This window comes from Duganella sp. S19_KUP01_CR8, assembly GCF_036688705.1.
Classification (GTDB): domain Bacteria; phylum Pseudomonadota; class Gammaproteobacteria; order Burkholderiales; family Burkholderiaceae_D; genus Rugamonas.
Map to the genome: position 1 here is coordinate 1 of NZ_JAQQPR010000035.1, position 57,671 is coordinate 57,671.

A 57,671-nucleotide genomic window follows, 5' to 3' on the forward strand; every position below is an offset into this window, starting at 1 on the left:
CCCCATTACAGCATGAGCCCGGCTGTTTAGCCGGGCTCATGCTGTAATGGGGGACCTGACCCCGGATTGATTATTTCTTGGCCAGATCCTTCTTCACGCCCACCTCGGCCCGCACTATCGTGGTCTCCGGTTTGGCCAGCTGCACCGGCAAGCCTTTCAGGTGGTTCAGCGCCTGCGCCAGCTGGAAATCGTCGGCGCTGCCGTATTCCAGCGGCTTGCGTTTCTTCTCCAGCGCCACGATGCGCAGCTGTTCTTCCAGCTCGTCGCGCTTGCTCTTGGCGATTTCCTGGTCGCGGTCGTTCGTCAGGTGCTTGTCGAGGTCGGCTTCGCGGGTGCGCAGCGCGTTCAGGCCGTCGCCGTCGGCGTTTTCATCCACCGCCAGGTCCGGCACGATGCCCTTGGCCTGGATCGAACGGCCGTTCGGCGTGTAGTAGCGCGCCGTGGTCAGCTTGACGGCGGTGTCGGCGGTCAGCTGGCGGATGGTTTGCACCGAACCCTTGCCGAAGGTCTGGGTGCCGATGATGTCGGCCCGTTTGTAATCCTGCAGCGCGCCGGCGACGATTTCCGAGGCCGAGGCCGATCCGGTGTTGACCAGCACCGCCATCGGCACCTGCTTGATCGCGGCCGGCAGCTTGGCCAGCGCGTCGCTGTCGTTGCGCAGCGCATAGTATTCGGGACGGCCGTAGAAGATCTGCTTGGAGTCCGGCAGCTGGCCGTTGGTCGAGACGATGGCCGCATCCTTGGGCAGGAAGGCCGCCGCCACGCCGATCGCGCCTTGCAGCACGCCGCCCGGGTCGTTGCGCAGGTCCAGCACCAAGCCCTTGATGTTCGGGTCCTGTTTGTACAATTCGATAATCTTGGCGGCCAGGTCATCGACGGTCGGCTCCTGGAACTGCGAGATGCGCAGCCATGCATAGCCAGGCTCGACGATCTTGCCCTTGACGCTCTTCTGGTGGATCTCTTCGCGCGTGATGTTGAACACCAGCGGCTCGGCCTCGCCCTTGCGCAGGATCGTCATGCTGACCTTGGTGTGCGGCTCGCCGCGCATCTTCTTGACCGACTCGTCCAGGCTCAAGCCCTTGACCGGCGTGTTGTCCAGGCGGGAGATCAGGTCGCCCGCCTTGATGCCGGCGCGCCAGGCCGGTGAATCCTCGATCGGCGCGACGATCTTGATGTAACCGTCCTCGCTCTGGCCGATCTCGATGCCGAGGCCGACGAACTTGCCCTGCGAGCCTTCGCGCAGTTCGGCGTAGGCTTTCTTGTCCAGGTAGGCGGAATGCGGGTCCAGCGAGGCCACCATGCCGGAGATGGCTTCGGTCAGCAGCTTCTTGTCTTCGACTTTTTCAACGTAGTCGGACTTGATCAGGCCGAATACGTCGGCCAGCTGGCGCAGTTCCTCCAGCGGCAGCGGCGGGTCCACCGGCTTTTGCGCCATGGCGGAAAATTGCAGGGACACAGCGATGCCGGCGATGACGCCCAGGCCGACCAGTCCGGAATTCTTTAATTTCTTGCCCATGTTTCACCTATCGAAGCTGTTGCCGACAGCCGTCGCCGGTGGGCCACCCCGCCGCAACGCGCTTGAGTTGAGTATAAACCTGATTCCCGGCAAACGTAGTAGCCGTCGCGAAATCATTTATACCTTTACGAGAATTTACAACGCTTGCCGTTGACTTTTAAAGCACACCAGCGCCCGCTTGGCGTTGCGTCAAGTTTGCTGTTTTGTATGCAGTGTATCCTTCACGTTCACGTCGGTAAGCAATTGTAAGAAGTCCTGTAACGGCGGGGGCCGCGACCTAAACTGAACTCGTATTTCTCTCTACCCTGAAGTGGTTTTTGCCTGCGCCCCAAGCGCAGGCTTTTTTTTATCTACGGAGCTCATATGCGTACTAGTTTCTGTTTCAAGTTGCAGCGCGTGACTGTCGCGCTGGCCCTGAGCGCGGCCTTGCTGCCGGCCTTCGCGCTGCCTGTCATGGAAATGCGCGCCGAGGACTTCCTGCCGATGGCGGCCGAGCTGAAAAAATCGCTGAACCTGAACGCCAACCAGCAAGTGCTGTGGCAGCAGACCGAAAGCAAGACCCGCAACCTGCTGCGCGAGCGCCAGTCGCGCCGCGAACACCTGCAGGCGGCCACGCTGGAAGGCAGCAAGAACGCCAATGTCGAGCTGCGCGACCTGGCCAAGGCGGTGGACGAGGAAACCACCGCCAGCGCGCTGGAGGAAAAGCTGATGCGCGAATGGTGGCTGACCGTCAACGATGCCTTGAATGAAACCCAGCGCCAGGCGGTGGTGCAGCTGGTCGGCGAACAATTGATGCGGGTGCCGGACAACGGCGCCCGCAGCGGCGGGGCGCCGCGCAAGGAAGAGGGCGGCGAGCAGCATCGCGGCGGCCGCAAGGGCGGCATGGGGGGCAGCATCGGCGGCCCCGGCGGCGCCAGCATCAGTCTGCCGGGTGGCTAAGCAGCCCGTCGTTCCCGCGCAGGCGGGAACCCATGCTGAGTATCCGGTCTGGCTCAGTATAGATTCCCGCTTTCGCGGGAATGACGCGGGCCGGTGTGTATCGTAAAGTAAAAATCGGCCTGCCGGCCCTTTTGCCAGCAGGGCTGCCGGTAGAATGTGCAGCCTATGAGCAAACTGATTTCCTTCGCCTGTCTGGCCCTGTTGGGCGCCTCCGACGTTTATGCGCAAACCGAAACCGCCCCTGCCAAGCCGACCCTGGGTCCGGACGGCAAGCCCGTGCCCCAGGTCACCATCAGCGGCGGCCGCGCCAGCGACATGGATGAACGCCGCAATTCGGTGGCCGGCAAGCAGGTCTACGGCCGCGAGGAGCTGGACCGCAACGGCGACAGCAACCTCGGCGACATCCTCAAGCGCCTGCCGGGCGTGACCATCGGCGGCCGTCCCGGCCGTGGCGGCGACGTGCGCATGCGTGGCATGGGCAACGGCTACACGCAGGTGCTGCTGAACGGCGAACGGCCGCCGGCCGGCTTCTCGATGGAATCGCTGTCGCCCGACCAGGTCGAGCGCGTGGAAATCATGCGCGGCCCGATCGCCGAGCACAGCACGCGCGCCATCGCCGGCACCATCAACATCATCCTGCGCGACGGCTACCAGCAAAAAGACAAGCAGCTCAAGTTCACCGACAGCATCGAGCAGGGCCGCCATGCGCCGAACGTCTCGCTGACGGTGCCGGGCAAGGTGGGCAGCCTGACCTGGCTGCTGACCGGCTCGGTCTTCGAGAACCGCCAGCACGACCAGACCGAAACCATCAACCGCGACACCCGCGAAGACGGCGTGGTGCTCAAGGACCAGAACGTTCTCGACGAAACCAAACGCACCTCGCGCGGCCTCCACCTGACGCCACGCCTGTCTTATAAATTCGACAGCGGCGATACGCTGAACTTCCAGCCTTTCCTGATGGTCAACCGCAGCGACGGCAACTCGCGCAGCGACCTGACGCAGAACTTCGGCCTGGTGCCGACGGCTTTGCAGCAGCCGCCCGAATACAACCTGGCGCTGACCGGCACCCATGCGGAATCGACCTTTTTCCGCGGCTTCGGCAACTGGGTGCACAAGCTGCAAGGCGCGTCCAAACTGGACGTCAAGTTCGGCTTCGGCACCGGCCACAGCGACAGCGACTCGCTGCGCTATCAATACGACAACGCCGGCAATCTGCTGCAACGCTACACCGACGACGCCACCGTGCGCGACCGCAGCGCCAGCAGCGGCGGCAAGTACACCACGCCGCTCGGCAAGGAGCACTCGCTGGCGGCCGGCTGGGATGTCGAGCTGGGCCATCGCGTCGAGACCAAGACTTCGCTGGACAAGAACGGCGTGTCGCAGTTCGGCGATTCCGGCGACAACCTGACCGCCGACACCCGCCGCCTGGCCGTGTTCGCGCAGGACGAGTGGGACATCAACAAGCAGTGGTCGGGCTACGCCGGCTTGCGCTGGGAAGGCATACGCACCACCAGCACCCGTGCCGGCCAGGACATCAGCAACACCAGCAGCGTGCTGAGCCCGTTGCTGCACGGCGTCTACCGCATACCCGATCACGACAAGGACCAGATCCGCGCCAGCCTGACCAAGAGCTACAAGGCCGCCAACATCCAGGACCTGATCGCCTTGCCGTCGCTGTCGCGCCTGAACAGCGCCACCCGGCCCGACCGCACCGGCAACCCCGACCTGAAGCCCGAACTGGCGACCGGCCTGGACTTCGCGTACGAACACTACCTGGGTCGCAGCGGCATCATCACGGCCGGCGGCTTCATCCGCGACATCAAGGACCTGATCCGTCGCGAGCTGACCTTGCAGAACACGCCGACCGGACCGCGCTGGGTGTCGACGCCGGCCAACATCGGCCACGCGCGCACCAAGGGCATCGAGCTGGAGGCCAAGCTGCAATTGCAGGAGCTGATCGCGGACGGTCCGGCGATCGACTTCCGTTCCAACTACAGCCGTTTCTGGTCCAGCGTGGACGGCATTCCCGGCCCCAACAACCGGCTCGACGCGCAGCCGAAGCAGACCGCCAATGTCGGCCTGGACTACCGCCTGAAACCGGTGCCGCTGACCCTGGGAGCCAGCCTGAACTGGACGCCGGAAACCGTCATCCAGAGCAGCACCGAGCAGGTGGTGACCAGCAGCCGCAAGCGCTCGTTCGACGCCTACGGCCTGTGGAAGTTCAACCCGCGCAATCAAGTCCGCGTTTCTGCAAATAATTTAATGGCGGAAGACGCCCTCGGTAGTAATATCGTGACCACCAATGGCCTGGCACAACTGGCCAACACGACCAACCAGACTTACCTGGTCTGGAGCGTCAAATACGAGATGAAATTCTGACCAAGAAGGAAATGCAGTGAAACGATACTTGCTGAGCACGCTTACCCTGAGCCTGATGACCGCCTTCGCCGGCGCCGCCGTAGCCGCCGATGCGGCCCCGGTGTCCGGCATCGCCACCCAATACATCGACGCCAGCGTGCGTCCGCAAGACGACTTCTACCACTACCTGAACGGCGAGTGGCTGAAGACGACGCAAATCCCCGAAGACAAATCCAGCTGGGGCACCTTCGCCAAGCTGCGCGACGATGTGCTGCCGCAGCTGCGCGCCATCATCGAAGCGGCCGAGGCCGACAAGAACCGCAAGGCCGGCAGCGACGCCCAGAAAATCGGCGACCTGTACGCCAGCTTCATGGACGAGAAAAAACTGGAAGCGCTGGGCATCAAGCCGCTGGCGGGCGAACTGAACCGCATCCGCGCCATCAAGGACAAGAAGGCCTTCCCGATGCTGATCGCCCACCTGGACGAGATCGGCGTCGGCGCGCCGTACGGCATCTACGTCAGCCAGGATGCGCGCGAATCGACCAAGTACGCGGTCGGCATCTCGCAAAGCGGCCTGGGCCTGCCGGACCGCGACTACTACCTGAAAAAAGACGACGCCAAGATGGTGGACACGCTGGCCAAGTACGAAGCGCACGTGGCCAAGATCCTGACGCTGGGCGGAGACAAGCACGCCGCCGCCAGCGCCAAGGCCGTGGTCGCGCTGGAGACCGCGCTGGCCGAGGTGCAGTGGACCAAGGTCCAAAACCGCGACCCGGTCAAACGCTACAACAAGATGTCGATCGCCAAGCTGTCCGAGCTGGCGCCTGGCTACGACTGGCAGCACGCGCTGGCGGCGGCCGGCGTGGCGAACAAGATCGATTACGTCATCGTCAACCAGCCGAGCTACCTGGAGGGCTTCAACGCCACGCTGGAGAAGACCGACCTGGCGACCTGGAAATCCTATTTCGAATGGCAGCTGCTGCGCCGCGCCTCGCCTTACCTGTCGAAGGACTTCGCCGACGCCAACTTCGATTTCTACAGCACCGTGCTGACCGGCGTGGCCGTCAAGCCGCCGCGCTGGAAATCGGCGGTGAGCCTGGTGGAGGGCAGCCTGGGCGAAGTGCTGGGCAAGCTGTACGTCGGCCAGCACTTCCCTCCGGAGCGCAAGGCGCGCATGGAAGAGCTGGTGAAGAACCTGCTGGCCTCGTACAAGGCCAGCATCGACACGCTGGACTGGATGAGTCCGGAAACCAAGCAGCAAGCGCAAGCCAAGCTGGCCAAGTTCACGCCCAAGATCGGCTACCCGAACAAGTGGCGTGACTACTCGTCGCTGGCCATCGTCAAGAGCGACCTGGTGGGCAACGCCATGCGCGCCTCGGTGTTCGGCCACCAGCGCATGGTCAACAAGCTGGGCAAGCCGGTCGACCGCGAAGAGTGGGGCATGACGCCGCAGACCATCAACGCCTACTACAATTCGACGATGAACGAGATCGTGTTCCCGGCGGCGATTTTGCAACCGCCGTTCTTTGACGCCAAGGCCGACGACGCCGTCAACTACGGCGCCATCGGCGCGGTGATCGGTCACGAAATCAGCCACGGCTTCGACGACAAGGGCAGCCAGTCCGACGGCGACGGCAACCTGCGCGACTGGTGGACCAAGGAAGACCGCGCCAATTTCAAGGCCAAGGCCGACGCGCTGACCAAGCAGTACGACGGTTACAGCCCGATCAAGGGCTACAACGTCAACGGTTCGCTGACCTTGGGCGAGAACATCGCGGACAACAGCGGCGTCTCGATCGCCTACAAGGCCTACAAGCTGTCGCTGGGCGGCAAGGAAGCGCCGGTGATCGACGGCCTGACCGGCGACCAGCGCTTCTACATGGGCTTTGCGCAAGTGTGGCGCAGCAAGACGCGCGACGCCCAGCAGATCGTGCTGATCAAGACCGACCCGCACTCGCCGGGCCAGTTCCGCGCCAACGGCACGATGGTCAACCAGCCGGGCTTCTACGAAGCCTTCGGCGTGAAGCCGGGCGACAAGATGTATGTTGCGCCGGAACAGCGCGTGATCATCTGGTAAGCGCTTAACCGCCGTAAAAACGCACAAAAAGGCCACCCAGTGTGGCCTTTTTGCTATTGTTCTAAGACTAGCCTATACAACCATGGAGATAGACTTGAAAGCACATATGTTAAGCGCGCTGATGTTGGCGCTGCTGGCTTCGGCCGGCGTCCAGGCACAACAAAAAATCTCGGGCGTGGACGTGGGCGAAATCAACGCCGCGGTGCGCCCGCAGGACGATTTCTTCCTCAACCTGAACGGCAAGTGGCTGGCCAAGACCGCCATCCCGGCCGACAAATCGAGCTGGGGCTCGTTTGAGAAGCTGGACGACGACACCAAGCCGCAACTGCGCGCCATCATCGAGGCGGCCGCCGCCGATCCGAACAAGACGCCCGGCTCCGACGCCCAGCGCATCGGCGATTTCTTCGCCAGCTATATGGACGAAGCCAAACTGGCGGAAGTGGGCCTGACCCCGCTGCACGCCGAGCTCGACCGCGTGGCCGCGCTCAAGGACAAGAAGGAAATCCCGGCCCTGATCGCCCGTTTCAACCGCTACGGCGTGACCGCGCCCTACGGCTTCGCCATCCACCAGGACAACAAGGATTCGACCAAATACGTGGCCGACCTGGTCCAGGACGGCCTGAGCCTGCCGGACCGCGACTACTACCTGAAAAAGTCGGACAAGAAGATGGCCGACACGCTGGCCAAGTACCAGCAGCACGTGACCAAGATGCTGACCCTGGCCGGCAACGCCAACCCGGCGGCCGACGCCAAGGCCATCGTCGCGCTGGAGACCGAGCTGGCGAAGATCCAGTGGACCAAGGTCGAGCTGCGCGACCCGGTCAAGGCCTACAACAAGGTGCCGCTGGCCGGCCTGTCCAAGCTGGCGCCGGGCTACGACTGGACCACGTGGCTCAACGACACCGGCATCGCCGGCAAGGTCGACTACGTCATCGTCAGCCAGCCCAGCTTCATCAGCGGCTTCAACAAGGTGCTGAACAAGACGCCGCTGTCGACCTGGCAGGCGTGGTTCCGCTGGCAGGTGATCCACGCCAGCGCGCCTTACCTGGCGAAGGATTTCGCGCTGGAGAACTTCGCCTTCTACGGCACCGTGCTGAGCGACACCAAGGAACAGGAGCCGCGCTGGAAGCGCGCGGTCAACGCCACCGACGGCGCGCTGGGCGAGAGCCTGGGCAAGCTGTACGTGGAGCAGCACTTCCCGGCCGAGCGCAAGGCGCGCATGGAGGCGCTGGTGCAGAACCTGCTGGCGGCCTTCAAGCAAAGCATCAACACGCTGGACTGGATGGGCCCGGTCACCAAGGAGCAGGCGCAGGCCAAGCTGGCCAAGTTCATGGTCAAGATCGGCTATCCGAACAAGTGGCGCGATTACTCGTCGCTGGTGGTGGTCAAGGATGACCTGGTGGGCAATGTCCGCCGCTCGCGCGAGTTCGACTACAACAAGGAAGTGAACAAGCTCGGCAAGCCGGTTGACCGCGACGAATGGGGCATGACGCCGCAGACCATCAACGCCTATTACAACCCGGAGCTGAACGAGATCGTATTCCCGGCCGCCATCCTGCAACCGCCGTTCTTCAACGCCGACGCCGACGACGCCGTCAACTACGGCGCCATCGGCGCGGTGATCGGCCACGAGATCAGCCACGGCTTCGACGACCAGGGCGCCCAGTACGACGGCGACGGCAACCTGCGCGACTGGTGGACCAAGGCCGACCACAAGAACTTCGCCGCCAAGAGCAAGATGCTGGTCAAGCAGTACAACGCCTTCAGCCCGGTCAAGGGCTACCACGTCAACGGCGAACTGACCTTGGGCGAGAACATCGCCGACAACTCCGGCGCGGCGATCGCCCTCAAGGCTTACCAGATCTCGCTGAACGGCCAGCCGTCGCCGGTGATCGACGGCCTGACCGGCGAGCAGCGCTTCTACATGGGCTTTGGCCAGGTGTGGCGCAGCAAGATCCGCGACGCCCAGCAAATCGTTTACCTTAAATCCGATCCGCATTCGCCGGACCAGTTCCGCGCCAACGGCACGGTGCGCAACCAGCCGGGTTTTTACAACGCTTTTGGCGTAAAACCGGGCGATAAAATGTATCTGGCGCCAAAAGACCGCGTCATCATGTGGTAACACTTTATGAGGTAGCGGCCCTGTGATATAAAGCGCAACAGGGCCAAACATCGTGGATTGGCCTTTATTCAATCAAGAGGATATTTTCGTGAAACGTCATCTCGTAAGTGCATTGACCCTGAGCCTGATCGCAGGCCTGGCGGGCGCCGCCGACAACACCACAAGTGTAGCTCCGGCCAGCGCCCAAGTAGCAAACGCCAAGCTGGCTTCCGGCATTGCGGTGGAATACATCGATCCAGCGGTACGCGCGCAGGACGACCTGTTCACCCATATGAACGGCAAATGGCTGGCCACGACTGAAATCCCGGCGGACAAAGCCAGCTGGGGCAGCTTCGCCAAGCTGCGCGACGATATCCAGCCGCAACTGCGCGCCATCATCGAAGGCGCCGCCGCCAACAAGGCCGGCGGCCCTGAAGCCCAGCGCATCGGCGACTTCTACAACAGCTTCATGGACGAAGCCAAGCTGGAACAGCTGGGCCTGACCCCGTTGAACGCGGAACTGGCGAAGATCGCCGCCGTGAATAACAAGAAGCAGCTGCCGGCGCTGATCTCGCACCTGAACAAAATCGGCGTGACCGCGCCGTACGGCTACGGCATCCACCAGGACAACAAGGATTCGACCAAGTATGTGGTCGATATCGGCCAGGACGGCCTGGGCCTGCCGGACCGCGATTACTACCTGAAAGCGGACGACAAGAAGATGGCCGATGCGTTGGCCAAGTATGAACTGCACATCGGCAAAATGCTGACCATGGCAGGCGACGAGCACGGCGCCGTCACCGCGCACGCCATCGTGGAATTCGAAAAAGAGCTGGCCAAGATCCAGTGGACCAAGGTCGAACTGCGCGACCCGGTCAAGGCCTACAACAAGGTCGACATCGCCAAGCTGGGCAAGGTTGCTCCAGGCTACGACTGGAACGCCTACCTGACCGACGCCGGCGTGACCGGCAAGGTCAAGTACGTGATCGTCGGCCAGCCTAGCTACCTGAAGGGCATGACCGCGCTGCTGGCCAAGACCCCGCTGGACACGCTGAAGTCCTACTTCCGCTGGCAGTTGCTGCGCTCGGGCGCTCCTTACCTGAGCAAAGCCTACGTCGATGAAAACTTCGCCTTCTACGGCACCGTGCTGAGCGGCGTGACCGAACAGCGTCCACGCTGGAAGCGCGGCGTATCCGTGACCGAAGGCGCGCTGGGCGAAGCCGTCGGCAAGATCTACGTCGAGCAGAACTTCCCGGCCGAGCGCAAGGCGCGCATGCAGGCGCTGGTCAACAACTTGCTGGCCGCCTACAAGGTCAGCATCGACCAGCTGGACTGGATGAGCCCGGTCACCAAGAAACAGGCGCAGGAAAAGCTGGCCAAGTTCACCACCAAGATCGCGTACCCGGACCACTGGCGCGACTACTCCAAGCTGGCCGTCTCCAAGGACGACCTGGTGGGCAACGTGATCCGCTCGCGCGAGTTCGAGTACAACAAGGAACTGGCCAAGCTGGGCAAGCCGATCGACCGCGCGGAGTGGGGCATGACGCCGCAAACCGTCAACGCCTACTACAACCCGGAAATGAACGAAATCGTGTTCCCGGCCTCGATCCTGCAAGCACCGTTCTTCAATGCTGACGCGGACGACGCGGTCAACTACGGCGCCATCGGCGGCGTGATCGGCCACGAAATCAGCCATGGCTTCGACGACCAGGGCGCGCAGTACGACGGCGACGGTAACCTGCGTGACTGGTGGACCGCTGCGGACCACAAGAACTTCGCGGCCAAGACCAAGATGCTGGTGGAGCAGTACAACCAGTTCAGCCCGCTGCCTGGCTACCATGTCAACGGCGAACTGACCCTGGGCGAGAACATTGCCGACAACAGCGGCGTGGCGATTGCGTACAAGGCCTACAAGCTGTCGCTGGGCGGCAAGGAAGCGCCAGTGATCGACGGCCTGACTGGCGACCAGCGCTTCTACATGGGCTTTGCCCAGGTATGGCGTTTGAAGATGCGTGAAGCGCAGCAGATCGTTCAGATCAAGACCGACCCGCACTCGCCAGGCCAATTCCGCGCCAACGGCCCGATGCGCAACCAGCCAGGCTTCTACGACGCCTTCAACGTGAAGCCAGGCGACAAGATGTACCTGGAACCAAAAGACCGCGTAATCATGTGGTAACAACCGCATAGACGCAACGAAGGGCCGCAGTGATGCGGCCCTTTTTTTTGCGACCCGTCACTCCCGCGAAAGCGGGAGTCCATATTGAGTATGCGTCAACGGGAGGCTTACTTAGCATGGGTTCCCGCGTACGCGGGAACGACGGGGTTAATATCCCATGTCTAGCTCCTGCGCTTGATCGGCAAGTAGCTGGAGGGCTTTCTGGGTAGCCTTCGTATGTTCGTCTTTGTACCGCGTCAAGTCCGAGCGGGCCAAGCTGACTGTGCCTTCCTCCACCAATCTCAGGATGTATGGGCGCGAGACGTTTAAGAGTTCCGCCGCCTCGGCGAGTGTCAAGCAATCGTTCGGCATGATGGCCTCCGGTTGAGAACAGCATTAATCAGCGATACGGCCCTTTTTCAATTCAGAGTAAACTACGGGCTTCGAATTTCAAGAAACCGGTACCCCATGCGCTTGCGTTATTCCGCACTCATCGTTTTGCCCCTGCTGCTGGCCGCTTGCGGCGATTCGTTCAAGCCTGTCGATGTCTACATGGCCAAGACGCCGGAGTGCTCCGCCTGGCAGGACGGCTCGCGCTACGAGCTGCCGCGCGGGATCAGCGTGTCGACCACGCCGCCGGTCACGCTGCCGGACGGCGGCGCCGAGTTCACCTTCGTCTACCTGGTGCCGCGCGGCGAGCGGGCCATGTTCCTGAGCCGCGAGTACCACGTCACCACGCCCAAGGGACCGGTGCTGGCCAAGGCGGAACTGGTCAGCTTCTACCAGCGCGCCACCAACTCGCGGCCGGAAATCGTCGAGGCCATCCCCAAGGTGCCGGACATGCTGGTCGCCGGCGCCACCAGCGACGATACGATCTGGCGCGTGCGCCTGCGCGTCAAGGACAAGCTGCCGGAACGCTTCGACGTAGTGCCGCCGGCCTTCGAGATCGCGCTGACCAAGTACCCGATGCGCACCTTCACCTACCGCTACTTCGCCGACCGCAAGGCCTTCGGCCTGTGCAGCTGACGTGCAGCCAAGCTTGGCGGATTTCCGCATAAGCACCGCCCGGTTCATGCGGTTTTCCGCCTGAACCGCCGCGTGCCAGTTTCGCCATCCCTTATAAATCAATGACTTGAACCGCAGCCCGTGCTTGGCACGGAAGCTGCAATGTCTCCCGGTAACTACAACCACAAAGGAGACAAGCATGTCCAAGTTCCGTCTGTTATCCCTGACGCTCGCCATCGCCGCCGCTGCGTCCACCGCGCAGGCCCAGGAAGTGGTCCGCCTCGGCAACCTCAAGTTCGCCCACTACGGCGCCGTCTCGTACATCAAGGAAATCGCGCCCAAGTGCGGCATCAAGGTGGAAGAGCACGTCTTCGCCAAGGGCCCGGACGTGATGCAAGCCATCCTGGCCGGCGAGCTCGACGTCGGCGCCACCGCCTCCGAGGCGGCCATCTCCGGCCGCGCCAACGGCGCCCCGATCTACGTGGTGGCCGGCTTCGCCAAGGGCGGCGCGCGCTTGGTCGCCCGTCCCGACAGCAACATCAAAGCGATCAAGGATTTGAAGGGCAAACGCGTCGGCGTTACCCGCGGCGGCATCCACGAAGTGCTGCTGATCGCTGAACTGGCCCAGGCCGGCCTGACCGCGTCCGACCAGCCGGGCAAGGATGTGCAGCTGGTGTTCCTGGCGTTCGCCGACCTGAACCAGGCGCTGATGGGCAAGAACCTCGACGCCATCATGCAAAGCGAACCGCAATCCTCGCAAGCCATCAACAAAGGCTATGGCGTGGAAGTGATGAAGCCGTACGACACGCCGATCGGCCCGCCGGTGCGCACCATGGTGATGAGCGAGAAGTTCTACAAGGAACACCGCGCCACCGCCGCCAAGTTCATGACCTGCTTCGTGCAGGCCACCAAGCTGTTCCTCGACAACAAGCCGGTCGCCGAGAAGTATGTGCGCGAAGTGATCTTCAAGAACCAGATCAGCAAGGATGACTTCGACGACGCGATCAGCAATTCGCCGTACACCTACGACATCACCGCCGAGCACATCCAGATCACCACCGACGTGATGGCCAAGCACGGCACCGGCAAGATGCGCGCCGCGCCGGTGGCCAAGGACTGGGTCAAGACCGACCTGCTGGAAGCGGCCAAGAAAAGCCTCAGCATTCAATAACTGCGTTCAATAACGACGGAGACACATCATGAGCAAACAAGACTGGCGGCAATCCGCCTCGGGCGCGGTCGTGCCCATCGTAATCGTCGCCCTGTGGCAAGCCAGCGCCATGCTGGGCTGGGTCAATCCGCAGGTGCTGCCGTCGCCGTTCGCGGTGGTGCACAAGTGGATCGAGTACCTGCTGCCGCTGACGGCCTACGATCCATCCGCGCAATCGTGGCTGGGCTGGGCGCTGTCCGGCGAGCTGTTGGGCGATACCTTCAGCAGCATGTACCGCGTGATCGTCGGCTTCGCCATCGGCGCCGGCCTGGCGCTGCCGCTGGGCCTGCTGATGGGTTCCAGCCAGCGCATGTATGCGTGGTTCAATCCGCTGATGCAGGTGCTGCGGCCGATTCCGCCGATCGCCTACATTCCGCTGGCGATTCTGTGGTTCGGCCTGGGTAATGCACCGGCCGTGTTCCTGATCGCGCTGGGCGCGTTCTTCCCGGTGCTGGTCAACACCATCGCCGGCGTGCGCCAGGTGGACGGCATCTACATCCGCGCCGCCCGCAACCTGGGCGTCAGCCAGCGCACCATGTTTGTCCGCGTGATGCTGCCGGCCGCCGTGCCCTACATCCTGTCCGGCGTGCGGATCGGCATCGGTACCGCCTTCATCGTGGTGATCGTGTCGGAGATGATCGCCGTGAACAACGGCCTCGGCTTCCGCATCCTCGAAGCGCGCGAATACTTCTGGTCCGACAAAATCATCGCCGGCATGATCAGCATCGGCCTGCTGGGCCTGATCATCGACGTAGGCATGAACAAACTGAACAATCATTTGCTGCGCTGGCACCGCGGCCTGGAGAATTAAGATGACCCATATCGAAGTCAAAGCCGTCAACAAGGTCTTCAAGACCGACAGCCGCGAAGTGATCGCGCTCAAGGACATCAACCTGGAGATCCCGCAAGGCCAGTTCGTCTGCCTGCTCGGGCCTTCGGGCTGCGGCAAGTCCACGCTGCTGAACGCGATTGCCGGCTTCTCGCTGCCGTCGTCCGGCACCATCACCGCCGACAGCAAGCTGGTCACCGGTCCCGGCCCGGAACGCGGCATGGTGTTCCAGGAGTACGCACTGTTCCCCTGGATGACGGTGGAAAAGAACATCGCCTTCGGCCTGGAAATCAAGGGCATGCCGCAGGCGGAGATCACAGCCAAGGTCGATCAACTGCTGGGCATGCTGTCGCTGAGCGATTTCAAGCACCGCTTCCCGAAAGACCTGTCCGGCGGCATGCGCCAGCGGGTCGCCATCGCCCGCGTGCTGGCGCTCGATTCGCCGATCATGCTGATGGACGAACCCTTCGGCGCGCTGGACGCACTGACCCGCCGCAACCTGCAGGACGAGTTGCTGCGCATCTGGGCCGAGCTGAAGAAGACTATCATCTTCGTCACCCACAGCATCGAGGAGGCGATCTACCTGGCCGACCGCATCGTCGTGATGACCTATCGTCCCGGCACCGTCAAGCGCGACCTGATGGTGGACTTGCCGCGCCTGCGCGACCCGTCCGCCGCCGAGTTCAACGCGCTCAAGCGCGAGCTGGGCCAGCTGGTGATGGAAGAGCAGCAACGCCACCACAACGACGAGATGCGCATGGCGGCGGTGGACTGAGCAGCTGCAGTAGAATCTGCGTATGCGCGCTCAAAAAAACCTGCTACTGCTGTTCGCACTCGTGTGCGCGCTGGGCGTGATTGCCGGGTCCTACCTGGCCGGCACCTGGCGTGCGCGCGAAGAACTGCGGCAGCAGGGCCAGCGCCAGTTGCAACTGATGGCGCCGGACCTGCAATCGCTGCTGCAAAAATATGAAACGCTGCCCTTTGTGCTGGGCTTCCAGCCCGACCTGATCGAAGCGCTGGCCCATCCGTCCGATGCGTCGGCGATCACCCGCCTCAACAGCACGCTGCAAACCATCCAGCAGCAGGCCAAGGTGGGCGCCATCTACGTGATGGACCGCGACGGCCTGACCATAGGCGCCAGCAACTGGGACCAGCCGCTGGGCTTCGTCGGCAAGAACTTTTCCTACCGCCCCTATTTCGACGCCGCACTGCATGGCAGGGCGGGGCGTTTCTACGGCATCGGCACCAGCACCAGCGAGGCCGGCTACTTCATCGCGCAGCCGGTGTACCGCAACGGCACGGCCGGCGGCCCGGTCACCGGCGTGGTGGCGGTGAAGATCAGCCTGGCCGACTTCGAACGCACCTGGCGCAGCAGCGACGACGCCATCGTGCTGGCCGACAGCACCGGCGTCATCTTTCTCAGCAACCGCCCGGACTGGATCTACCGCAGCCTGCACCCGCTGGACGCGGCCACCGAGCGCCAACTGGCGCACACCCAGCAATACACCGGCCAGAAGATCACACCGCTGAGCGGCCATTCCGACCTGTTCGTCACGCAATCGGTGGGCCAGCTGGGCTGGCAGCTGATGCTGTTTCCCGGCCAGGCGCGCGTGGTGCGCACCGGCGTGCAGTGGGCTGCGGCGGCGGCCTTGCTGCTGGCTTGCGCGGCGGTGTCGAGCTGGGCGCTGCACCAGCGCCGCCGCCGTCTGGAAGAACGCATGGCCTCGGCCGCCGCGCTGCGAAAGGCGGCCGACGAGCTGGACGACAAAATCGTCGAACGCACGCAGCAACTGCGCACCACCAATCAGCATCTGGAGAGCAAGTACGCCAAGCTGCAGGAGACCGAGCATCTGCTGCGCTCCACGCAGAACGAGCTGGTCCAGGCTGGCAAGCTGGCGATGCTAGGGCAGATGGCGGCCGGCATCACCCATGAACTGAACCAGCCGCTGGCCGCGATCCGCGCCTTCGCTGACAACGCCCGCGTGTTCCTGGCGCGCGGGCAGGGCGAGCAGGTGGAGGGCAACCTCGGCCACATCAGCGAGGCCAGCGCGCGCATGGGTGCCATCATCGGCCAGCTGAAGGGCTTCGCGCGCAAGGATGAGACGGTTGCGGTGGTTGATCTGGCGGCCTCGGTGCGGGCCTCGGCGTTTTTGCTAGAGAGCGAGTTTCGCCGTCACGCCGTCGCGCTGGACATCGCCGCTGCCGACGGCCTGCAAGTGACCGGCAGCAGCGTGCGCATCGAGCAGGTGCTGATCAACCTGCTGCGCAACGCGCTCGATGCGGTGGAGACGGCCGAGCGGCGCGAAGTCGCCATCCGCCTGGAGCGCGACGGCGCGTGCGCGCTGGTCAGCATCAGCGACAGCGGCGCCGGCATACCGGATCAGGTGGTGGCGCATTTGTTCGAACCATTTTTCACCACCAAGCCATCCGGCAAGGGACTGGGCTTGGGGCTGGCGATCTCGTCGTCCATCGTGCAGGCCATGAACGGCCAATTGACGGCGCATAATCAAGCCGGCGGCGGCGCGCGTTTCGAGCTGCGCCTGCCGCTGCAAACCGAGGGAGTATAAAGTGCAGGCAATTTTGATCGAAGACGAAGCCGCGCTGCGCCTGGCCACCAGTCAGACGCTGGAACTGGGCGGCTTCAGCGTGCAGGCCTGCGCCAGCGCCGAGGAAGCGCTGGCGCTGCTGCGCGCCGATTATCCCGGTGTGGTCGTCACCGACGTGCGCCTGCCGGGCCGCTCCGGCTTGGAGCTGCTGGCGCAGGCCGCCGCGCTGGATGCGGAATTGCCGGTCATCGTCGTCACCGGCCACGGCGATGTCGAGATGGCGGTGGCCGCGATGCGCAGCGGCGCCTACGACTTCATCGAGAAACCGTTCGCGGCCGAGCGCCTGCTGGAAGCGGTGCGCCGCGCCCAGGAACGGCGCCGGCTGGTGCTGGAAAACCGTCAACTGCGTAGCGCCCGCGCCCAGCATCCGGACGTGCCCGACCTGGTCGGCCGCTCGGCCGCCATCGAGCAGTTGAAAGTCCTCATCCGCAACATCGCCCCGGCCGGCGTGGACGTGCTGATCAACGGCCAAACCGGCACCGGCAAGGAAGTGGCCGCGCGCCTGTTGCACGCGGCCAGCGGACGCAAGGGCAACTTCGTCGCCATCAACTGCGGCGCGCTGCCGGAGTCGGTGTTTGAAAGCGAGATCTTCGGCCACGAGGCGGGCGCCTTCACCGGCGCGCAAAAGCGCCGCATCGGCAAGCTGGAGTATGCGCAGGGCGGCACCGTCTTCTTCGACGAGATCGAAAGCATGCCGATGGCCTTGCAGGTCAAGCTGCTGCGCGTGTTGCAGGAGCGGCGGCTGGAACGGTTGGGCGCAAACGAAACGGTCGCGCTGGATTGCACCATCGTCGCCGCCACCAAACTTGATCTATTACAGTTGAGCGCGCAAGGCCAGTTCCGCGAGGATTTGTACTACCGCATTGGCGTGGTCAGCATCGACCTGCCGCGCCTGCGCGACCGGCGCGACGATATCCCGCTGCTGCTGGCCCACTTCGCCGCCGAGGCGGCGGCCCGCTACCATCGCCCACTGCCGGACTGGAGCGCGCAGCAGATGGCGCAATGGCAGGCGGCGGATTGGCCGGGCAATGTGCGCGAGTTGCGCAACTTCGCCGAGCGGCTGGTGCTGGGCATCGCCGCAGCGGCGGCCCCTGTGCCTGCATCCGCGCCGGCGCCGGCGGCCGATGGCGTGGCCTTGTCGCTGCCGCAGCAGGTCGACCATCACGAGCGCGAGCTGATCGTGCAGGCGCTGTCGGCGGTCGACGGCAACGTCGGGCTGGCGGCGGACAACCTGATGGTGCCGCGCAAAACCCTGTACGACAAGCTGAAGAAATACCAGATCGCCGCCGGCCGCAAATAATCCGGGCGTAAAAAAACCGGCCGCATGGGGCCGGTTCTTCCGGAGAGGCGAGGCTTACTTGGCTGGCGTGGACGCTGCTGCTGCGGCCGCTGCTGGAGCCGGTACTTCAGGCTCCTTGAACTTGCCGCCGGCCTTGTTGGCCATGTAGACCACGGCGCGAGCCACTTCCACATCGTCCAGATCCGGGTTGCCGCCTTTGGCAGGCATGGCGCGCAGGCCTTCGATGGCGTGCTTGATCACGGTATCGTAACCTTGGGCGATACGAGCGCTCCAGGCGCCAGCATCGCCGAACTTCGGTGCACCGGCGACGCCGGCGCCATGGCAGGCTGCGCAGGTCGAGGTGTAGATGGCTTCGCCGGTCTGCAGCACTTTCGGTGCGCTGGAGTCTTTCAGCGTAAAGCCGGTGTCGGCGACGGGGGCGATGCGGGTGGCGATTTCTTCAGCGGACTGGCTATTGGAGCCGGCGCCGGTCAATTTGTCTGCGGTCACGTACTGCACCAGCAGGATGATGCCAATTACTGTGACTCCAAAGAAGCCGATAACAGCAGCAACGAGCTGCGTAGGCGTTCTGATGGCGGATTCGTGTTCGTTATGTGCGTCGCTCATGATTTCCTTAACAGACTAATTTCGAAGCCGGGTGGCGTGAGTAGAAATGTATCAACCAGCTGCCTTGCAAAACCTTCACCAAACGGGCGATTATAGACTTAAAAATGCCTGCATGGAAACGCTAAGATGCTCAAAACGACACTTTCCATGGACGGCCCTCGATAAAAACGGTATCCTACGGCACACTTCAGAAATTCCCCCAGCGCGGCTGTAGCTCAGTGGATAGAGTATTGGCCTCCGAAGCCAAGGGTCGTGGGTTCGATCCCCGCCAGCCGCACCAAAATTCCCCATATAAATCAATAACTTTTGTCACTGGAACCATAATTTCGCCGTTTGGCAAGGTTATGCTTCCAATCGGAAGCGGCAAAGATATGCTTCCATATTCCGCTGCTGTGCGAAGGAAATTCGCGAGGCCGGTATCCGGCGGACACGCATACACCGCTTCAACGAGCGCCTTCTGTGGCATTTTGAACGACTCGTGGGTGTCTAGCTGACTCGTGGCGATTCACGTGTTCTCATGCCCTAACAGCGATTTGCTAGTTATCTAGTTCGTGCTTTCTGCGAGCGCACGCATGCGCTCGATGTCACGCTGCGGCGGTTCACCAAACAGGCGCCGGTATTCACGACTAAACTGGGATGCGCTTTCGTAACCAACTTGTACCGCTGCCGAGCCTGCATCGAGGCTATTACTCAACATGAGGTGACGCGCCTCTTGCAAACGCAGATTTTTGATGTATTGCAGAGGGCTCATTCCTGCGATATTGCGAAAGTTGAGGCGGAAAGTCGAAGGACTCATATGTGCCTTAGCAGCCAACTCCTCCACCGAAACCACCGCCGTAAAATTTTGCCGTATCCACATTATCACCTTGGCGACGTGATGGCTGGTAGAACCCTTCGTGACCAAATGCCGCAGCGTCGGCCCGTGCAAGCCGTGCAGTAGACGCAGCACGATTTCCTGTTCGATGAGGGGGGCCACCTGGTCGATTAACACGGGCTCTTGTAGCAATCGAAGCAAGCGGCAGAGTGCGTCCAACAGCCCGTCATCCAGCGTGACTACGGAGATGGCGCGCGGGCTACCACTTTTGAGGGGACTGTCAAAGTCGATGTCCGCCGCCATTTGCGCAATCATGCGCGCATCTAGTTCGAGTCGAAGGCCTAGATACGGCTCCGTGGCGCTGGCCCGTGTCACGTAGGTCGTCACTGGCAAATCCACGGTGGCAATCAGCGATTGCCCGGGCCCGTAGTTAAAAACCTCATCACCCAGGATGACCCGCTTTGCCCCTTGCACCGTGAGCGCCAAGCTGAGGCCATAGAGGCATGCCATCGGTGCTGTGGCAGCACTACGGCGATATGCCATGAGCGATGGAATATGTGTAGTGAAGTCTCCGTCGCTTTGGGCAATAGCGCTTACTAAAGAAACAAGTGGCTTTGTAGTCATGTTCAGATTGTGCAAGTAGGGTTGTTCCTGTTGCGTTTAAGAGAATGGATTATCAGAACGAGACTACCACTTATCCAGATTTTGGAGCCCCTTTAATGAAGTTTCATCGAATTAGGCAATGAATGCATCGATTCCAGCAAACGCTTGTGTGGCCTGCAGGAGCACACTCTGTCTATCGGTTCAATCACGTTGCCTCACTCACGGAGGCAATCCCACAGGAGTAGAAATGAAGAATGTTTTATTGATTAACACCCACCAGGTGGTTGAAGGAATTTCCCCTGGTCGCCTGAGCAAGACTATGGCTGGCGTCATCCAGGAAGAAATCGAAAAGCGGGACTACGCCTTCCAACAAACCGACATCGAGAAAGGCTACGCGATCGATGCCGAGGTTCAAAAGCACCTCTGGGCTGACCTCATCATTTTGCAGTCGCCGGTGTTTTGGTTTGGCAGCCCGTGGATTTACAAAAAATACGTAGACGAAGTGTTCACCGCCGGCATGCAAAAGGGGAGCTTCATCACTGGCGACGGACGCACCCGCGAAGACCCGAGTAAGCAGTACGGCTCGGGAGGCTTACTGCAGGGTAAGCAATACATGATTTCGCTGACGTGGAACGCGCCGAAGGAGGCCTTCAGCGACCCACACCAAAACTTGTTCGAGGGCAGGTCTGTGGACGATGTATTTGCCTCCAATACTGCCAATTACAAGTTCTGCGGAATGGAAGTTTTGCCTTCATTCTCCTGTCACGATATTTTCAAGGCGCACGATCTGCAGGGCGACATAGAAAGACTGCGCCGACATCTGGCTGAGCTGATCTAATCAAAAGAAAGACATCATGAGTAAAGTTTGGTTCATCACAGGTGCGGGTAGCGGTATCGGCGCCGGTACCGTCAAAGCTGCGCTGGCCTCTGGCGACAGAGTCGTTGCAACCGGCAGGAATGTAGAGAAGCTGCGCAACGCGTTTCGCACCACAGCTAACGACAAGTTAGAAATTCTCCACTTGGACGTCGCCGACGAGGCGCAGGCATCAACGGCTGTTCATCAGGCCATACAAAAGTTTGGCCGGATCGACGTGGTGCTGAACAATGCGGGCTACTGCTTGGTCGGCAACTTCGAGGAACTAACGACGCACGAGATGGCGCTCCAGTTCGCAACCAACTTCTGGGGCACGAGCAACGTTATGCGGGCAGCACTTCCGGTTATGCGCAAGCAGCGTTCCGGCCACATCATCAACATCAGTTCCGTGGCGGGCGTTGTCGGCATGAAGCATTGCAGTGCTTATGGCGCGAGCAAGTTCGCCGTTGAGGGGCTGTCGCTGGCAATCGCAGAGGAAGTCGAGAAATTCGGCATCAAGGTCACAGTCGTCGAACCAGGCTTCTTCCGCACGGATTTGCTGGATACCGCCAATGTTAAATGGCCGAACCATCGTTTGGGCGATTACGCGGCCGTGGAGGCAAGCGCGCAGGAGACGTTGTCTCCCTACGCTGGAAAGCAGCCGGGCGACCCCGATAAATTGGGGCAGGTCCTGGTGAAGCTCGTGAGCATGGAGACCGCGCCACGCCTGTTCGTTGCAGGCGCTGACGCGATCACGATGATTGCGCCGGCGGTGCAAGCCCGCTTGAATGCTGTGCACGCGCTGGAAGAACTTTCTATATCTACAGCAGGCAACTTCTGATTGCGCCCTTGCCGAGCTTGTGATCCTTGATCCTACCCACGACGGAGAACCCACTCACCATGAGCACGCTCAACATCAATGGCCACGACCACACGGTCGACACTGCCCCCGAGACCCCCATCCTCTGGGCCTTGCGCGACACGCTGGGTATGACCGGTACCAAGTTTGGTTGCGGTGCTGCGCTGTGCGGCGCCTGCACCGTGCATCTGGATGGCCAGGCCATCCGTTCCTGTGTAACCCCCATATCCGTAGCAAAAGGCAAGAAAATCGCCACCATTGAAGCCATAACCGATGGCAGCGACCGAGTCGGCGCCGCTGTGCACGCCGCCTGGATAAAGCACGACGTGGCGCAGTGTGGCTATTGCCAAAGCGGCCAGATCATGAGCGCCACCGCGTTTTTGAAGGCACTGCCCAAGGGGAAACAACCCACGGCAGCTGCAATTGATTCAGCCATGGCTGGCAACATTTGCCGCTGCGGCACTTATGCACGCATCCGCGCCGCAGTGGCCGATGCGGCCCAAACCCTGGCCTGAAGGAGTACACATCATGATGCCCACCACCATTTTCCCCGGAGAGTTGCCGCGCGCCCTGCAGCACCTGCTGGAACGCGATCAAGTCGGCGAAGCTGCTGCCGCCGCACTGCCACGTCGCAGTTTCTTGAAGATGGTCGGCGTCGGCGGCTTGGCGCTCGGCGCGTTTCCCCATTTGGCAATGGCACAGGCCGACGGTGCTGCAAAGCCGGCCGAAGCTCTGAAGCCGACGCAACAACCGTCTGCCTTTGTTCAGATCACCTCCAATGGTGAGGTCACCGTGACCATCAATCGCCTGGAGTTCGGCCAGGGCGTACAGACCGGCCTGCCGATGGTTCTGGCTGAGGAGCTGGATGCCGACTGGAGCCTGGTGCGCAGCAAGAGCGGCACCAACAATGCCGCCTATCACGACCCGCTCTTTGGAATGCACCTGACTGGTGGCTCCAACTCGATCAAGAATAGCTTCACGCAATACCGGGAACTCGGCGCGCGTGCGCGGGCCATGTTGCTGTCTGCTGCTGCCGCGAAATGGAAGGTCGATGTCGCCATGCTGCGCACGCAGGCCGGCACGGTGTTAGGCCCGGGTGGACGCAAGGCCCCCTATGGCGAACTGGCCGAAGCCGCCATGTCGTTGCCCGTGCCAGAGAAAGTCGCACTGAAGGACCCCAAGGATTTCCGCATCATCGGCCGTCCGACCACGCGCCTGGATGCGCGCGCCAAGAGCAGCGGGCGCCAGGACTTCGGGATCGACATCAAGCATCCGGACCAGCTCACTGCCGTGGTGGCGCGCCCCCCCGTCTTCGGCGCCCGCCTGACCTCGGTGGACGATAGCGCGGCACGCGCTGTGAAAGGTGTGAAAGCGGTGTTGCGCATCCCGCTGGACCGGGGTGGCGAGGGCGTGGCTGTGGTGGCGAATGGCTATTGGCCGGCCAAGCTGGGGCGGGACGCGCTCAAGCTGCAATGGGACACGGCTACCGTGGAGAAGGTGGACAGCGACAAGCAACTGGCACAGTACCGAGAACTGGCCAAGCAGCCCGGTGCGCGCAAATACGATGCGGACATGTCGGCGCTGGATAGTGCCCCCCACCGGATTGATGCCGAGATTCTATTCCCCTACCTGGCACACGCCCCGATGGAGCCGCTGAACTGCACCGTTCTGTTGACGGACGAGAGCGCCGAGCTCTGGGTCGGCACCCAGAGCGCAGGGTTGGATGCAAGTGCTGCCGCGAAGGCGCTTAGCCTGAAGCCCGAACAGGTGAAGGTGAACGTACAAGTGGCGGGCGGCGGCTTCGGCCGACGTTTCGTGGGCACGAGCGACTACGTGGTCGAGGCCTGCGAGATCGCCAAGGCCGCGCGCGCAGCAGGCCTCGATGTGCCGGTACGCCTGCTGTGGAGCCGCGAGGACGACATCAAGGGCGGCTACTACCGTCCCATGCACCTGCACCGCGCAAGTATCGGCTTCGACGAGCGCGGCAAGGTGCTGGCCTGGGATCATGTCCTCGTCGGTCAGTCCATTCTTGCGGGCACGGTCTTCGAAGCGTTCCAGGTAAAAGATGGTATCGACGCCTCGGCCACGGAGGGCATGCGTGATCCGTACGACCTGCCTATGCGCCTGACCGTGCATCACCCGAAGCTCAACGTACCGGTGTTATGGTGGCGCAGCGTGGGCTCCACCCACACCGCCTTTGTCATGGAAACCCTGCTTGACGAAATTTCCCGCACCACCAGACAGGACCCGGTGGCATATCGGATGGCGCTCTTCGGTGACCGGCATCCGCGCCACCGCGCCGCGCTGCAGATGGCGGTGGACCAGAGCGGTTATGGCAAAAAGAAACTACCCGCCGGGCGCGCTTGGGGCGTCGCTGTGCACGAGTCCTTCGAGACGGTAGTGGCCTATGTGGTCGAGGCCTCGGTCAAGGACGGCCAAGCTGTGCTGAACCGCGCCACTGCGGGTGTGCATTGCAACTTGGCTGTGAACCCGCGCAGCGTGGAAGCCCAGATTCAGGGGGCGGGGCTCATGGGCCTATCGATGTGTTTGCCGGGTGCGGCCATCACACTGAAGGACGGCATCGTGCAGCAAAGCAACTTCGGCGACTTCGTCGTCCCGCGCATCACTGACATGCCCGAGTTCGCGGTACATATCGTGCCGAGTGCGGAGCCGCCAAAAGGCATAGGTGAGCCGGGCCTGCCGCCGTTGGCACCCGCGTTCGCCAACGCCATCGCGCGCCTCACCGGCAAATCACTGCGCGAGTTGCCATTCAAACTGGTTTGACCCAAGCCACCGCCCAAGAGAGGAACTTACACCATGGATGACCTTGACACCCTGGTCTTGCGCACCGCGCTGGGCTGGCATGCGACGGGTTTATCGGTAGCGCTCGTCACCGTTGCGCGGACCTGGGGCTCCTCACCCCGCCCCCCTGGATCGCTCATGGCCATCAATGGCCAGGGCGAGACCGTGGGCTCGGTTTCGGGCGGTTGCATCGAAGATGACCTGATCCAGCGCATCCAAGAAGGCGGTGTGCGGGCGGTATGTTCCGCTGACACGCCTGCTGTGCTGTGCTACGGCATCTCCGCCGACCAGGCGCACCGCTTCGGCCTGCCCTGCGGCGGCACGGTGGAACTGGTGTTGGAGCCCATCTCCAAGCACAGCCGGCTGGACGAACTGCTGCTGGCCTGCCAGCAACGGCGCAGCACCGAACGGCGACTGGACCTGCGCACCGGCCAAGTGGAGTTGAATGAAGCGCGACGCGACGGACTGCCCCAGCTTGATGATACCCAACTGACCACCTACCTGGGTCCGCAGGCCCGGCTCATCCTGATCGGCGCTGGCGACCTGTCGCGCTTCATGTGCCAGATGGCGTTAAGCCTGGGCTTCGAGGTCATCGTCTGCGACCCGCGCGAGGCGCACCGCAGCGGCTGGCAGATGGATGGCGTCATACTAAGCCACGAGATGCCGGACGACCTGATCCTACGCCTGCGCCCGGATGTCCGCACCGCCGTCGTGGCCCTGACGCACGACCCGAAACTCGATGACCTGGCGCTGATCGACGCATTGCAGTCAGGCGCGTTCTACGTCGGTGCCATCGGCTCGCGTCGCAACACAGCCCTACGCCGGGAACGACTATATACGCACTTCGGCCTGCCTGAGACCGACTTGCAAAACCTACACGGACCGGCCGGAATGTATATCGGCAGTAAGACACCCGCCGAAATCGCGCTATCGATTATGGCAGAAGTGGTGGCCGTAAAAAATGGCGTCCAGTTTCCCCCGCCTGTACAGGTCGCAGAGGGAAAGTTCCAACTTGAGCAGCCCACTGTCCCGGCCTACGCAGTCTAATGTGAACGCCTCCAACACTTAGGCTGTGCCCTACTGCTCTACGAATCGCTTCAGTATCATAACTTCGCCGTTTGGCAAAGATATGCTTCCAAGTCACGTCAAGGGCACGTCGCGATATGGCGACCTGCCCCCGGACTTTCCCAAGTTTCAGTAGGTGTAGAACATGCGTTGGATTTCCTTGCTGTCGCTGGTCTTGGTCAGCGCCAGCATCAGCAGGATGCGGGCCTTTTGCGCGTTCAACGTATCGGAAACCACGAAGTCCAGCTCATCGTCGTTGGCTTCGCCGTTGCGGGCCACGATGCCTTGGCCGACGCGGGCCGAACGCACGATCAGCACGCCTTGCTTGCGGGCCGCGGTCAGCGAAGGCACGACCTTGGACGCCAGGCTGCCGTCGCCGACGCCGGCGTGGATGATGCCCTTGGCGCCAGCGGCCACAAGTGCATTCAGCGCGACCGGGTTGACGTTGGCATAGCCGTAGACGATGTCCACCTGCGGCAGCGCGTCCAGCTTGCTGATGTCAAACTCGGTGTCGACCGTGTGCTTGCGGGTCGACGCGTGGTAGAAGTAAGGCTTGTTGCCCTGGAAGTAGCCCAGCATGCCCAGTTCCGGGGTCTTGAAGCTGTCCGGGGTCGAGGTGTTGGTCTTGGTGACGTCGCGGGCGCCGTGGATCTGGTCGTTCATCGCCACCAACACGCCCTTGCCGACGGCTTCCTTGCTGGCCGCCAGCAGCACCGCGTTGTACAGGTTGATCGGGCCGTCAGCGGACAGCGCGGTGCCCGGACGCATGGCGCCGACCAGCACCACCGGCTTGCGGCTCTTCACCACCATGTCGAGGAAGTAGGCGGTCTCTTCCAGCGTGTCGGTGCCGTGGGTGATGACGATGCCGTCGACGTCCGGTTGCGCCAGCAGCGTGTTGACGCGCTTGGCGAGCACCAGCCAGTGTTCGTTGCTCATGTTTTCGCTGGCGATCTGGAACACTTGTTCGCCCTTGACTTGCGCCACCTTGGCCAGTTCCGGCACGGCCTGGATCAGACGCTCGACGCCGACTGTGGCGGCGGTGTAGCCGACCGTGGTGGTGCTGGTGGCGCCGCTGCCGGCGATGGTGCCGCCGGTGGCCAGGATGGTCACATGGGCCGATGGCGCGGCGTCAGCGGCGCGGACCGCTGGAACGGCCCCGGCCAGCAGCGCCAGGGCGCACAGCGCGGACAACAGACGGGAGGAAATAGGAACGAACATAGAGTCTCCAAGAAAGATAAGGGAATGAATAGGGTCCGGTCCCGAAAGGGGACTAACCCCGGTGGTGCTTTGTGGGTTTTATGCGCCGGGATGTCAGAACTTATGACGGATGCCGACCGCCAGTGCTCGCGATCCATTTCCAGCAGCCGGCGTGCTGCCGCCGCTGGAGGCATCGCCCACCACATTGGTGGCGGCCAGCTCGTTGCGGATGGTGCCGAATGAACTGTAGAGGTTGGTGCGTTTGGACAGCGTGTAGGTATAGCCCACCGCAAACTGTCTTCCGCCCAGCTGGGTCGCGGAACGGTCCTGCTTTTTCACATACGAGGCCAGCAGCTTGCCCTGTCCGAGCGGCACGGAGGCGCCCAGCAGGAAGTCACGGAAATCGCCGCCGACGTCATTCTTTTCGGTTTCAAACGCGGCGTGCACGGTCGCGGGGCCGAAGTTGTAGCTGGCGCCCAGCAGGACTTCTTTCAGCGTATTGAAAGAAGTGACCTTCAAGCTGTCATATGCCAAGGTTGCCACCAACGGGCCCGCGGCGTAGTCGATGGAAAAAGCGACGGTACGGCCCAAGGTGCTATCGCCGGGCTGTTCGCCAAAACCATACATCACGGTGGCCGACAGCCCATTCAGCTTGGGCGTTGCATAGCTGATGGTGTTGTTGGTGCGTGCCGTGCCGATGCTCATCAGGTTGGTGGCGGAACCGGTAAAGCCGGTTTCAAAGGGATCGATGCCGTCCAGCGCGATGAAGATCGGGTTGCATTGACGGCCCAGGTTGACGGTACCGGCGCTGGTAGTCAGGCCGACATAGGCATGGCGGCCGAACAAGGCGCCGTTCTGGCGCGCCTTGCCGGTGTCGAGATCGAGCCCGTTCTCCAGCACGAAGTGGGCGTTCATGCCATTGCCCAGGTCCTCCTGCCCCTTGAAGCCCAGCCGGCTGCCGGACTGCACGCCAGTGGCCAGCTTGGTGACCGAGCCATCGGCGCCCCCTGTTTCGCGGGCGATGCCCGCGTCCAGTATGCCGTAGACGGTGATGCCAGATTGCGCCGAGGCGGCGCCGGCTGCGGAGGCGAGCAAGAGACCAGCTACTAATGATGCTTTCATAAACGATCCAATAAGAATGAGTGATAGGTACAACCACGCGACCGGGCACACTGGAACGCCGCACCCGGAAAATCGAGGGTGCAGCGATACCCGCCGGACCTGCGGGAACAAGGTCCGGGCTCGGTCAGCCGTGAAATTAGCGATGGGGTGGCGCGCAGGCGGCGCCGCCAGACGGGCGGTGCCGGCGCTTACATCAAGAAGGTGGCCTGCGCGTTCGGGGGGAAATTACTTTGTGCATTTTTCTTTGTCTCCGTTTTATTTATAGTAAAAAGCGATTCGAAGCGGATGACCATCATCGAATATACTTTTCACAACAGAGATAGCACTATCCATGCCATGGGAATGGCAAGCCGGACTCTTGAGCCAAGCTATTGATTGCATGAGATTTTTTGGGATGGGTAAGATCAGGCGCCGGTACACGAGTATGAATTGTCATACTCGGACCGCGAGCTGAGTATCAAATTTCGTTACCGTCGCAGGAGAACCCTGTTGTAAAGCGGCTTGACACACCTCGGGCCATTTAGATAATAAAACTTATATACAAAGGGGGCATCATGGTGACAGTCAAGGTAACTACCGTAGGTGCATCGGAGGGGCTGATCTTGAACGTGCAGAAAGGCGATACCCTATATTTGACCGAGGCCCCGGACGGCGCGATGCGCATTACGCCGTATAACCCTGAGTTTGAGCGCCAGATGCTCTTGGCCGAGGCTATCATGCACGACGACCGTGAGATCTTGCGGCTGGCAACATGACGGAACTGCAGGCGGCTGATTGGATACGGCAGCGCCTTGTCACAACATAATCCCCATGCCCTCGAATACGACTACGGTTTGATGTAGGCGTAGCCTTCCAATGCCTGTAGTCGGCTGATTTCCGCCACGCCGGATGGGACGATGGTCGCTTCCGGCAGCACCTTGTCCTTGCCGATGCTGCGCGCCACCAGCGTGTTGTTGCAGACGCGGAACTGCACATGGCGGGCCGCCAGCTCCTGCACCACCACTTCATACGGATTGCCGTTCTTGTCCTTCTCGCCGTCGAGCAGGAAATCGATGCCTGGACCCAGCGCGACGACCACGATCTGCGCCTTGGGACTGGCGTCCAGGTGGTTGCGGATATTGCGCAGGCCGCCCATGGCATTGCCGGCCTCGCTGAAGTGATAGACCACTTTTTCCACGCGCGGCGCCTCGGCCTGCGACGCTTGGGCGCACAGCAGCAGCAGGGGCAGCATCAAAATACGGAACAGTTTCATTTGGACTCCTTGCCAGTTTGCAGAGATTCTTTTTCCATCAGCAGATAAGTTCCATAGGCGTTGAGCCGGTTGGCCTGGCTGAAGGCAGGATAGTCCTTGAACGCGGACCAGTCGGTGCGCGCATAGGCCTCATCAAAGGATAGCAGTTCCTGCACGGCATTGCCCATCTGTTCGCGCAGGTAGCGCAGATAGCGTTGGGTCAGCAGCATGTCCTGGCGCGGCGCGCGCGAGGCCGGGCCGTGGCCGGGAATCACCACGGACGGCTGCGCGTCGAGCATGCTATCCAGCGCCTGCAGCCAGCGTTTGCTGTTCGCGTCGCCGACATACGGCAGGCGGCCGCTGAAGAACAGGTCGCCCGCGAACAGCACGTGGTCTTCCTCCACCAGCATCAGCAAGTCCTCCGGCGAGTGGGCGCCGCTGCTGTCGATCACGCGGAAGTGCAGGCCGCCCAGTTCGAAGCGCCACGGCTGGCCGTCGGCGAAGTCCAGCCAGCGGTCGGCCGACACCAGTTCCGTGCGTTCATCCACCCACGGCGCCAGTTCGGCGCGGCGCTGCGCCAGCCGTTCGCGTGCCAGATCCGAGCGCAGGTAGTCGCGGCCGTTGCGATGGGCGGCGATCACCACGCCGGGCTGGCGCAGGGCTTGCAGGCCGTAGAAATGGTCGGCGTGGTAGTGTCCGACGATCACGATCTTCAGCGGCGCCGACGTTACCTGGCGGATCGCCCGCAGCATGGCGGCGCCCAGCGCCGGCGTGGCCAGCGCGTCGTACACCACTACGCCGGCAGGTGTGACGACAAAGCCGGCGTTCGACATGAAGCCCTTATTGGCCTGGCTGGCCATGCCGGCTTCCCCTTGGAAGTAGTAGACGTGGGGGCTGACCTGGATCGGTTTGAGGACGATGTCCGGTGCGGCCTGGGCCGTCAGCGCCAGCAGCAGCGCAGCCAGCAACAGTAATCGGCGGACGAGGTTCATAAGGTTTCCTTGGTGGCGACGAGGGCGGCAGCTTGCGCCTGTTGCAGGCGGCCGTCCAGATAGGCGCCGTAAAAGCCGGCCTGGTCCAGGCCGGGCAAGGCTGCGGCCAGCGTGCGGCCTCCGCTGCCGAGAAATAATACCGTGGGGAAGAAGTTCACATGCAACTGGCGTAGCACTTCGGCGATGGGCTGCAACTGTCCGGCCGCGTCGATCAACTGCTCCACCGTATCGCTTTCCAGTTCGCGCAGCACCAGGCGCGGATCGCCTTCACGCAACAGCGGCGCCAGGTAGTTGCGCCGCACTTCCAGGCAATACGGGCAGTCCCGGCGCGACACCAGCAGCAGCAGCACTGCCGACGGCGCCGCCAGCGCGGCCAGCTCCGCCCGCAGATCGCGCAGCGGCGGCAACAAGGGGGCAGGCAGGGCGTCGGTCACGACAACTCAGACAGCCATGCCGGGATTGCCGGCCGTGCCCACCAGCGTCGGCTGGTCGGGGCGGCGCGCGCGCACCATCGGGTGGGCGCGCAGATACGTTTCCATCACATCCCAGATCGGCGCGCCGCTGGCGCCTTCGGCCACCGGCGCCCAGCTGGCCACTTTGTAGATCTTGTCCGCATCGAGCAGCTTGCCGTTCAGCCGCATGTCGTTGATGCGCCTGCCGCTAGCCGCGGCAGGTGTGCAGCTGTAGCTCATGCCGCCCACGCGCACCATGTCGCCGCCCTGCTGGTAATAGGGATCCGGGTGGAACAGGTTGTCGCACACATCTTCCATGATGGTCTTGATGGTGGCGCCCGTCATCTCGGTCAGCGTGGTGGCCGGGTAGGTAATCGCCAGCTGGTCCATCAAATCGCCGCGCGTGATGGGGGCGCCCGGCAGCAGCGACGTGCCCCAGCGGAAGCCCGGCGAGAACGCCAGGTCGGCGCCCTTGACCGCCAGCAGCCCGTCGACGATCAACTGGTCCCAGCTGCCGTTGAAATTGCCGCGCCGGTACAGCAAGCCTTCGGTGACGGCCAGCGTTTCATCCAGCCTGGCGCGGAACGGCGCGCGCACCGCGTCGATGTGCGCCTGCATGGCGCGGTCGGCCGGCAGCAGATTGGAGAACACCGGCAGCAGGCGGTACTGGTAGCCCTGGATGCGCCCGTCGCGCACGTCGAAATCCAGCACGCCGAGGAACTTTCCGTTCGAGCCGGCATTGGTCACCAGCGTCTGGCCGCCCTGGTTGGACACCACCACCGGCGTCGGCACGCCATCGTGGGTGTGGCCGCCGAGGATGGCGTCGATGCCGGTGACACGGCTGGCCAGCTTCAGGTCGACGTCCATGCCGTTGTGCGACAGCACCACCACCACCTTGGCGCCCTTGGCGCGCACTTCCTTGACCAGCGCCTGCAAGCGCTCTTCCTGGATGCCGAAGCTCCAGTCCGGCACCATGTAGCGCGGATTGGCGATCGGCGTGTACGGGAAAGCCTGGCCGATCACGGCCACCGGCACGCCGTTCATTTCGCGCCAGCTGTAGGGGGCGAACACGGGATCGCCGAAGTCGGCCGTCACCACGTTCTGCGCGACGAAATCCACCTTGCCCTGGAAATCCTTTTGCACGATTTCCTGCACCCGTTGCGCGCCCAGCGTGAACTCCCAGTGCGGCGCCATGATCTCCACACCCAGCAGCTTGGCGGCATCGACCATGTCCTGGCCCTTGGTCCACAGCGCGGTGGCCGAGCCCTGCCAGGTGTCGCCGCCGTCGCACAGCACGGCATGCGGACGGCTGGCGCGCAGCTGCTGGACCAGCGTGGACAAATGGGCGAAGCCGCCGACCTTGCCGTACACCTTGGCGGCGGCGGCAAAATCGAGGTAGCTGAAGGCGTGCGCACGCGCCGTCTTCGGTGCGATCTTGAACTGCTTGAGCAAGGCGTCGCCCACCAGGTGCGGCGCCTTGCCGGCCGCCTCGCCGATGCCGAGGTTGACGCTGGGCTCGCGGAAATACAGCGGCCGCAGCTGGGCGTGGCAATCGGTGATGTGCAGCAGGCTGACGTTGCCGAACTTCGGCACCGCATACAGCTGCTCGGCGGCGCCGGGCGTGGCGGCCAGCGCATCCTTGCCGGCCAAGGCCAGGCCGCCGGCGCTGGCGATGGCCAGCATTTGCATGAATTCGCGTCGTTGCATGGGGTAGCCCGGCTAAGGTTCGGATGGATTACTGGTTGACCGGCGACTCAGGCGCCAGCAGCAGCGCCATCACGTCCTGCATCTGCTTCTCCGTCAGGATGCCGGCGGCGCCGAAACGCGGCATCACCGAGCACGCCTGGAAGGCATGCGAGTTGTAGATCTTGGCCCAGGTGTATTTCAGCATCTCCGGCGTCGGGCCGCCGCGCAGCTTGCCGTACTGTTGCAAACTGGGGCCGATATTGCCGAAGGCGATTTCCTTCTTGTCCAGCTGATGGCAGGCGTAGCAATTGCCGCCGGCCGCCGTCCCTTTCGGATCGGACGATTGCAGGCCGCGGCCGTTCTGCGCGACCTTTTCGCCTTCCTTCCAGTCGCCCAGATAGTTGCCGTCGGCCGGATAGCGCACGGCGGCCGTGGCCTGCTGCTCGATCTGCTTGCGCTGCGCCGGCTTCAGCGGACGCTGCGCATCCTGCGAGCACAGGCGCTGCGCCTCGCTCTGCTCCAGGCGGTCGACGGTGGCTTCGTTCTTGTCGCGGAACGAAGCCTTGAAAGCGGCCAGGTCGGCGGCATCCTTGGCCGCCGGCCCGGCGGCCAGTGCAGCGCTGGAGGCCAGCATGCCCAACAGGGCGGCGGTGATGAATTTGCTTTGCATGGACACTCCGTATCAGCGTTTCAAACCCGGCGCCGCCATCGTGCCGCCCTTGGCATTGACGCCGAGGTAGGTGATCAGGTCGATGGCTGTCTGGGAGTTATATTCCAGTTGCGGGAAGCGCTGCTGGCGGAAGCAGTCGGCCATGCGCCACTGCATGGTGCGCACCGCGCCCTGGCTGACGCGATAGGCCGGCCAGCTGGCAAAGGCGCCGCGCGCGGCGGCGGCCTGCTGCAGGTTCGGCAGGTCTTGCAGGCGAATGCGCTGGTCATTCTTGCTGTGGCAGGAGGCGCAGGAAAAATCATGCGGGCCGGCGCGGTAGAAGAACGCCTGCTTGCCGCGCGCATACGCGGCCTTTTCCTCGGCGTGCTTCTGAGGCAGATTGATTTTCACGTCGCGCGAGGCGGCCGACACATAGGCCGCCAGCGCTTCCATGTCGGTGGCGCGCTCGCCCTGCTCGGAAAACGGCTTGCGCACGATGTCGGCGCGTTCGAGGCCCTGCAGCGTCACCATGCAATGCACCAGGCGCGCTTCGGCGTCCATCACCTTGCCCGTGTCCTTGAAGTAGCGCGGCAGTTCGGCATAGGCGCCGGCAATGACGCCCGGACCTTTGCCCAGGTCGCAGCCTTCCAGCGTGGCCTGCTTGGGACCGCGCTTGCTGGTCCACAGTACTTCGCCCTGGCCTTCGACCAGCTCGGCGGGGTTGCCGTCGGCCAGCATGGCGCGGTATTTGGCGATTTCATCGCTGACGCTTTGCGCCGCGGCGCTGCCTGCAATGACCAGCCCCAACAGGCTGGCCCAGGTGACACGGGATAGTGGCATGGTGGCGGCCTCAGGCTACGGTGGCTTGGTCGGTGCGGCTCTCGCCACGATTGTCCTGCCAGCTGACGCTGACAGTATCACCCTTGGCGCCGCCCTTGAACTTGAAGGCGAGGTAAGGGTTCTGCGAGACCGACTGGCCCCACATGCATTGCAACACCACGCGTTCGCCGTGCTTGACGGTGACGTCGGTAATGTAGTGCGCCGGCACCACGGTGCCGGTTGCGTCCTTGCGCACGCCCGTTTCCATCGGATGGGCCATCAGTACTTTCACTTCCGTGACGCCATTGGCGGCGTTGGCACGGATTTTCATTGGATCTGCCATGTCTGCTCCTGTTCTGATTCTGATTAGCCGCCGCAGCCGCCAAGCGTGACCTTGGTTTCCTTGCTCGCCGAGTACAGCTTGCCGTCGGCGGTTTTCACCACGGCCACCACGTTGGTGCTCTGGCCCAGCTTCAGGCGGCTCTGCACGGCGGCAATGGTGCCGTCCGGGATGCTGAACATGGCGGCCAACGGGTTCGGATTCTTTTCGACAAAGAAGTAGATTTCGCTGGTGCCGGGAATATTGGACGCCACGCTCACCGGCACCACGGCGCCGTTTTCAGCGATGTCGGGCGAGGTGATGACGATGTCCTTGCTGTCGGCCGGCGTGCCGCCGACGGCGGCCAGCGCATCGGCCAGGGACTTGGCGCTGAAGCCTTCGCGGCCGGTGGCGGCCAGCGCTTGCTGGCTGGTCACCAGGCCACAGGCGACCAGCAGGCCAAGGGCCGAGCTGGTCTTCAATACGGTACGACGGGTGGGGTTCATGCAGTCTCCTTATGGTTGCGGGTTGGCCCGCTCATTGTGCGCCGCTGGCCAGCCATTGAACGATGGCTTGCATATCGGTTTCTTTCAATTGGCCTTGCGGCGGCATGGGCATGGCGCCCCAGGCGCCGCTGCCGCCGCTGCGTATCTTGGTCTGCAAATAGGCGGCGCGGTCGGCGCGGCCCTGGTACTTGGCGGCGACGTCGCGCAAGGCGGGACCGATAATTTTGTTGGTCACGCCGTGGCAGGCGAGGCAGCCATTCTTGCCCAGCAGTTGCTGCACGTCGCCGCTGCCGGTGGCTTTGGCTGGGGCCGCGGTCGGCGCAACTGCGGCTGCTGCAACTGCAACGACAGCGGCCGGCGCCAGCACGGCGCGTGCGGGACGCGTGGTATCCGTGCCGCGCACGCCGCCCAGTAGACGGTTTTGCTCAGCCAGGTTGCCATGCGCGTTGCGGGCGAAGTCGGGCAGGCTGGACGTCTGCTTGGCCTCGGTCGGGCAATTCGTCATGCAGGCGGTATTGAGCACATCGGGCTTGCCCTTGATGTCCCACAGGCCGGGCTGGCGCACCAGGCCATTGCGGTTGGGCAGGCGTTGCTGCACATCGGCGATGTTGTCGTTGCTCAGTACGAAATCGGACGGCACGATGCCGCCCAGGTTCAGGATGTGGGCAGTGACGGCATACACCTCATCCGCGCTCAGCGACTTGGGCGCATCCCAAGGCATGGCGCGGTTGATGTAGTCCCACAGCGTGGACAGGCGGGCCACCTTCATCAGCGTCGTGCGTTGCGGCACGCTGCCGTTGGACAAGGCCGCCACGTGGCCGCTCTTGATATCGGCATCGGTGGTGCCGCCGACGATGGGCGTGAACACCTCGTTCGATTCGCCAAAGCTGCCGTGGCAGCCGGCGCAGCGGTTTTCCCAGATCTGCTCGCCCTGCGCGACGGAACCGCGGCCTTTCGGCAACCCCTGGAAATCGGCGCGCACGTCGATATCCCAGGCCTTGATTTCAGCCGGCGTGGCGGTACGGCCGATGGCTTGCCATGGCGCGTCGGCAGCTTGCACCAGCAGGCAGGCGCCCAGCAGGCAGGTGCTCAGCAGCGCGGCGATGATCGATTTTTTCATCAACTCACCTGCACGTTGGAGACTTCGCCGTTCGGCGACACCAGCCAAGACTGGATGGCGTTGTTGTGATAAATGGAGCGCGTGCCGCGCACGGCGCGCAGCTGGTTGATCTTGGGTTGCACATAACCGCTGTCGTCGATGGCGCGGCTTTGCAGCACGGCGTTGCCGCCATCCCACACCCAGTCGATATTAAAGCGCGTCAGCGCCTTGTTCTGCACCGGTCCTTCGATGCGGGCGGTGCGCCAATTGCGGCCGCCGTCCGTGCTGACATCGACGCGCTTGATGCGGCCGCGCCCCGACCAGGCCAGGCCGCTGATGTTGTAGTAGCCGCGATCGAGCAAGGTCTGGCCGCCGGACGGCGTGGTGATCACGCTCTTGCATTCCTGAATGGAGGTGTACTGGCGATGCTGCCCATCCGGCATCAGGTCGACGTAGTGGATGGTTTCATCCTTGGTGTCCCACGGCTGGTCGCCCACTTCGATGCGGCGCAGATACTTGACCCAGCTGACGCCCTGCACGCCCGGCACCACCAGGCGCAGCGGGTAGCCGTTTTCCGGCCGCAGCATTTCGCCGTTCTGGCCCCAGGCCACGATGACATCGTCCAGCGCGCGTTCGAGGGCGATGGTGCGCGTCATGCTGGAACCGTCGGCGCCTTCGGCCAGCACAAAACGGGCGCGCTTGCGGTCGATGCCGCACATGTCGAGCAGAGTCGACAGCAGCACCCCCGTGTACTCCGAGCAGGCCAGCATGCCGTGCGTATATTGCACCGTCGGCAGCGCGACATTGCCCCACTCGGCGCCGGTATTGGCGCCGCATTCGATGAAGTGGATGCGCGACACGGACGGCAGGCGCATCAGGTCGTCCATGGTGAACACGCGCGGCTCGCGCACCATGCCGTTGATCATCAAACGGTGCTGGCTGGAGTCGATGTCGTGCCAGCCCTGATGGTGACGTTCAAAGTGCAAGCCGCTGGGTGTGATGATGCCGAACAATCCTTGCAGTGGCGTGAAACTGACAGACGCCTGGCGCACGCGGGTCAGGCCCGGGCTTTCGCGGCGCTGCAGATTGCCTTCCCACTTGGACGGCTGGCCATAGGGCAGGGCGGCGACCGGCTGGCCCAGCGTTTTGCTGTGCGCCGGCAAGGTCAGGATGGCGTCGTCGCCGGCCGCGTTCTGTGCGGCGGCCACGCCGCCCGCAGCTACGCCGGCCCCCATGGCCAGGGCCTTACCCATGAAGCTGCGGCGCGCGGTACGCGCCTGTGCATGCTGGGCCTCACCGAGATGATGCTCGGGGGCTTGCAACAGCCTGCCGATAGTGCGTAGCACATCCGTCACGGCCGGTCTCCTTGTGTTTTTATGGGGATAAGCTTAGCCTGTCCAAGTTCCTCTACGCAAGACATTTCCTGTTCCATACTGTTGTCATAAATTTAAAATAATCAACCAGGGGAGAACACCGATGAAGTTACGCGACAAGATGGTGCTGTGCATGGCGGTAGTGTGTTGTGCTTTCCTCGTCGCGCTCGGGGTGGCGCTGATGGGCATGCAAAGCGCCCGTAACCAGTTCCAGCAATTCCTGGAAGTGGACCAGGCCTTGTTGCAGACCACCACCAACCTGTATGCGCAAGGCCTGCAGATGGGGCAAGCGCTGCGCAACGTGGTGCTCGATCCGACCAACAAGGCCGGGCTCAAGAATATCGACGACGCCAGCAAATCCTTCGCTGAATACATGCAGGTGGCGCAAGGCCTGGTCCCACCGCAAAGCGAGGCCGGCAAGATGTTCGCGGAGGTGGCGCAATTGCGTGAAAAACAGGCCGGGCTGCAAACGAAGATCATGGCGCTGGCCAAGGACGACCAGCCCGCCGCGATCCAGGTGCTGAACAAGGATGAAACGCCGGTCTGGCGCGTCATGCGTGGCCGTCTGCTGGACTTCCTCAAGGCCAAGAAGGACGACGTCAAGCAAGCCGAGGCCAGCGTGATCGCCTCCACCCAGCGTACCATGTGGGTCAGCCTGGGTCTGGCGCTGGCGACCCTGGTGGCGGCCGGCGTGGTCACCTATTTGCTGTCTGCCAATGTGATGCGCCAGCTGGGCGGCGAACCGGACTATGCGGCCGACATCGCGCGCCGCATCGCCGCCGGCGATTTCACCGAAGAGATACAAACCAGCGGCGGCGATCGCGACAGCCTGTTGTCGGCCATGAAGTCGATGCAGCAAAGCCTGGCCGGCATCGTGGCCCAGATCCGCAGCGGCGCCGAAACCATTTCGACGGCGTCGAGTGAAATCGCCGACGGCAACCTGGACCTGTCCAACCGCACGGAACAGCAAGCCACCTCGCTGGGCCAGACCGCCAGCGCCATGGATGAACTGACCAGCACGGTCAAGCAGAACGCCGGCAGCGCGCGCCAGGCCAGCGGCCTGGTGGCGGCGACCGCCGCCGTCGCGGTCAAGGGCGGCACGGTGGTGTCCGAGGTGGTGACGACCATGGGCGAGATCAACCAATCGTCGCGCCGCATTGTCGACATCATTGGCGTCATCGACGGCATCGCTTTCCAGACCAATATCCTGGCGTTGAATGCGGCGGTCGAAGCGGCACGTGCCGGCGAGCAGGGACGCGGCTTTGCCGTGGTGGCGTCCGAAGTGCGCAACCTGGCCCAGCGTTCGGCCTCCGCCGCCAAGGAAATCAAGGAGTTGATCGGCGTGTCCGTGCAAAGCGTGGAGCAAGGCGCGCGCCTGGTCGAGCAGGCCGGCACGACGATGGACGAGATCGTGGCCAGCGTCAATCGCGTCAGCGCCATCATGGGCGAGATCGCCGACGCCAGCGAAGAACAGACCTCGGGCATCGAGCACGTCAACAACGCCATCGTCCAGATGGACCAGGTGACGCAGCAGAATGCGGCGCTGGTGGAGCAGGCCACGGCGGCGGCGCAATCGATGCAGCAGCAGGCCGCCGAGCTGGCCGGCGCCGTCAGCGTATTCAAGCTGCGCCGCTAGGCGCTGCGCAATTTATTGCGCATATTTATCTGCACTGTCACGAATTGGTAATTATGCAAAAGTATAATTATTGCATGCAACTACCCGTCGTCGCGTGCTTGTGGCTTGGTTTGCAGTCCATGTGATCTCCGCGCGACAGGCAACCGGTCCTGTCGAGACATTTTCGTGTTCCTTCGAGACAGCGGCCGGGGCGTTGAATCGCGCCGCTGCCGGCGAGGTAACATGAATTGTTTGCTAATACGTAGTTGATCTGAACGATGGCAGCCTGACCACCGCGATATGATGGCTCGCGCGGCCGAGGCTGCTGTACGTCGTAGTGCGAGAAAAATCACATAATGAGCCATCTTGCAGAGCCTCTGATCGGAGACACCCCATGTCGTACACCCGCTTTCAAAAGAAGTCGTTGCCTACGCTGTTGTCCGCCCTCGTCTTGCTCGCCGTTGGAAACCACGCGGCAGCCAGCACCCTGAACCAAAACGTATCCTGGACCATCGACCGTCCCGGCACCTCCACCGTCTACCGCGTGGTGGCCTACGGCGATTCGATCTTTGCCGGCTACAACGGCTCCGTCTCCAGCGCCGCCAAGTACTCGGCGCCGACGGTGGACGCGGAATACCTGTCCGCGCAGTGGAACGCCGACATCGAGAGCGTGCGCCGCACCAAGTCCGGCGCGGTGGCCTCGGACGTGTACAACAACAAGATCGTGGCCGAGCGTTCGTATATGCAAGCCAGCAACACCCGCGTGGTGGCCTTCGAAATGTGCGGCAATGACGGCCTGCAGGCCCGCACCGCCTTCAAGAGCCAGACCGGCACCTGCGACGACAGCGTGCTGACCGCGGCGGAAAGCAGCTGCAAGACCTATGTCGGCGCCGCGATGGACTACATCAACGCCAACGCCTATTCCGGCGTCAAGCTCAAGCTGGTGTCGAACCTGCACTACCCAGGCTACGCTGCAGACAACGTCCAGAGTTCCTGCAAGGATCCATCGACCGGCAAGACCGTCAACATGCAGGACAAGTTCCTGCCTTCGCTGGTCCGTATCAACTTCGCGATGTGCGACCTGGCGCGCCAGAAGGGCTTCGCCTGCGCCGACAACTTCGCCCAGTACATGGGCGCCGACTATGACAGCAACGGCGACGGCAAGATCGATTCCGAAGCGCTGCGTTATGTCGCCGGCGAGAGCCAGGCCAGCTACCTGACCCGGATCGCCACCACCTTGCGCTCGACGCTGCGCGACGCCAACACGCACTTCACATCGGCCAGCAGCAGCTACGACTACATCCAGTCGGACGACACCCACCCGACCTACAACGGCAGCACCGTCACGGCCGGCCTGTTTGGCGGCAGCACCGGTTCGGGCGCGCCGCGCTACAGCTCCATCACCGGCGGCAAAAATCCGATCTGGAATCAGTACGGCCACGAGCGGATGGGCTGGGCGGTGTCGACCTATAACGTCGCAACGCCCTGATGCATGGCGCCTGGCGTCCGCGCGCCGGCCTGCTGGCGGTTGCGCTGGTGCTTGCCGTGATCGGCTTCGGCGTGCTGATTTACCTGGTCACGACGCCTGATCCCGGCGTCGCCGCCGGGGCGCCGCCGCAGCCGTCCGCAGCCGGTGCGGCGGTGGCCTCCGGACCGCCGCCTGCAGCGTCGACTGTGGCGCCGCAGCCTGCGGCGCCAGCACCGCAACGCGCACCGGAAGGTGACGCCGACCCAACGCGCGACCTGAAAAGCTACGTGTCGCGCGGCGAGAAGCCGACCATGCCCGAAGTGATCGAACGCCTGCATGAGCGCGGCATCCATTCCGGCCTCGGCGCGTTTTCGCCGCCCGGCACCCGGCCGCCCATGGTCGGCCTGGCGGTGCCCGAGGACTTCGTGCTGCCGGAAGGCTACGTGCGCCACCACCAGGCCACCGATGACGGCCAGCGCATCGAAGCGATCCTGATGTTCGCGCCGGATTTCCAGCTGTACGACGCCGCCCACAATCCGATTCCCATGCCCAAGAACCGTGTCGTGCCGCCGGAGCTGGCGCCGCCCGGGCTGCCGATCCGGCGCATCGTCATTCCCCCTCCAATTGAACCGGCCGGTCCCGGCCGCTGACCCGCATGCGACAACTTTTAACCTCTTCCACGGCACGCATGGTTGCCGGCATTTTGGCGAGCGCCGTCCTGTCGGCCCTGTATGCGCGCGGCGGGCCCGGCTGGCTGCTGGGCTTCGTGATGCTGGCCCCGTGGCTGGCCACGCTGAACGCCAGCCGCGCGCTGGCCGCGACGCTGGGGTCGGCTTACCTGATGTCGCTGGCTTTTACTGCGGCCGTCTTCCCCTGGTTCGGCATCGCGCTCGGCCGCTACACGCAAGTCGGCGCGGGTACCGGCCTGGCAGTGTTGCTGCTGGCCGCACCCTTGTTCCAGCCGCAGTTCCTGGTCTTCGCACTGGTGCGCCATGTGAGCGGACGCGGGCATGGTCCGCTGCTGCGCGCGCTGGCCGCCGCTGCGGCCTGGGTGGCGGCCGAATGGCTGCTGCCCAAGCTGCTCGGCGACACGCTCGGCTACGGCCTCTATCCGTCGCAGCTGATGCGCCAGGGGGCCGCCGTGGGCGGAGGCGCCGGCCTGACCGTGCTGCTGCTACTGGCCAACGAGGGCGTCGCGGCCGCGCTGGCGTGCGATCGCTCAAACGCTCGCGATGGCTGGCGCGCGGTTGTCCGGCCGCTGGCGCTGGCAGCGCTGGGACCGCTGCTGCTGGCCGGCTACGGACTGGCGACGCTGCCTGACGGCAGCGGCACCGCCGCCGCCGGCAAGCCATTGCGCATGGGTCTGGTCCAATCGAACATCGTCGACTATGAAGGCTTGCGGCGGCAAAAGGGCGCGGGCGCGGTGGTGCGCGAAGTGCTCGACACCCATTTCGCCATGAGCTATGACGCCGTGGTGCGGCGCCATGCGGACGCGGTGCTGTGGTCGGAGACCGCCTATCCCACCACCTTCGGCCATCCCAAGAGCGAGGCCGGCGCAGGGTTCGACCGCGAGATACTCGCCATCGTCCACGCCGCCGGCGTGCCCTTCGTGTTCGGCACCTACGACAGCGACAGCGACGGCGAATACAACGCGGCCGCCTTCGTGCAGCCCGGCGGACTGACGGGCTTCTATCGCAAGACGCATCTGTTCCCGTTCACCGAATACGTGCCGGCCTGGCTGGACGGGCCGCGCCTGCGGAGCCTGCTGCCATGGACCGGCAACTGGAAGGCGGGCAATGGCGCGCGGGTGTTCCCGCTGCGCCTGGCCGACGGCCGCGAGATCCCGGTGCTGCCGCTGATCTGCCTTGACGATGTCGATGCCGGGCTGGCGATCGCCGGCGCAAGGCTGGGCGCGCAGGCCATCCTGACCATGTCGAACGATTCCTGGTTCAGCGACGCGCCCGAAGGCGCGCGCCTGCACCAGACGGTGGCGGCGTTCCGCAGCATCGAAACCCGGTTGCCGCAATTCCGCGTGACAACCAACGGCTACAGCGCGGCGTTCGACGCCAGCGGCGCGCTGCTGGCGGGCACGCGCATGGGCGAACCGGCGCTGGTGGTCGCGGATCTGGCGGTGCGCAAGCCGGCGCCCACCTTGATGGTCCGCTGGGGCGACTGGGTCGGGCGCGCCGCTTGCGCCTTCCTGCTGTTGCTGGCGGCCAGGTCGGCGATTCCATCCTGGCGTTCGCCAGCGGCGGACGGCGTATCGCCGGCGCTGACGTTGCCGGTGCGGGTCGTGGTGTTGCCGCCGGCGGCCCGCCTTGCCGCCGCGTTGTTGCGCGTCATGGCGCGCGCCGGCCTGCTCGGTATCTGTGTGGCCTTGCTGCTCAACGAAGCATTGCGGACCAACACGCTGGCGCAAATCCGTTGGTTCAGCGGACTGTTTCTTGCGCCGGAAGCCGCCTCGTGGTGCGTACTGCTGGCGTTTGCCGCGCAGGCGTCGATCCGCGATGGCGCGCTGGTGTTGACGCGCGGCGCCCAGCGCATCGAACTGGCGCTGGGCGAGATTGCCGCGGTCGAGTTATGGCGCTTGCCGGTGCCCGCCGCCGGCCTGGCGTTGCGCCTGGCTTCGGGCCAGCGTTGGCGTTACGGGCTGGCGCTGGCCAACCCGCTGGCCTTCGCCGCCGCACTGGCCGGCGCCGGCGGTCCCCAGGGTTTTGAACAACCCGGCGCGACGATGGGCGTGTATGCGCGCGCCCGCCTGGCGCTGCGCCGCCGCAAGCTCGACCGTCCACTGGTCAAGTTCGGTTTGCTGCCGCTGGCGCTGGCCATCCCTGCCTTCCACCTGCATCAGCACATCGCCTACGGCAGCGCGTTCGGCGAGTACTACACCTTCGGCCTGAAGGCTTACCTGCTGGCGTTTGGGCTGTGGTGGGCGGCCTGGTCCATCGGCGTGGTGCTGAGCGCGGCCTTGCTGCGCGCGGCGATCGAAGCCGGCACGCTGCTGGCGGCCTTGCTGCACCCAGGGCGGACGATCGACATCCGCCGCTGGCTGGAACGCGCCGGCCGCGCGGCGCTGTATCTGGGGCTGCCCGGATGGTTGCTGGCGAACCTGGTTGGCGCGTAGCGGATGCTAAACGCGGGGATCGTAGACAAATTGCCGAATCCGGTGGACTGTTATTCGCGTCGCATCGGGATGCGCTGGATTGATCAGGACGTTGTTCTCTTCGTTAATGATCACCGACGGCACGACTAACAGTGCGGTCGCTCCGCGAGCCAGCCAGTCCGATCCGATTGCGCGGGATACCATGCCTTCAGGAATCACGTTCCAGCCGACTGGCAACGGCCCGGGTATTATTTCGCGTGCGGCCCAGATGTCGTCCGCAACGTCGATGCGCACCAAGATGCGATTCCACGGCAGAGCTATGCCTGTCGCAAAGTGAGCCCGCGTTTCCCATGCCGCCAGCGAAATGGATGTGGCAGCGTAAGCGACATGCTCACCAGCCTGATTCCATCGTGCCCCACGGTTGGCAGCGCCTTTCCCGCTCATATCTTCTGCCGCCCACGAGATGGTGTCTGAGGCGATGCGCCATAGACTGACCGTCATGCGGCCAGTCCTCCCCGCATGCGTTCGAGCACCTGTTCTATTGCGCGTTGGCCTTCAGGATTGCGCAACATGTCGGCTGGCGTATTGCCTCTCAACTCAGGAAGTTTCTGATGTACCCAATGCGCAAACCAGGTTTCGAGGTCGAAGTTTTTCACTTGTTCAGGATCGCCGCTCTCATCCAGCATTTTGCGCAGGGTGGCGAGCAGACGCAGGTAGCCCATGATGCGATGGCCGGCTACGTCCGGCAACGGTTTGTTGGCAGCCTCGTTGCGTACGAACGTTGTTTGGGATACCCCAGCCAGCTCCATAATGACCGAGGCAGGTTCGCCGGTCGCCTTGGCGATCAGTTTCACGACCTCCGTTGGGACACCGGCTTCCACGGCGTCAAATAGCTGGATTCCTGAAGCTTCGCGGACGCGCGCAACGAGTGCTCTGAGCTGGCCAAGCGAGGTTTTGCCGGGGCTGGCTATCATATTCCACAGCGCATGCTGCTTGGCTGGGGACACGCGCTTTCTCTGGCGTGACACATTCAGATCGTCCGTAGCAGTCATGGTGTTATCCATTTGGTTAGACTAAGACAACCAAATGGTATGCCAAAATTCCGGGCGATTCAATGGGTAGTTAAATGTCTTAACATCATTTATAGTTTGTTTTTGTATTCCAGAACGTACCTGTCTCTTCAGGACCAGCAGACCTCGATCTCATAGACTCTCCTAATGAATTCATCAAAGCAGCGGCACCCTGTCCAGCGCACATTTTGCGATCTGTCCGAAGAAGAAATAGCCGATGTTGAACGAGCGTCATTGCTGCGGACTCATGTTGGCTGGTCGCGCGCCTATGGTTGGGATACTTTGCTTAAATCACAGCGAGTCTTAATCGTTTCGGAGGCGGGAGCCGGAAAGAGTCACGAATGCCGCGCGCAGCAACAGACGTTATGGCACCGAGATGAGCCAGCTTTCTATTTTGATTTGGCCGAACTCGCAACGAGGAATCTAAGGGATTTATTGTCTGGGCCTGAAGAAGTCCGACTGAATGCATGGTTGGCGGCACAGTCTGATGTTGCCACATTTTTTCTCGATTCAATCGATGAGCTCAAGCTTACCCTCGGTTCATTTGAGACGGCCCTCAAGCAACTCAGTAAGGTTATCTCCGGGCAGCTAGCCCGGGTTCGGATCGTTATTACGTCGCGCCCCATCGCAGTTGATCAGCAACTGATTAGACAGTATCTTCCGGTACCGGATCCCGTGACACTCGCGCCAAGCGGTGACAGCTTTGCGGAGATCGCTATGGGGCGTCGGCCGCGAGGCCACAATCAGCAGCAACAAGGAGCGGTGCCGGCATGGCGCAATGTCACTTTGATGCCATTATCTGACGAGCAAATTTCAGACATTGCTGCACTCGAAAATATTCCCGACGCCAAGGCGCTACTCGCCGATATTCACGCCCGCGACGCTGAGAGCTTTGCTCGTCGTCCTCAGGACCTGATAGAACTGTGCGCAGATTGGCGAGAGCATCGTAGCATTCGTTCCCACCGTGATCAGGTTGTCCAAAATATTCGTGTAAAGCTGAAACCTCGTATAAGCCCCAAGGAAGCGACGGAACTGACGCCGGCGAAGGCGCTCGAGGGCGCTAGTCGGCTTGCGCTTGCCGCTTTGCTGACGCGCAAACTCACCATACGCCTTAGTTTGGAGGCTGATAAAGGCGGCGAGCCAGGGACGGCATTGGACCCCGCTTTGGTTCTGCCTGACTGGAACCAAGCTGAGCGCGAAGTCCTGCTTGAGCGAGCACTGTTCGGCTTTGCAAGCTATGGCCGCGTCAAATTCCACCATCGTTCGGTGGTTGAGTTTTTAGCGGCAGTACGTTTGGATGACCGCTTGCGGCAAGGAATGCCTATCAAGGCGGCGAAGCGCCTGCTGTTCGCCGACACACCGGAAGGCGTGAGGGTTGTCCGGCCTACTTTGATGCCGGTTGCTGCATGGTTGGCGGCGTCACAGCCGAGTATTTTTTCTGAAGTTCGAGAGTATGAGCCAGATGTATTGCTGAATCATGCGGATCCCGGATCACTGACGGATTCGCAACGTGTAGATGCATTAAACGCCTATGTTCGGGTTTACGGTAAGGGCGGCTGGCGCGGCATGAGTGTCCCGCAAGTTCAAGTGCACCGATTCGCCTCGCCTGAATTGGCCGAACACGTCTTGGAATTGTGGCGATCTGGCATTGAGAACGAAGAAGTTCGCGAGTTGCTCCTGGAGCTCGTTGGCGCCGGCCGGATGTCGGCATGTGCGGACATTGCCTATGCAGTATCGACCGATGTCGCGAGCACGCGTGGTGAGCGACGTGAGGCAATCAGCGCACTTGCCGCGCTCGGAGATCCTCGCGTTCAATTGATCGTACAGTCGATTGTGGATGAGCCAGCGCTTTGGCCGGACTTGCTGGTGCGAGATGTCGTTGTTCGCCTATTTCCCCAGCACCTAACGCCAAGCGAACTTTGCACGATCCTGAAAGACCTTCCCGCGCCAGTTGGTCCGATTGGCGACCTTGAGTGGCTCTTGCCTCGCAATATCGCGGAACTCGAATTCGCCCCAGATTACCTCCCTGCGTTGCAGGTTGGCCTGAATACGCTCGTCACCGAAGGTTTGACCTGGAAGGAGAATAATTGGACTCATTTGGTCAGTCCACGTCCACTCATCCTTCCCATGCTAGCCGCAGTTTGTTTGAGATTGATTCGCGGAAGTCAAACGGACGTTGGCGTCCTGCGTTCTGCGATGATCTCTCTCCGCTTGAAGTCTGAAGATTCAGCGACTAACGACTCGTTGACGGATCTGCGCAAGGTACTTGGAGACGTGGCTGCGCCGTTACGCGAAACAATCTTTTGGGCGGATGATGCGTTCTGCGAAGGCTTTTATCCGCAAACAGATCCTTGGAAACGGCTGGTCAGGATCCTGCACGACGGCGCGCTGGACCTGAATGTCGCGCAAGATGCAAGGTGGGTAACGTGCATACTGTCTGATCCAGATCGTCCGCTTCCTGAGCGAATGATGGCGCTTCATCTGCTGATACACCGATTATGGGACCAGGTAGGGAATTCGCATGAGTATGTTAAAGGCCTCGAACAGTATGTCGATGGCAGCCCGGAGTTGATCGAGATAATCGATCAGCATCTGGCCCCCAAGGAACTTGATCCCGAGACGGTAGAACTTGAGGAGCGACTCGCGAAGCAACGCCAGGCCGCTCAGCACACTGAGGCCCAGAATCACGCGGCATGGGTAGCATTCTGGCGTGAGGTCGGCGAACATCCGGATACTGCTTTTAGTTCAGAACGTGAAGATAGTACGGCGTGGAACCTTTGGCGTGCTATGCAACAAACTGGTGATCGAAGCCGGGCCTCGGGTTGGAACCGTCGTTTTATCGAGCAGTATTTTGGGAAAGAGGTAGCCGACCGGCTGCGTGTCGCGATGTGCTCGATTTGGCGCAGAGAGCGACCTACGCTCCGCTATGAAAGACCCGTTGAGCAGCGTGGGGAGTTTCTCAGTCGTTGGCAACTTGGCCTGGCTGCAATTACAGCCGAAGCAGAAGATCCCGCTTGGATCAGTAAGCTTAGCGTGGCAGAGGTTGAGCTGGCGGTACGCTACGCGCCGATTGAATTGAATGGTTTTCCTGCATGGTTGGAATCACTCGCCAAAGAATACCCGGCTGAGGTGGAGCGGACGCTAGGCCCCGATTTATCTGCGGAGCTGGACGAAATTGCTGCTCAAAGTTTCTTTGGATTCCTATTGCAAAACGTAAGTCATTCGCCGGCCGTAGTAATGCAGCTATTTTTACCTCGCCTGCGTTCTTGGCTGGATATGCATATTGGTCAGCGACGAGATGGCGAAGCTGAAGCAGCGTCGCTGGCAAGACTCCAAAGCGTGCTCGATATTCTGATTGAGCACGGTGGTCAGGAAATGCAACAACATGTTTGTTGTCTGGCGAAGGATCAGCTCAAGGTCACTAAAAATTGTCTTTTGACAAAAAATTGGTTGGCTACTCTGATGCGGCTTGACCCCATTGCGGGAACTGACGAGCTGGAACGTGCATTGACCGCCACCGAACCCGTCATGGCCGATCGAGGTATTGATATCTTCGGCAGTATGTTTGGTGATCGCCACGGTAATTTAATGCTTGATCTGCGTTGGACGGAATTTACGCCGACGCTCCTGTTGCGCTTGCTGCGGCTCGCCTATCAGCATGTGCGCCCTGTTGATGATGAAATTCACGAAGGGGCTTACTCCCCTGAAATTCGCGATCATGCTGAGACAGGCCGCAATGTGTTGCTCAATGCGATTCTAGAGACTAAGGGGCGAGAAGCCTGGGCAGTGAAAATCTCAATGTTCGCAGATCCGTTGTTCGCGCATTTTCGTGATCGTCTTGCTCTGCTGGCACGTGAAAAGGCGGCTGAAGAGGTCGATGGCGCAAGCTTTGGCGAATCCGCAGTCGCTGTCTTCGATCAGTACGGCGAGTTGTCTCCGACTACGCGGGACGATATGTTCGCGGTAATGGTGGATCGACTTGACGATCTGGATGATCTTCTTCTTCAAGATGTCTCACCGCGAGCCGCATGGGTTCTTATCAATGACGAGAAGGTAATGCGCCAGCAGATCGCGCTTCAGTTACGAAGTGCATCGAATGAAGTTTATACGGTAGACCAGGAGGCGGTCACCGCAGATGAAAAGGAGACGGACATTCGCTTGCGCGCGATGTCCGGTCAACAAGCCACGATCGAACTCAAGCTTGGTCAAAACGGCTGGAGCGGTCGCGATCTATACGACACCCTCAAGAACCAGCTGGTGAACAAATACATGGCTGCGGACAGCTGCCGTTCGGGCTGCCTTTTGGTGACTGTTCCTGAAGACCGTACTTGGGAGCATCCGGAAAAACCTGGGGAAATGCTCGATATCGCAGGGCTGCGCACCATGCTCAATGCTCAAGCGACCAAAATTATGGAGGAGATGGCGGGGAGTCTACGGCTCGCGATCAAAGTACTCGATCTCAGACCGCGCCTTGCCGCTGAGGCCGCAGGTAAAATCTCAGCCAAAAGGAATCCTAAAGCAACCCCTAAAGCCAAGGCTGCACCCAAAGGCAAACCTGGAGTTAGTGCTAAGCCTGCTGCGAAAGTCAAGTCCGCAATCAAAACCAAATGAAGGTATAACGACTAGTATTCGAGGGCAGCAGGAATCTAGAATTTGGCGAACCTGTACTAACTGGCGCTAGCGTTGTTGACGGACGCGCGCCGGCGCTGCCATGCCAACACCGCCAACCCGGCCCCCAGCATCAAGCTGGTGCCGGGCTCCGGCACGGCGCTGACCGACCAGCGCGGCGTATCGCCTATCAGTCCGGCGCAGGTGTAGGGCGGGGTGGCCTGGCCGGTGATGCTGTCGCAGACGCCGTCCGTGCCGTTGTCGATCACGGCCAGATAGGTGTTGGTGCCTGGCGGGCCGTAAGCGCTGCCGGCATCCAACGATCCGAAGAAACTGGTGAAATCGCTGTTCGCGAAGAACAGCTGGTTCTGGCTGCCATCGAACGAGGCCACCGGCGCGGCTGGATTGAACGGTCCGAAGTAGCCGCCGATCGCGCCTGTCACCGCAATACCGTCCAGGCTGAAATGGATGTCGGCCAGGTCATTGATCAAGTTGCCGCTGGCGTTGCCGCTGAAGCTGCCGGTGACGCTACGGCCATTGTCGAAGGTGTAGGAGAAGTTGTAGCTGGTGGCGGCCAGCGCCAGGCTGGAACCCAGTGCCAGCAGCCCCGCAAACACCATTTTCGGTAAAAGATTCATGACGCGCTCCATGGAACGTTGTCGGCAGAAACGACCGTAAACGTCCATGGTAATCCGACTTAATTGTTTATTTAATATTTATTTTCCTTGTCGTATTTTTGTCTTGAGTGAAACTTACTGACTGTTTCCCCAGGACGATATCAACCCCGGGCGAGCGCCTAGAACTTGGCAAACTTGCTCTCGTCGATCTCCTGGACGTTGCTGGACATGGTGTGGATGTTCTGCGACGGCGCCGGCCGCTTGCCGCCGCGCACCGGCGGCTGGCGGCCCTTGGCGGGCGCCGGCGAACGTCCACTCCCTTCCAGCTTGAAGAAGGCCATCGCCGTTTGCAGCTGCTCGGCCTGGCCGCTCATTTCCTCGGCGGTGGCCGCCAGCTGTTCCGAGCTTGAGGCGTTCTGCTGGGTGGTCTGGCTCAGCTGGCCCACCGCGCTGTTGATCTGGCCCACGCCGGCCGATTGCTCCTCCGACGCGGCGGTGATTTCCTGCACCAGGTCCGACGTCTTGCGGATGTTCGGCACCATCTGGTCGAGCAGACGGCCGGCCTTCTCGGCCAGGTCGACGCTGCTGGTGGCGACCTGTTCGATCTCCTGCGCGGCCAGCTGGCTGCGTTCGGCCAGCTTGCGCACCTCGGCGGCCACCACCGCGAAGCCCTTGCCGTGATCGCCGGCGCGCGCCGCCTCGATGGCCGCGTTCAGCGCCAGCAGATTGGTCTGGTAGGCGATGTCGTCGATGATCTGGATCTTCTTGGCGATCTGCTGCATCGCCGCCACGGTCGAGCGCACCGCGTCGCCGCCTTCGACCGCTTCCTTGGCGGCCTGGCTGGCCATGCCGTCGGTGATGCGGGCGTTCTCGGTGTTGGCCGAGATCGACGCCGTCATCTCTTCGATCGAGGCGCTGGTTTCCTCGGCGCCGGCGGCTTGCTCGCTGGCCGCCTGCGACAGCGTCTGCGCGGTGGCGCTGATTTCCTCGGAGGCGCTGGCCAGGGCCTCGGCGCTGCCGTTGACCTCGGTGACCACCTGGCCCAGCTTGTAGACGGTGTTGTTGCAGAATTCCTTGAGCTCGCCGAAGGAACCCTCGTAGTTCTTCTCGATGCTGGTGCTGAGGTCGCCCTCGGACATGGCGCCCATCACCCGCACCACGTCGTCGATGCTGGTGCCGGTGGTGGTGACCAGGTTGTTCAAGCCTTCGCCCATCTCCTTCTGGAAGCCTTGCAGCCCGGCCAGGTCGACGCGGTCGTTGAAGTTGCCGTGGTTGGCCGCCTCGACCACGCGGCGCTGGCCTTCGATCACTTGCTGGAGTTTGGCGATCATCTGGTTGGCGTAATCCTTCAGTTCGCCGAACGCGCCTTCATAGTGCTTCTCGATGCTCTTCGACAGGTCGCCGGCGGACAGCGCGCCCATCACCCGCACCACGTCGTCGATGCTGGCGCCGGTGGTTTGCATCAGCGCGTTCAGGCCGTCGGCCATGTCCTTCTGGAAGCCCTGCAAATCGGTCGCGCTGATGCGCATGGCGAAATTGCCGCGATTGGCCGCCTCCACCATGCTGCGCTGGCCTTCTATCATTTCGCGCAACTTCACGATCATGTGCTTCATCGCCGCCAGCAGCTGGCCGGTCTCGTCGTTCGACTTGACCTGGATGTCCAGGTTGAGGTCGCCGCGCGCCAGCGTCTCGGCGGCCGTCACCGCCTGGCTGATAGGGCGGGTGATGCTGAGCGTGATGTAGATCCCGGCGGCGATGGTCAACACCACGATCACCGCCAGCGTTTCGATCACCTTGGTCTGGGCGGCGGCGCTGACCTCGCTCATGACCTGGTCGGAGTGCTTGAGGGTGGCCTCGGTCTTCTCTCGCAGGCTGGCGAGGGCGGCGCTGATCGGCTTGTCGGCGCCGGCCACTGCCTTGTCGAGCTCGTTCGGATTGTCGGTCTTGGCGCGCATGGAGACCAGCACCGCCATGTCCTTGCGGTAGGCGGTGGCGCCGTCGCGCAATTGGCTCAGCAGCTTGTCTTCGTCTGGCGTCACGAAACCGGTGGCCTTGTAGTCGTCCATGGTGCGGTCGACATCGGCCATGTCGGCTTCGAACTTCTTGTCGTAGTCGCCGCCGCGCAGGATGTAGTTCTTGAAATGGTGGATGCCGGCGCCCAGGGCGTTGGAGCCGCGGTTGATCGCGCTGCGCTTGGCCAGCGCGTCATCCTTGATGGTCTTCCACTGCTCGTTCATGGCGGAGGTTTCGTGGATGGCGATCCAGCCCAGCGCCACCGACAGCATAGTGAGCAGAAAAAATGCCAATCCTAAACGCGTGCCAACTTTTAAATTGGAAAACATCTACGCCTCCTGGTCGAGTGTGTGTTACCGGCGAGGTTGATACTACTCCCGTTCGACTTGCATTTGATATAGCCCCACGCGGATCTGTGGGAATTGTGTCACGCGACTGGACTGCTATGATGATAGCTCTTTCGCTAATATTTCAAACAGGCGGGAACATGGAATTACTGGACGCATATTGTGCGCGCATCGGCTACACCGGGCCGCGCACTCCCACGCTGGACACGCTGCGCGCCGTGCAGCAGCTGCACCCGGCCACCATTCCTTTCGAGGCCATCGATGTGCTGCTGGACCGGCCGGTGCTGCTGGCGCCGGAGGCGGTGGACGCCAAGCTGCTACAGGCCGGGCGCGGCGGCTACTGCTTCGAGCAGAACAGCCTGTTCCAGCGCGTGCTGTGCGCGCTGGGCTTCCAGGTCGAGCCCCTGATCGCCCAGGTGCAATGGATGGCCGGCCCCGAGGCGCGACAGCGGCCGCGCACCCACATGGTGTTGCGGGTGACTATCGACGGCCAGCCGTGGCTGTGCGACGTCGGCTTCGGCAGTTGCGTGCTGACGGCGCCGATCCGCTTCGATTTGTCTACGCCGCAGTCCACGCCGCACGAGCGCTTCCGCATCACGCCGCAGGGCAACGAGCAATTGCTTGAAGCGCTGCTGGGCGACGACTGGCTGCCGGTCTACCTGGTCTCGCCGGCGCCATGCCGCGCCGGCGATTATGAGATGGCGAACTATTATTCGTCGACCTACCCGCAATCGCTTTTCCGCCACGACCTGATCGTGGCGCGCAGCACGCCCGAGGCGCGCCACGCGCTGCTGCGCAACCGGCTGACGATACGCCGCGCGGACGGCGGCGGCGAGCGCCGTTTCCTGAACGCCGACCAGATCGAGCAGGCGCTGGCCGAGGTGTTCCTGTTGCCGGTGACGCCGGACTGGCGCCCCCTGATCGAGCGCGCGGCGGCCGCGGTGTGGGACGAGTCGGCCGGTTAGCGATCAGATTTCCGGTTTCAGGATGGTGCAGGTGCTGAAACGTTCGCCTTCTTGCAGATCGAAGACGACCGGCAGGAAACGGGAAATGACCTCGGCATTGGTGAGCGCGTGTTGCGACAGGCGGGTGGTGGTGAAGCGTCCTCCTCCGGCAAGCGCCATCGGCAGCATCAGTTGGTCCGCCAGGTGCTCGCCGATTGCCGCACCTGAGGCAATATAGTCACGCACATCCTGTAGCACGTGCTTGGCGACCGTTTCGGCGCGTACCGACTTTTCACCGAAACCTGCAAAGACTTCGGTTGCATGCTCGTGCTCCAACGTAAGCAGCAGGGCATTGCCTGGGCCCTGTTCACCAGGGAGTGTGCGATGTAGCAACTGCGGCTCCTCCCAGCCCATACCGAGCCCGATCACGCCCAGCTCGCGCGTGGCGACGCTGGCTGGTACGCCGGCGATAAAACTTTCCGCAAAGCCGTTGCGGCGCTCGCCACGCTCCATCAGCTCGATGATTTTCAGCTGCGTGCACGGTTCCACCGTTGCCACGACTTCGCCGCCGCCAGCTGGATAGAAGCCAAAGCGTTTTAGGGTGATGTCCACCTTGGCGCCCATCTGCTCCAGCACGCGGCCATAGGCACGTTGCAGGAAGTGCACTGGTGGCGCCATCGAATTATGCGTACCGCCGCTAATTTTCACGGTGGATGCCACCTCCGCATAGAGCAACGCCGGCAGTATCGTTTGCAGCACCAGCGTGCAACTACCTGCCGTGCCGATGGCGAAAGTATAGTCGCCGCCCTTGATGGTGTTCGGAGTGAAGGTCAGCGTTTGCGAACCCGCCTCCGCCTGCGACAGGCTGGCGGCACAGATCTGGGCCGAGGCCTGGACCGCCGCCAGGTGCTGCCGCATCAACCCAGGCTTGGGCCGCTTGGCGCGGATATTGGTCAGGCGGAAGGGTTGACCGGTGATCATGGAAAGCGTCAGCGCGGTCCGCAATATCTGGCCGCCGCCTTCGCCTTGTGCTCCATCCAGTTCTATCATCTTGCCTAACCCTTTACACATACGACTTGTTTCAAAACGTGGACCACATCCACCAGCTCGCGCTGTGCCAGCATGACGGCGTCGATGTCCTTGTAGGCCATCGGGATTTCATCGATCACGTTGGCGTCCTTGCGGCACTCCACGCCTTCGGTCGCTTTGACCTGATCTGCCAGCGTAAAACGACGCTTGGCTTCGGTGCGGCTCATGGTGCGGCCGGCGCCATGGCTACAGCTGTTGAAGCTTTCCGCATTTCCCCGGCCGCGGACAATGAAGCTCTTTGCTCCCATCGAGCCTGGAATGATACCCAGCTCACCTTCGCGGGCGGACACGGCCCCTTTCCGCGTAATCAGCACATCCTTGCCAAAGTGGCGTTCCTGCTGCACATAGTTGTGGTGGCAGTTGACGGCTTCGACGTGCGTTTCGAACGGCTTGGTGATCACGGAGCGCACGGCGGCGATCAGGTTATGCATCATTACCTCGCGGTTGGTACGGGCGAATTTCTGCGCCCAGCCTACCGCTTCGATGTAGTCGTTGTAGTGCTGCGTACCTTCGGCGAGGTAGGCCAGGTCCTGGTCCGGCAGATTGATGAAGTGCGTGCGCATGTCCTTCTTCGCCAGTTCGATGAAGTAGGTACCGATCGCATTGCCGACACCACGCGAGCCTGAGTGCAGCATGAACCACACCGCACCCGCCTCGTCCAGGCAGATCTCGATGAAGTGGTTGCCGCTGCCTAGCGTACCAAGGTGGCGGTAGTTGTTGGTGTTCTTCAGCTTTGGCGTTTTGGCGCAGATGGCGTCGAATTCTTCATGCAGCGTGGCCCAGGCCACATCGACCGGTTGCGGCGGCGTATGCCACGAGCCTTCATCGCGGCCGCGCTTGCCGCGCAACTGCGGCGAAGAGCCGTGCGGCACGGCTTTCTCGATCGCGCTACGCAGCGGGCCCAGGTTGTCGGGCAGGTCGTTGGCGGTCAGCGTGGTCTTGGCGGCCATCATGCCGCAGCCGATATCGACGCCGACGGCGGCCGGGATGATCGCGCCCAGGGTTGGAATTACGCTGCCGATGGTCGAGCCTTTACCGACGTGCACGTCCGGCATCACCGCGATATGCTTGTAGATGAAAGGCATCTTGGCCATGTTGGACAGCTGCTGCTTGGCTTCGGCCTCGACCGGCACGCCGTGGGTCCACATCTTGACGGGAAGGCCGCCTTCGATATTCAGTACTTCGTATTGTTCGTTTTTCATAATGTTTTCCATATTAACTAAACAGAGCCGGTTGCGCGACCAGACTTGAAAGAAATTGCTCTACCAACTGAGCTACGGCTACTTTCGCAGCCGCCCGGATTCGAACCGGGGACACATGTATTTCTTTACGCATTCGCGCACTCGGCATCAATCAATCCCGACCAGGGTTGACAAGACATGCTGGCAAACACGGTGTGCCTGCCAGGCCGGAATCGAACCGGCGTCACCAGATGTAGTCCTGTCTGCATTCGGGGTAAAACTCCAGTGAGCACCTGCCAGACGAGTAGTCGGTGTGACGTAACTTTTACGGAATGTAGTCACACCAGCATTCTTACTGTGCTCAAAACCTGTACTGCTTACACTGAGCGTCCATCCCATGATGGCCTCCTAAATGTCTATCGCTTCGATCTCACCCAGCCAGTGCGCGGCGCCCAACTGCCCGGCCGCGAACGCCGCGATGATCTTGAAGACGTCATCCGAAAATCCGCCGATGTTCAGCACGTCGGCCTGTTCCTTAGCCTGGGTGGTCGCATGCGGCGTTAAATCGATACACACCAGCTTGGCTTGCGGATTGCGCTGTTTGAACATTTGCCACTGCCGCATGGTTTCCGTGCCGCCGTGGCGGTTCGCATCGATCCACGATTCGTTATCCGATACAAGCACCACCAATTCGGCCTTGGTCTTGTTCTTATTCATCCGTGCCAACGGTGCGCTGCAATTGGTGCCGCCGCCGCCGATCGCCGCCAGTTTCTGGGCGTTGGTCATGACGGTGTCGCGGTTGTTCAATACGCACTGCACGACATCGACTGCAAACGGCATCACCTCTGCGTCGGGATTTTTGCGCAGCATCGCCGCCGCCACCAATCCCGCCACGTCGATGCAACGCACGGACGAGGTAGCACCGCTGCGATAACCCGTCACCGGCGAAGACATGGACCCGGAGACGTCGGGGCACACCACCACGCGGCCTTCGATCTGCGGCACATTGGTCAACGCGATTTCCAGCGCGTCCTGCAAGGCGTCGCGGATCAACGTCGGCACATCGTCAGTCGCCGCCTTGTATGCGGACAGCAGCTGATATGGAAACACCTTGGCCTTGGCGATGCTTTCGGCATCGCGCAGCTTGGCGGCGATGGCCTGCACCGCGCCAGGTATGGCGTACACGTCATGCTGGGCAAAGGTGTTCAGGTTCATCCGCACCATATGCCAGCCGCCCTGCGCCGCGATCTGCGCCCAGGCCTGGGGCGACAATTCCAGTGCGGTCAGCATCTGAAACGGCACCTCCGGCAAGGGCTGGCCCCGGTCTCGCTTGTAGGCTTCAAACGCGGCCAGCACTGGCGGCAAGGACTCGAGCTGGTAGGGCTTGCCGATCAACCAGGCGAAGAATGCTGCGCGCCACGGCTCGGACGGTTTTGGGTGCACCATCTTCACCACGTCCGCCAGCGATGGCGAATTACCCACGGCGGCCGATAGCAAAGCCTTCTCGCTGGCGTTGTTCAACCAGGCTTGCACCAGTTTCTTGGGCCGGGTGCCCAGCGATTTGCGACCGGCCGCACCCGAGCGGATGATCTGCACGAAATTGCGCAGCATCTTGCCGTTGTCGATCACGCGCTTGAACACCGGCGCCAGTTCGGCGCGGCCTTGCGCGGCCAGGACCGCGGCCAGCAGCACTGGCATGTCCTTCATGTAGCCGCGTTCGCGGCAGTACACGGCGGTTTGCGCAATGAAGCGCGGGTCCATGTCCAGGCACAGTTCCATCACCGTCGCCAGTTGGGCTTCGGCACTGGCATAGAAGGTCGCGCTCAGGCAGCCGGTGGCGGCGTATTGTGCCAGCCGGTGTTTCGGGGTCAACACATAGGCTGGTGCGCCTTCTGCGTTGACCGCAGTGGCCACCGGCAGGAATTTGTTTTTCAGCGACTGGAACAATTGGACGTTTGCCATTTTCATTTCCTCTTTTATCTGATTTTCTATCCCCACTATTGCAAGCGCTGTGCCAGCTTTTATGTTGTTGTGTAACTCATTGATAATAAAGGATATTTATTAAATATTGATAAATGTTTCAGATGCATGTATCGTTATAAATTATCTTATTAGATAAATATTTATAAAAAATGAGCAAGAAACGCATCGTGGTCATCGGTTTTGTCGGCACTCAGCTCGACAGTGGCAAGGGCGCGGCGCGCTGGGAGCGTTGGCGGCCGAGCGTCGCTATTACGCAGTACCCGGATATCGTCGTCGACCGTTTCGAGTTGCTATACAGCGGCCGCTTCAGCACGCTGGCGGGCGAGGTCGCGGCGGATATCCGCATGGTTTCGCCGGAAACCGAGGTGGTGCTGCGCGATGTACCGATGAACGATCCGTGGGATTTCGAGCAGGTCTACGCTGCATTGTTCGATTTCGCCAGGTCCTACACCTTCGACACCGATAACGAGGAATACTGGGTACATATCAC

The 57,671-nt window shown here is 62.3% G+C and carries 48 protein-coding genes and 1 tRNA gene (1 of these 49 running past the window's edge); 26 read left to right on the forward strand and 23 right to left on the reverse strand.

Features of this window, described 5'->3' with window-relative positions:
- Positions 1 to 70 precede the first annotated feature (70 nt).
- Positions 71 to 1,516: a S41 family peptidase gene (locus tag V6M89_RS26560; protein WP_332856024.1), complete on the reverse strand. Its 1,446-nt coding sequence runs from the start codon at positions 1,514 to 1,516 to the stop codon at positions 71 to 73.
- Positions 1,517 to 1,879: 363 nt separating this feature from the next.
- Between V6M89_RS26560 and V6M89_RS26565 the strand changes: the two genes are divergently transcribed.
- The 5 genes from V6M89_RS26565 (at position 1,880) to V6M89_RS26585 (ending at position 11,167) form a co-directional block, all read left to right on the forward strand.
- Entirely contained in the window at positions 1,880 to 2,455 is a 576-nt protein-coding gene (locus tag V6M89_RS26565) for a hypothetical protein (RefSeq protein WP_332856025.1), read from the forward strand.
- A 165-nt stretch (positions 2,456 to 2,620) separates the two neighbouring features.
- The gene (locus V6M89_RS26570; protein ID WP_332856026.1) at positions 2,621 to 4,834 is read left to right on the forward strand and encodes a TonB-dependent receptor plug domain-containing protein; all 2,214 of its coding nucleotides are present in this window, start codon (positions 2,621 to 2,623) and stop codon (positions 4,832 to 4,834) included.
- A 55-nt stretch (positions 4,835 to 4,889) separates the two neighbouring features.
- Positions 4,890 to 6,890 carry a M13 family metallopeptidase gene (locus V6M89_RS26575; RefSeq protein ID WP_332856076.1) on the forward strand — a complete coding sequence of 667 codons (2,001 nt, stop codon included), beginning with the start codon at positions 4,890 to 4,892 and terminating at the stop codon, positions 6,888 to 6,890.
- A gap of 106 nt (positions 6,891 to 6,996) precedes the next feature.
- The gene (locus tag V6M89_RS26580) at positions 6,997 to 9,012 is read left to right on the forward strand and encodes a M13 family metallopeptidase (RefSeq protein ID WP_332856077.1); all 2,016 of its coding nucleotides are present in this window, start codon (positions 6,997 to 6,999) and stop codon (positions 9,010 to 9,012) included.
- 88 nt (positions 9,013 to 9,100) lie between these two features.
- The gene (locus V6M89_RS26585; RefSeq protein ID WP_332856027.1) at positions 9,101 to 11,167 is read left to right on the forward strand and encodes a M13 family metallopeptidase; all 2,067 of its coding nucleotides are present in this window, start codon (positions 9,101 to 9,103) and stop codon (positions 11,165 to 11,167) included.
- A gap of 147 nt (positions 11,168 to 11,314) precedes the next feature.
- Here V6M89_RS26585 and V6M89_RS30460 read toward each other — a convergent pair whose 3' ends face one another.
- Positions 11,315 to 11,518, reverse strand: a complete 204-nt coding sequence (locus V6M89_RS30460) for an excisionase family DNA-binding protein (RefSeq protein WP_442882002.1) — start codon at positions 11,516 to 11,518, stop codon at positions 11,315 to 11,317.
- 96 nt (positions 11,519 to 11,614) lie between these two features.
- On the opposite strand from V6M89_RS30460, the gene V6M89_RS26590 reads away from it, so the two are divergent.
- The 6 genes from V6M89_RS26590 to V6M89_RS26615 all read left to right on the forward strand — a co-directional run bounded on the left by V6M89_RS26590 (position 11,615) and on the right by V6M89_RS26615 (position 18,096).
- A complete protein-coding gene (locus V6M89_RS26590) occupies positions 11,615 to 12,172 on the forward strand; it encodes a hypothetical protein (protein ID WP_332856028.1) in 558 nt (185 codons plus the stop codon).
- Between the two features lie 178 nt (positions 12,173 to 12,350).
- Positions 12,351 to 13,322, forward strand: a complete 972-nt coding sequence (locus tag V6M89_RS26595) for an ABC transporter substrate-binding protein (protein ID WP_332856029.1) — start codon at positions 12,351 to 12,353, stop codon at positions 13,320 to 13,322.
- Between the two features lie 28 nt (positions 13,323 to 13,350).
- Entirely contained in the window at positions 13,351 to 14,172 is an 822-nt protein-coding gene (locus V6M89_RS26600; RefSeq protein WP_116991166.1) for an ABC transporter permease, read from the forward strand.
- Position 14,173: 1 nt separating this feature from the next.
- Positions 14,174 to 14,965, forward strand: coding sequence for an ABC transporter ATP-binding protein (locus V6M89_RS26605; RefSeq protein WP_332856030.1), 792 nt, complete (start codon positions 14,174 to 14,176; stop codon positions 14,963 to 14,965).
- Positions 14,966 to 14,987: 22 nt separating this feature from the next.
- On the forward strand, positions 14,988 to 16,757 hold the full coding sequence (locus tag V6M89_RS26610) for a sensor histidine kinase (RefSeq protein WP_332856031.1): 1,770 nt from the start codon (positions 14,988 to 14,990) through the stop codon (positions 16,755 to 16,757).
- Position 16,758: 1 nt separating this feature from the next.
- The gene (locus V6M89_RS26615; protein ID WP_332856032.1) at positions 16,759 to 18,096 is read left to right on the forward strand and encodes a sigma-54-dependent transcriptional regulator; all 1,338 of its coding nucleotides are present in this window, start codon (positions 16,759 to 16,761) and stop codon (positions 18,094 to 18,096) included.
- Between the two features lie 54 nt (positions 18,097 to 18,150).
- Here V6M89_RS26615 and V6M89_RS26620 read toward each other — a convergent pair whose 3' ends face one another.
- Positions 18,151 to 18,702 carry a c-type cytochrome gene (locus V6M89_RS26620; protein WP_332856033.1) on the reverse strand — a complete coding sequence of 184 codons (552 nt, stop codon included), beginning with the start codon at positions 18,700 to 18,702 and terminating at the stop codon, positions 18,151 to 18,153.
- Between the two features lie 204 nt (positions 18,703 to 18,906).
- On the opposite strand from V6M89_RS26620, the gene V6M89_RS26625 reads away from it, so the two are divergent.
- Positions 18,907 to 18,982 (forward strand) — tRNA-Arg (locus V6M89_RS26625).
- Positions 18,983 to 19,246: 264 nt separating this feature from the next.
- Here V6M89_RS26625 and V6M89_RS26630 read toward each other — a convergent pair.
- Complete coding sequence (locus tag V6M89_RS26630) at positions 19,247 to 20,155, reverse strand: AraC family transcriptional regulator (protein WP_332856034.1); 909 nt, start codon at positions 20,153 to 20,155, stop codon at positions 19,247 to 19,249.
- 211 nt (positions 20,156 to 20,366) lie between these two features.
- On the opposite strand from V6M89_RS26630, the gene V6M89_RS26635 reads away from it, so the two are divergent.
- From V6M89_RS26635 to V6M89_RS26655, 5 genes are read left to right on the forward strand one after another with little or no spacing between them, the layout of a single operon-like run.
- The gene (locus V6M89_RS26635) at positions 20,367 to 20,957 is read left to right on the forward strand and encodes an NAD(P)H-dependent oxidoreductase (protein WP_332856035.1); all 591 of its coding nucleotides are present in this window, start codon (positions 20,367 to 20,369) and stop codon (positions 20,955 to 20,957) included.
- 16 nt (positions 20,958 to 20,973) lie between these two features.
- Positions 20,974 to 21,813: an SDR family oxidoreductase gene (locus V6M89_RS26640; RefSeq protein ID WP_332856036.1), complete on the forward strand. Its 840-nt coding sequence runs from the start codon at positions 20,974 to 20,976 to the stop codon at positions 21,811 to 21,813.
- Positions 21,814 to 21,872: 59 nt separating this feature from the next.
- Complete coding sequence (locus V6M89_RS26645) at positions 21,873 to 22,346, forward strand: (2Fe-2S)-binding protein (protein ID WP_332856037.1); 474 nt, start codon at positions 21,873 to 21,875, stop codon at positions 22,344 to 22,346.
- A 16-nt stretch (positions 22,347 to 22,362) separates the two neighbouring features.
- Positions 22,363 to 24,615 (forward strand): molybdopterin cofactor-binding domain-containing protein, encoded by a 2,253-nt coding sequence (locus V6M89_RS26650; RefSeq protein WP_442882003.1) that lies wholly within the window; start codon positions 22,363 to 22,365, stop codon positions 24,613 to 24,615.
- A gap of 33 nt (positions 24,616 to 24,648) precedes the next feature.
- On the forward strand, positions 24,649 to 25,680 hold the full coding sequence (locus V6M89_RS26655; protein ID WP_332856039.1) for an XdhC family protein: 1,032 nt from the start codon (positions 24,649 to 24,651) through the stop codon (positions 25,678 to 25,680).
- A 147-nt stretch (positions 25,681 to 25,827) separates the two neighbouring features.
- Here V6M89_RS26655 and V6M89_RS26660 read toward each other — a convergent pair whose 3' ends face one another.
- Together V6M89_RS26660 and V6M89_RS26665 are read right to left on the reverse strand one after the other, a co-directional pair.
- Entirely contained in the window at positions 25,828 to 26,916 is a 1,089-nt protein-coding gene (locus V6M89_RS26660) for a type II asparaginase (RefSeq protein WP_332856040.1), read from the reverse strand.
- Between the two features lie 93 nt (positions 26,917 to 27,009).
- The gene (locus V6M89_RS26665) at positions 27,010 to 28,017 is read right to left on the reverse strand and encodes a porin (protein ID WP_332856041.1); all 1,008 of its coding nucleotides are present in this window, start codon (positions 28,015 to 28,017) and stop codon (positions 27,010 to 27,012) included.
- Positions 28,018 to 28,095: 78 nt separating this feature from the next.
- On the opposite strand from V6M89_RS26665, the gene V6M89_RS26670 reads away from it, so the two are divergent.
- Positions 28,096 to 28,392, forward strand: coding sequence for a hypothetical protein (locus tag V6M89_RS26670; protein ID WP_332856042.1), 297 nt, complete (start codon positions 28,096 to 28,098; stop codon positions 28,390 to 28,392).
- A gap of 179 nt (positions 28,393 to 28,571) precedes the next feature.
- Positions 28,572 to 28,772: a transcriptional regulator gene (locus V6M89_RS26675; RefSeq protein WP_332856043.1), complete on the forward strand. Its 201-nt coding sequence runs from the start codon at positions 28,572 to 28,574 to the stop codon at positions 28,770 to 28,772.
- A gap of 71 nt (positions 28,773 to 28,843) precedes the next feature.
- On the opposite strand, the gene V6M89_RS26680 is transcribed toward V6M89_RS26675, so the two are convergent.
- From V6M89_RS26680 to soxC, 10 genes are read right to left on the reverse strand one after another with little or no spacing between them, the layout of a single operon-like run.
- Positions 28,844 to 29,269 (reverse strand): DsrE family protein, encoded by a 426-nt coding sequence (locus V6M89_RS26680; protein WP_332856044.1) that lies wholly within the window; start codon positions 29,267 to 29,269, stop codon positions 28,844 to 28,846.
- Entirely contained in the window at positions 29,266 to 30,240 is a 975-nt protein-coding gene (locus V6M89_RS26685; RefSeq protein ID WP_332856045.1) for an MBL fold metallo-hydrolase, read from the reverse strand. The genes V6M89_RS26680 and V6M89_RS26685 overlap by 4 nt, the downstream gene beginning before the upstream one ends.
- Complete coding sequence (locus V6M89_RS26690; protein ID WP_332856046.1) at positions 30,237 to 30,674, reverse strand: hypothetical protein; 438 nt, start codon at positions 30,672 to 30,674, stop codon at positions 30,237 to 30,239. Before V6M89_RS26690 ends, V6M89_RS26685 begins: the two co-directional genes overlap by 4 nt.
- Positions 30,675 to 30,680: 6 nt before the next feature.
- On the reverse strand, positions 30,681 to 32,399 hold the full coding sequence (gene soxB, locus V6M89_RS26695; protein ID WP_332856047.1) for a thiosulfohydrolase SoxB: 1,719 nt from the start codon (positions 32,397 to 32,399) through the stop codon (positions 30,681 to 30,683).
- A gap of 28 nt (positions 32,400 to 32,427) precedes the next feature.
- Positions 32,428 to 33,048, reverse strand: coding sequence for a sulfur oxidation c-type cytochrome SoxX (soxX, locus tag V6M89_RS26700; RefSeq protein ID WP_332856048.1), 621 nt, complete (start codon positions 33,046 to 33,048; stop codon positions 32,428 to 32,430).
- 12 nt (positions 33,049 to 33,060) lie between these two features.
- Positions 33,061 to 33,867: a sulfur oxidation c-type cytochrome SoxA gene (soxA, locus tag V6M89_RS26705; protein ID WP_332856049.1), complete on the reverse strand. Its 807-nt coding sequence runs from the start codon at positions 33,865 to 33,867 to the stop codon at positions 33,061 to 33,063.
- A 10-nt stretch (positions 33,868 to 33,877) separates the two neighbouring features.
- Entirely contained in the window at positions 33,878 to 34,189 is a 312-nt protein-coding gene (gene soxZ / locus V6M89_RS26710) for a thiosulfate oxidation carrier complex protein SoxZ (RefSeq protein ID WP_332856050.1), read from the reverse strand.
- A gap of 23 nt (positions 34,190 to 34,212) precedes the next feature.
- Entirely contained in the window at positions 34,213 to 34,671 is a 459-nt protein-coding gene (gene soxY, locus V6M89_RS26715) for a thiosulfate oxidation carrier protein SoxY (protein WP_332856051.1), read from the reverse strand.
- A gap of 31 nt (positions 34,672 to 34,702) precedes the next feature.
- A complete protein-coding gene (locus tag V6M89_RS26720) occupies positions 34,703 to 35,791 on the reverse strand; it encodes a c-type cytochrome (protein ID WP_332856052.1) in 1,089 nt (362 codons plus the stop codon).
- A complete protein-coding gene (gene soxC, locus V6M89_RS26725) occupies positions 35,791 to 37,125 on the reverse strand; it encodes a sulfite dehydrogenase (protein WP_332856053.1) in 1,335 nt (444 codons plus the stop codon). Before soxC ends, V6M89_RS26720 begins: the two co-directional genes overlap by 1 nt.
- 121 nt (positions 37,126 to 37,246) lie before the next feature.
- Here soxC and V6M89_RS26730 point away from each other — a divergent pair, with 121 nt between their 5' ends.
- The 4 genes from V6M89_RS26730 (at position 37,247) to lnt (ending at position 43,350) form a co-directional block, all read left to right on the forward strand.
- Positions 37,247 to 38,779, forward strand: a complete 1,533-nt coding sequence (locus V6M89_RS26730; protein ID WP_332856054.1) for a methyl-accepting chemotaxis protein — start codon at positions 37,247 to 37,249, stop codon at positions 38,777 to 38,779.
- A gap of 373 nt (positions 38,780 to 39,152) precedes the next feature.
- A complete protein-coding gene (locus V6M89_RS26735) occupies positions 39,153 to 40,247 on the forward strand; it encodes an SGNH/GDSL hydrolase family protein (protein WP_332856055.1) in 1,095 nt (364 codons plus the stop codon).
- Positions 40,247 to 40,876, forward strand: coding sequence for a hypothetical protein (locus V6M89_RS26740; protein WP_332856056.1), 630 nt, complete (start codon positions 40,247 to 40,249; stop codon positions 40,874 to 40,876). Before V6M89_RS26735 ends, V6M89_RS26740 begins: the two co-directional genes overlap by 1 nt.
- Before the next feature lie 5 nt (positions 40,877 to 40,881).
- Positions 40,882 to 43,350: an apolipoprotein N-acyltransferase gene (lnt, locus tag V6M89_RS26745; protein ID WP_332856057.1), complete on the forward strand. Its 2,469-nt coding sequence runs from the start codon at positions 40,882 to 40,884 to the stop codon at positions 43,348 to 43,350.
- A 6-nt stretch (positions 43,351 to 43,356) separates the two neighbouring features.
- On the opposite strand, the gene V6M89_RS26750 is transcribed toward lnt, so the two are convergent.
- Together V6M89_RS26750 and V6M89_RS26755 are read right to left on the reverse strand one after the other, a co-directional pair.
- Positions 43,357 to 43,830, reverse strand: coding sequence for an RES family NAD+ phosphorylase (locus V6M89_RS26750; RefSeq protein ID WP_332856058.1), 474 nt, complete (start codon positions 43,828 to 43,830; stop codon positions 43,357 to 43,359).
- Complete coding sequence (locus V6M89_RS26755; RefSeq protein WP_332856059.1) at positions 43,827 to 44,381, reverse strand: antitoxin Xre/MbcA/ParS toxin-binding domain-containing protein; 555 nt, start codon at positions 44,379 to 44,381, stop codon at positions 43,827 to 43,829. The genes V6M89_RS26750 and V6M89_RS26755 overlap by 4 nt, the downstream gene beginning before the upstream one ends.
- Before the next feature lie 165 nt (positions 44,382 to 44,546).
- Here V6M89_RS26755 and V6M89_RS26760 point away from each other — a divergent pair, with 165 nt between their 5' ends.
- Positions 44,547 to 49,010: an ATP-binding protein gene (locus V6M89_RS26760; protein WP_332856060.1), complete on the forward strand. Its 4,464-nt coding sequence runs from the start codon at positions 44,547 to 44,549 to the stop codon at positions 49,008 to 49,010.
- Between the two features lie 56 nt (positions 49,011 to 49,066).
- On the opposite strand, the gene V6M89_RS26765 is transcribed toward V6M89_RS26760, so the two are convergent.
- Positions 49,067 to 49,645 carry a PEP-CTERM sorting domain-containing protein gene (locus tag V6M89_RS26765; protein ID WP_332856061.1) on the reverse strand — a complete coding sequence of 193 codons (579 nt, stop codon included), beginning with the start codon at positions 49,643 to 49,645 and terminating at the stop codon, positions 49,067 to 49,069.
- A 158-nt stretch (positions 49,646 to 49,803) separates the two neighbouring features.
- Positions 49,804 to 51,966 (reverse strand): HAMP domain-containing methyl-accepting chemotaxis protein, encoded by a 2,163-nt coding sequence (locus V6M89_RS26770; protein ID WP_332856062.1) that lies wholly within the window; start codon positions 51,964 to 51,966, stop codon positions 49,804 to 49,806.
- A 158-nt stretch (positions 51,967 to 52,124) separates the two neighbouring features.
- Here V6M89_RS26770 and V6M89_RS26775 point away from each other — a divergent pair, with 158 nt between their 5' ends.
- Positions 52,125 to 52,949: an arylamine N-acetyltransferase family protein gene (locus tag V6M89_RS26775; protein ID WP_332856063.1), complete on the forward strand. Its 825-nt coding sequence runs from the start codon at positions 52,125 to 52,127 to the stop codon at positions 52,947 to 52,949.
- A 3-nt stretch (positions 52,950 to 52,952) separates the two neighbouring features.
- Here the strand turns inward: V6M89_RS26775 and rtcA are convergent, their stop codons facing one another.
- From rtcA to V6M89_RS26790, 3 genes are all read right to left on the reverse strand, one after another.
- A complete protein-coding gene (gene rtcA, locus V6M89_RS26780; RefSeq protein ID WP_332856064.1) occupies positions 52,953 to 53,978 on the reverse strand; it encodes an RNA 3'-terminal phosphate cyclase in 1,026 nt (341 codons plus the stop codon).
- A gap of 5 nt (positions 53,979 to 53,983) precedes the next feature.
- Positions 53,984 to 55,219, reverse strand: a complete 1,236-nt coding sequence (locus V6M89_RS26785) for an RtcB family protein (RefSeq protein WP_332856065.1) — start codon at positions 55,217 to 55,219, stop codon at positions 53,984 to 53,986.
- A 387-nt stretch (positions 55,220 to 55,606) separates the two neighbouring features.
- Positions 55,607 to 57,160 (reverse strand): vWA domain-containing protein, encoded by a 1,554-nt coding sequence (locus V6M89_RS26790; RefSeq protein WP_332856066.1) that lies wholly within the window; start codon positions 57,158 to 57,160, stop codon positions 55,607 to 55,609.
- Positions 57,161 to 57,330: 170 nt separating this feature from the next.
- Between V6M89_RS26790 and rtcR the strand changes: the two genes are divergently transcribed.
- Positions 57,331 to 57,671 carry the 5' end (the start) of an RNA repair transcriptional activator RtcR gene (rtcR, locus tag V6M89_RS26795; RefSeq protein ID WP_332856067.1) on the forward strand. It continues 1,270 nt past the right edge of the window, so only the first 341 of its 1,611 coding nucleotides appear in the window; the start codon lies at positions 57,331 to 57,333; its stop codon lies beyond the right edge, outside the window.

Coding starts and splice junctions, on each gene's coding strand:
- V6M89_RS26790 (WP_332856066.1), bottom strand. CDS start 57,160: ATGGCAAACGTCCAATTGTTCCAGTCGCTGAAAAACAAATTCCTGCCG.
- V6M89_RS26735 (WP_332856055.1), top strand. CDS start 39,153: ATGTCGTACACCCGCTTTCAAAAGAAGTCGTTGCCTACGCTGTTGTCC.
- V6M89_RS26620 (WP_332856033.1), bottom strand. CDS start 18,702: ATGAGCGACGCACATAACGAACACGAATCCGCCATCAGAACGCCTACG.
- V6M89_RS26760 (WP_332856060.1), top strand. CDS start 44,547: ATGAATTCATCAAAGCAGCGGCACCCTGTCCAGCGCACATTTTGCGAT.
- V6M89_RS26565 (WP_332856025.1), top strand. CDS start 1,880: ATGCGTACTAGTTTCTGTTTCAAGTTGCAGCGCGTGACTGTCGCGCTG.
- lnt (WP_332856057.1), top strand. CDS start 40,882: ATGCGACAACTTTTAACCTCTTCCACGGCACGCATGGTTGCCGGCATT.
- V6M89_RS26730 (WP_332856054.1), top strand. CDS start 37,247: ATGAAGTTACGCGACAAGATGGTGCTGTGCATGGCGGTAGTGTGTTGT.
- V6M89_RS26640 (WP_332856036.1), top strand. CDS start 20,974: ATGAGTAAAGTTTGGTTCATCACAGGTGCGGGTAGCGGTATCGGCGCC.
- V6M89_RS26580 (WP_332856077.1), top strand. CDS start 6,997: ATGTTAAGCGCGCTGATGTTGGCGCTGCTGGCTTCGGCCGGCGTCCAG.
- V6M89_RS26665 (WP_332856041.1), bottom strand. CDS start 28,017: ATGAAAGCATCATTAGTAGCTGGTCTCTTGCTCGCCTCCGCAGCCGGC.
- V6M89_RS26765 (WP_332856061.1), bottom strand. CDS start 49,645: ATGAATCTTTTACCGAAAATGGTGTTTGCGGGGCTGCTGGCACTGGGT.
- V6M89_RS26570 (WP_332856026.1), top strand. CDS start 2,621: ATGAGCAAACTGATTTCCTTCGCCTGTCTGGCCCTGTTGGGCGCCTCC.
- V6M89_RS26650 (WP_442882003.1), top strand. CDS start 22,363: ATGCCCACCACCATTTTCCCCGGAGAGTTGCCGCGCGCCCTGCAGCAC.
- soxY (WP_332856051.1), bottom strand. CDS start 34,671: ATGAACCCCACCCGTCGTACCGTATTGAAGACCAGCTCGGCCCTTGGC.
- rtcA (WP_332856064.1), bottom strand. CDS start 53,978: ATGATAGAACTGGATGGAGCACAAGGCGAAGGCGGCGGCCAGATATTG.
- V6M89_RS26600 (WP_116991166.1), top strand. CDS start 13,351: ATGAGCAAACAAGACTGGCGGCAATCCGCCTCGGGCGCGGTCGTGCCC.
- V6M89_RS26645 (WP_332856037.1), top strand. CDS start 21,873: ATGAGCACGCTCAACATCAATGGCCACGACCACACGGTCGACACTGCC.
- V6M89_RS30460 (WP_442882002.1), bottom strand. CDS start 11,518: ATGCCGAACGATTGCTTGACACTCGCCGAGGCGGCGGAACTCTTAAAC.
- V6M89_RS26770 (WP_332856062.1), bottom strand. CDS start 51,966: ATGTTTTCCAATTTAAAAGTTGGCACGCGTTTAGGATTGGCATTTTTT.
- V6M89_RS26605 (WP_332856030.1), top strand. CDS start 14,174: ATGACCCATATCGAAGTCAAAGCCGTCAACAAGGTCTTCAAGACCGAC.
- V6M89_RS26590 (WP_332856028.1), top strand. CDS start 11,615: ATGCGCTTGCGTTATTCCGCACTCATCGTTTTGCCCCTGCTGCTGGCC.
- soxB (WP_332856047.1), bottom strand. CDS start 32,399: ATGCAACGACGCGAATTCATGCAAATGCTGGCCATCGCCAGCGCCGGC.
- V6M89_RS26595 (WP_332856029.1), top strand. CDS start 12,351: ATGTCCAAGTTCCGTCTGTTATCCCTGACGCTCGCCATCGCCGCCGCT.
- soxX (WP_332856048.1), bottom strand. CDS start 33,048: ATGCAAAGCAAATTCATCACCGCCGCCCTGTTGGGCATGCTGGCCTCC.
- V6M89_RS26660 (WP_332856040.1), bottom strand. CDS start 26,916: ATGTTCGTTCCTATTTCCTCCCGTCTGTTGTCCGCGCTGTGCGCCCTG.
- V6M89_RS26775 (WP_332856063.1), top strand. CDS start 52,125: ATGGAATTACTGGACGCATATTGTGCGCGCATCGGCTACACCGGGCCG.
- V6M89_RS26675 (WP_332856043.1), top strand. CDS start 28,572: ATGGTGACAGTCAAGGTAACTACCGTAGGTGCATCGGAGGGGCTGATC.
- V6M89_RS26575 (WP_332856076.1), top strand. CDS start 4,890: ATGACCGCCTTCGCCGGCGCCGCCGTAGCCGCCGATGCGGCCCCGGTG.
- V6M89_RS26655 (WP_332856039.1), top strand. CDS start 24,649: ATGGATGACCTTGACACCCTGGTCTTGCGCACCGCGCTGGGCTGGCAT.
- V6M89_RS26720 (WP_332856052.1), bottom strand. CDS start 35,791: ATGAAAAAATCGATCATCGCCGCGCTGCTGAGCACCTGCCTGCTGGGC.
- V6M89_RS26560 (WP_332856024.1), bottom strand. CDS start 1,516: ATGGGCAAGAAATTAAAGAATTCCGGACTGGTCGGCCTGGGCGTCATC.
- soxA (WP_332856049.1), bottom strand. CDS start 33,867: ATGCCACTATCCCGTGTCACCTGGGCCAGCCTGTTGGGGCTGGTCATT.
- soxZ (WP_332856050.1), bottom strand. CDS start 34,189: ATGGCAGATCCAATGAAAATCCGTGCCAACGCCGCCAATGGCGTCACG.
- V6M89_RS26610 (WP_332856031.1), top strand. CDS start 14,988: ATGCGCGCTCAAAAAAACCTGCTACTGCTGTTCGCACTCGTGTGCGCG.
- V6M89_RS26680 (WP_332856044.1), bottom strand. CDS start 29,269: ATGAAACTGTTCCGTATTTTGATGCTGCCCCTGCTGCTGCTGTGCGCC.
- V6M89_RS26635 (WP_332856035.1), top strand. CDS start 20,367: ATGAAGAATGTTTTATTGATTAACACCCACCAGGTGGTTGAAGGAATT.
- V6M89_RS26740 (WP_332856056.1), top strand. CDS start 40,247: ATGCATGGCGCCTGGCGTCCGCGCGCCGGCCTGCTGGCGGTTGCGCTG.
- V6M89_RS26755 (WP_332856059.1), bottom strand. CDS start 44,381: ATGACTGCTACGGACGATCTGAATGTGTCACGCCAGAGAAAGCGCGTG.
- V6M89_RS26785 (WP_332856065.1), bottom strand. CDS start 55,219: ATGAAAAACGAACAATACGAAGTACTGAATATCGAAGGCGGCCTTCCC.
- V6M89_RS26685 (WP_332856045.1), bottom strand. CDS start 30,240: ATGAACCTCGTCCGCCGATTACTGTTGCTGGCTGCGCTGCTGCTGGCG.
- V6M89_RS26750 (WP_332856058.1), bottom strand. CDS start 43,830: ATGACGGTCAGTCTATGGCGCATCGCCTCAGACACCATCTCGTGGGCG.